This window comes from Candidatus Kuenenia sp. (genome assembly GCF_039794105.1).
GTDB lineage: Bacteria > Planctomycetota > Brocadiia > Brocadiales > Brocadiaceae > Kuenenia.
The window spans coordinates 57,672-115,342 of record NZ_JBDIWA010000006.1; the positions used below are offsets into that span (position 1 = coordinate 57,672).

Sequence of the window (57,671 nt, forward strand, 5' to 3'; positions counted from 1 at the left end):
ACAGATGGATCCTACCTGTGCCATATTGATGAAAACGAATATGAACACTTACAATTGATATTCGAGTGTTTTTCTATTCCTAATGCAGGAACCGTAGTGTGGGATAAAAGAAATCCAATGAATGCAGGCATGGGAATAGCAACACAACACGAATATGTTATCTGGAGATCAAGACAAGAAAAACCAATCTATCTTCGAAACAAGAATATACTTTCAATGCTTGAAGTAGCTGCCAAAATTGTTAAGAAATACAGCCGCGTTACCAAGGAGGCGCAAAAAGAATATACTGCTTGGCTTAATAGTAACCCAGAACTTAGTGGTGGAGAAAAAGCATATCATTATATTGATGAGGAGGGACGCATTTATCAAAGTGTCAGTTTAAGGGCACCAGAGCCTAGGACTGATCCAAAGTTCCACAAACCTCTTATTCATCCTGTGACAGGAAAGCCTTGTTCAATTCCACCAAACGGTTTCTCTCGTACCCCTGAAACGCTTCAGTCTATGGTTGAAAGAGGCGCGATTATCTTTGGTCCGGATGAAACCATCCAACCACGCCAAAAAGTATTCTTAACAGAAGAATCGCAGAGGCAGATATCTTCTGTCATTCAAGATGGCAGAAAAGGGAAGGCAGATGTATCGCCACTCGGAGTAGATTTTCCATACTGCCATCCAGTATCTCTTTACAAGGAAATAGTAGGTGCTGCAGCTTATTCATTGAGTGATATTATACTCGACTACTTTGCCGGTTCAGGCACCACCGCTCACGCCGTAATCAATCTCAACCGTGAAGATGGTGGAAAACGCAAATACATCCTCGTTGAAATGGGGCAATATTTCGACACCGTCCTAAAACCCCGCATTCAGAAAGTCATATATTCCAAAGACTGGAAAGACGGCAAGCCGGTATCGCGCGAAGGCATTAGCCACATGTTCAAATATATGAAACTGGAAAGCTACGAAGATGCCCTGGATAACCTTATTATAAAACGCGACAAGAAACAACAAAAGGCTCTTACATCCAGCAAAACAGCAAAAGAAGAGTATATGCTTGGTTACTGGCTTGATATTGAAACACGGGAAAGCGACAGCCTCCTTAACATAGATAAATTTGAAGACCCCTTCAACTATACATTATTAATCCGCCATGATAATGAACTGAAGACAACGAAGGTAGACCTTGTGGAAACCTTTAACTATTTGATTGGACTTTATGTCGAGCAGACAGAGGTTATCCGTGGATTTAAGGTAATTCGCGGCAGGTTACGCACTGGAGAAAAAACGTTGGTAATCTGGAGAAATACAAAGGAAAAGTCCAATAAGGAACTGGATACATTCTTCTTAAAACAAGATTATAACACACAGGATTTTGAATTTGATAAGATTTTTGTGAATGGTGACAATAACCTTGAAAATCTCAAGGTTGCAGAAGATAAATGGAAGGTGTCGCTTATTGAAGAAGAGCTTAAAAAGCGGATGTTTGATGCGAAGGACGTTTAACCACTTTAAGACATTTTATAAATGTTCCTCTTGTGTACAAGCTCCTGCTTGGAAGCAAGATGAATTTATATGGAAAGAAATAGATGTTCATATTCCTTGACGAATCAGGTGATCTTGGTTTTGATTTTAAAAAGAGAAAGACAACAAAAAAGTTTGTTATTACACTTTTAGTCTGTGATTCTGATGAAGCACGACGGGAATTTACTAAAGCTGTCAGACGTACTCTCAAAAACAAATTAAACCGCAAAATGAAAAACTCACGACAAGTAACAGAACTCAAAGGAACTGGCACTTCTATTGATATCAAGAAATACTTTTTCAGGAACATAGCAAGCAATAGATGGGCTATTTATTCATTAGCGCTCAATAAATCTCGTGTGGAATCGCATCTTCAGACTAAGACCGGCAAGAAGAAACTTTATAACTTTTTATCCAGATTTTTATTGGAAAAATTAAATCTTTCAAATGCAGGGACAAATGTAGAGTTGGTAGTAGATCGATGTAAAAATAAGGAAGAGATAAGGGATTTTAATCAGTACTTAATTAACCAGCTTGAGGCATTATTACCTTTGAATACAGATTTAAATATATTGCATCTTACATCGCAGGAAAGCGCAGGATTACAGGCAGTTGATTTGTTTAGCTGGGGAATTTTCAGAAAGTATGAATGCAATGACTATGGGTGGTACACTATTTATCAGCACAAGATTGGATTTGAAACCGAATATTTACCTTGATAAATAAAAAATGCGGCCCCTGCAATGCCTATTTCCTCTGGTTCATAGCCAACCGATGGAAGGAAGCGCCAGAGGCACATTGCAGGATTTACCCGCTGATTCTAAAAAATACCAAAGCCTGACTTCTTTGTCAAACTTATTTAAAATCTATTCTAACGTTTCGGAATCTCAATATTTTTAGTTAACCAATGAACAAACCCACCCCTTAATCCCCTCCCAAGAGAGGACTTATCAAATTCCCCTCTTGGGAGGGGCAGGGATGGGTAAAAATGAATGCGGGGTTTCTGTCTGTTACAAGCCCAAACCTTGTAATGATTAGATAAAGACCCTTGCAATATATTTTATGATACTATGGCTAAAAGACGACAAAACAGACAAAAACAGGCAACATTCAACTTCGGGAAATCACTTATCCTTTTCCAATACATCCTGAGCCTTTTTGAAGCAGGCGTTCTTGGTGACTTGTGTGAGGGCATGAAGTCCTCCCAGTTGGAAGGGTTTGACGAGGATAACGTATCTCGTTTCCACAACCATCTGGTGAATAAGCTTTTTGAACGGCAGGCCCTGCCGAATGATATGCTTCTGGAATACGATCAAAATATCGTAAGCCACACCCTGCGCATTTCCGGAAGGCGCGAAGGCTTTCGCTGGAAATATTTTCAGTATATGGCGCTCCTCTTTACAGAAATTTATCTGGATAAATATTTCCAAAATGCTGAGAATTTTTTGAAGAACCTGAACGGTTTTGTTACTCAATTTAACAGAGATAAAGAGACTGACGAACATGTAGCACCATATAAACCGGAAGACCTGAATAAAATCGCCTTCTGGCAGGCAACGGGTTCCGGCAAGACGTTGATTATGCACGTCAATATACTCCAGTATCACCATTATCTGAAGAAATACAACAGACAGGGCGAGGTTAACAGAACCATTCTTTTAACTCCAAATGAGGGACTTTCTGAACAACATAGGAAAGAGTTCTGGTTGTCGGGTCTGGACGCTGAGCTATTTAATAAAGACGCAGTGGGACTCTTTCGCAGCAATGCCATTGAAATTATTGATGTGCACAAACTCAGGGAAGAATCCGGTGAAAAGACGGTGGGTGTGGATTGTTTTGAAGGAAACAACCTGGTGCTTGTTGACGAGGGACATCGCGGCGCAGGCGGAGACGAGTGGATGGATAAGCGTAATCGCTTGTGTGAACAGGGGTTTTCCTTTGAGTATTCCGCTACCTTTGGACAGGCGATGAAGGCGTCCGGCAAGAAAGACATGCTCCAGCAGTATGCGAAATGTATTGTGTTTGATTATTCCTATAAATATTTTTATCGGGATGGTTATGGTAAGGAATATTCTATCTTAAACCTTGCGGAAGACCGCTACGAAGAACAAAGACAACTCTATCTCACTGCCTGCCTGTTAAGTTTTTATCAGCAACTGCTCATATACAATGAATACGAAAGAGAATTTGCGCCATTTTTATTGGAAGAGCCTTTGTGGGTGTTTGTCGGGAGCAAAGTAAATGCGGTTCGCACGGAACGGGGAGGCAAGGTTTCTGATGTTGTTGATATTTTGCTGTTTTTAGATCTTTTTCTGAAGAACACACGACAATCAATTGACTATATCCATCGCCTGTTGACAGGAACGTCTCAGCTTAATGATACGAAGGGAAATGATCTGTTTGCCGGACGGTTTACATATTTAATTGAAAAAAGCATGAGCGCTCAGGATATGTACGCAGACGTCAGAAGGCGGGTATTTAATTGCAATACTTTTGAAGCAAAAATGCACCTGGACAATTTAAAAGATATCCAGGGCGAAATTGGTTTAAGACTTGGGGATAACGAATATTTTGGCGTCATTAACGTTGGCGATGACCGCGACCTGATAAAACTCTGCGAGCAAAATGGTCTTACAACATCGGATAAAGATTTCTCCGATTCACTCTTTCATCAGCTTTCGGAAAGACATTCTCCGGTGAAAATACTCATCGGGTCAAAGAAATTTACGGAAGGGTGGAATAGCTGGCGGGTAAGCACTATGGGGCTTATGAATATGGGCAAGTCAGAAGGGTCGGAAATTATTCAATTGTTTGGGCGGGGAGTCCGGTTGAAGGGTTATAGTATGAGTTTAAAACGAAGCTCATATATAAAAACACTGAAAACGCCAAATCACATCGGAACCGTTGAAACGCTGAACGTATTTGGCGTGAAGGCTGATTATATGCGCCAGTTCAGGGAATATTTAGAAGAAGAAGGCGTGAAAGGAAAGGATGATTATGAAGAGATTGTGATACCTGCGATTTCCAACCTGGGCACAAGGAAGTTGAAATATCCCCAACTGAAAGAAGGGGTTGATTTTAAAAAACAAGGCCCAAGGCCGACACTGGGAGAGCCTGATGAATATTTGCTTGAACGACCGGTAATCGTTGACTGGTATCCTAAAATAGAAGCGATTCAGAACCGTTTGGCGCGATCTGCTGCAACCGCCACGCTTCACGAAGGAAAGCTGCGAGACGAGCATCTTGCCTTTATCGACTATGAGAAGGTCTGGTTTGAATTACAAAAATACAAGAACGAACGCGCCTATCATAACCTCAATATTAAAAAGGATATACTGCCCGTTTTACTGGAACGGACGGATTGGTATGTACTCTATATTCCGGAAGAAGAGCTTGTATTTCATTCATTTGATCAGGCGCAATTATGGCAAGACATAGCAATAACCATGCTGAAGAAATATTGTGATAATTTTTATCATGCGAAGAAGCTGGATTATGAAAAAGACAAGATGGAATATAAGTATCTGGATGAGGTTGAGGCGGCATTAGAGGCGCAAAGGAAAAAAGGCAATATCGTTGATGAGTATACATTCCTCGTTGAAAAATCCCGCGACGACATCATTGTAAAACTGAATGAATTAAAGCAGAAAATTAAGAGACATGACTTCAGCGATTTTAAATTCGGGTCTATTCGTTCATTCACATTTGATCAGCATTTATACAAACCGCTGATTTACATAAAGGATAGTGAGATAAAAGTGGTGCCGGTTGCATTAAATGAAGGGGAGAATCACTTTGTTGTTGATTTAAAGAAATATTTTGAAGGCAATGCCGGTTATTTCCAGGATAAAGAATTGTATTTGTTAAGAAACCTGGGCAGGGGTAGGGGTGTAGGGTTTTTTCAGGCGCATAATTTTTATCCTGATTTTATTATGTGGCTGGTATTTAATGGTAAGCAGTACATAAGCTTTATCGACCCGCATGGCATCCGTAATGCAAAAGGCATTGATGACCCAAAGATACGTTTTCATAAAGAGATTAAAACATTAGAAAACCAAATTGGTGACAGAGATGTTATATTGAATTCATTCATAATTTCTGTTACCGAATTTCGTCAAATAAGTTGGTGGGAAAAACAATTGAAAAAGGAAGATTTAGAGGCAAATCATGTCATGTTTCAACGTGAAAATGACATAGGTTATATAAGAAGAATATTTGGGATCTTAGGCTTCGTTAAATGAGTTATTGGCGTAATTAATAAGGAACTGAAGGATGTCAGGATTTTTTAATTCACAAATACCACCGCCAGCTAACTGGCAAGATTTTCAAACCCTCTGCTGTGACTTATGGAGAGAAATTTGGAAAGACCCAAATACTCAGGAAAATGGAAGGCAAGGACAGCAGCAGCACGGTGTAGATGTTTATGGAAGGCCAGATCAAGGAGATGATTGGGCTGGTATACAATGCAAAGGAAAAGAGAATTACTCTAATAAATCACTTACACAATATGAAGTTGAAGACGAAGTTAAAAAAGCTTTAAATTTCAAACCTAAACTCTCCCAATTTATCATCGCAACTACAGGAGTTAGGGATGCAAAAATACAAGAGATTGCTAGAATAATAACAGACGATCATCATAAAAAAAGCTTATTTTCAGTCACTATTTGGTTCTGGGATGATATAAAAAAACGTTTTGAAGACTTTCCTGGTGTATTGGAAAAATATTACCCTGGATTTACTTCTAATACAATTGGAATAAAAAAGGATATTAATGAAATTAAGGAAGCAACACATCAAACATTAAAAAACTCCGCAGAAATACCAAAAATTAATTCATCAATTTCTTCATTATCAGAAAAAATAGAGAATATTATACACCCCAACATTCCTGACACATCTACAATTCTAACGAGTGAATATCAAGCAGAAATAGATCACTCACGAGATTTATTAAAAAACCATAAACCAAGAGAGGCATTAGAGTATTTAGAGAAATTAAAAAGTCGCATCTGGTCAAATACTCAACCAATTGTTAAATATCGTCTTCTCACAAATATTGGTTCTGCAAGATTAAGTTTAGGCCAAGAGCAAGATGCTGCAAGATTATTTATAGAATCTTTACAATATAATCCCGAAGACGAAAAAGCTCTCTGCAATAACGCCCTCGGCCATTTATTATTAGGGCAGTTAGAAGATGCAAAAAGTTTTGCTAATAAAGTACTAACAAAAAATTCAGCAAATGATCTTGCCTATTCAATAATCATTCAGACTTTTTCAGACAATAAAAGTTTAGAAGATGTTATTACAGTAGTTCCCGAAGCTTATAGAAACTCACCGGAAATTGCCTATGCTATCAGCCATTTTGCCCGGAAGAAGAAGGCATTGTTAGAAGCAAAAAAATGGTTAGAAGTTGCAATTGCTAACGATAAAGAGAACATACCTTATTTCAAAGGAGATTTAGGCACGGTAATTTTGGAAATATTAGCAGAAGACAAATCTATTTTTTATGTTAATCAGATTGATGAAATAAAAAATGATGCGTTAAAAAGAGCTATTCAATTATTAACAGAGGCGTGGGAATGTATTGCCAACACGGATATCAGGAATTTCAGACCTTCATGGATTGCAAACAGGGCAATCGCAAAAGAACTTTTAGGTGATTTAGAGGGAGCCATTAAGGACTTTGAAATAGCCTTGGACATAGAACCGTCCAATCCGGTATTTATAAAACACAGAGCTATTTTATCGTGTAAAAGTAATGATAACCCAAAAGCCAAAGAACTCTTAAAAAGAATCATATTTTCTAAAGAAACTCCCGAGGCTTTGCTATTACTTGCAGAAATATTGCGAGAAGAAAACAGCGAAAACAGTTTAAAAGAAGCAATAAGGCTTATTGAAGAATTTTTAAAGAATAACTCACAAACATCATTACAAGAAGATGCCAAAAGGTTGTTAATAGATTTGTATATTGCTTCTAAAGATTTTGAAAGAGCTGCAAACACTTCTGATTCTATGAGGGCTTTAGATCCTACCAGTATCCTTAATTTAGTTGATGCAGCTCGTTTATCAAAATTCCGTGGTAAAAATGAAGATGCTATATCTTTATTAAAAGAAGCAAAGGGATACATAAACAATTATTCATCCTTTAGGCAATTACTAGCCGTTGCAAACGAATTATATTCACTAGATGAATTTGAGAATGCAGCGGATATCTATGAAAAAATAGCCAATACGGGCTTAGATAATTTTTTGACTCGCCGCCTACTTATCAGTTATTATCGTTCCGGGAAAACTGGTCAAGCACTTCAAATATGTCAATCTCTTCGTATGAAATACGGTCCTTCAAAATATGTTTCTGAAATGGAAACAGCCATATACGAAGAAATAGGTGATTTAAATGAAGCAAAAAAAGTGTGTCAAGAATACTTAAACCGATTTCCCAATGATTTTGATATGAGATTGCGTCAGGCAGTAATTAATTTACAAACAAATAACCTCCACGAACTTGATAATTTCTTAAATTCTTCAATAGATGTAAATACCTTATCATTGGAAGCCAGCCTTCAAATAGCACATCTCTGCTCGGCAAGAGGATTAGATCAAAAATCCTTTAGAGTAATGTATGAAATTCGTAGGAAGTTTTTTAATAATGGCGATGTGCATTTAAAATATATTAATTTTTTCTTTCAAAGAGAAAAGGATGCTGATCAATTTCTAAATGTTAATAATATTTGCATAGATACAGCGGTTTGCGTTAAAGATAATTCAGGTAAATGTGAATGGTATATTATTGAAGATCGGAATGATGCAGATATTTCTCGTGGAGAAATTGACTTACAACACCCTCTTGCTCAAAGGATATTAGGCAAATCAGTTGGAGATGACTTTCTTTTAAAAGAAAATAAATTTTCAAAAGAAATCGCCAAAATATCGGAAATCAAAAGCAAATATGTATATGCACTGCATGAAAGTCTGAATAATTTTGAGAAGTTATTTCCAGATATTCCCGGTTTTTGGGAGGTAAAAGTTGGTAAACCCAAAAAAACAGGTGATCTTCCAGAGGGGTTTCAACCAATTTTAGATGAAATAAGCAGACAACACGAAGCATCTCTAAAAATTAAGCAATCATATAAAGAAGGACTGCTTACTGTTGGAGCCTTTGCAAAATTGATTGGAAGAAATACCGTAGGTGTATGGTATGGCATGGTAAGTGACCCTGATTTAGGACTGAAATGTTGCCACGGAAATATTGAAGAAAGAAATATTGCTATTTCGCTACTAAACAATAAATCAAAATTAATTGTTGATATAACATCATTAATGACATTACATAGCATAAATACAGCAGATATTGTTATCCACGCCTATGGTAAATTAGGTATTTCGCAATCAACAATTGATCTTATCAAAGATACTATAGATGAACGAAAAGGATTTGAGTCAAATGGATTTATGACAATAGGGAAAGAGGGTGATAAATTTGTAAAACGCCAAATTAGTGCTGAAGATATTAGGCGTAATATTCAACATCTAGAAGCTATTTTGTGCTGGATTGATAATAATTGTGAAATTATTCCTTGTAAGGCTGCGTTAAATATAAAGAAGAGCCGTATTCAGGAACTTAATGAAATGTTTGGTAAATCATTTATAGATACGATACTAATTTCAAGTGAGTCTGGAAATTTACTTTACTCTGATGATGAAAGGTTAAGATCCTTTGCAAAAAGTGAGTTTGAAGTTCACGGAATTTGGTCACAGATTTTATTTATGCACTGTCTAAATAACAACTTTCTTGAAAGAAGTAAATATAATGAAATAATTATTAAATTGGTCAATCTTAATTATTATCACACAAGCATTGATAAGGATATTCTAATTGAAGCCGCCAAACAATCAAACTGGTCACTTTCATACCCTTATACAACAGTTCTGAAAGTACTTAGTGGTAAATTTTCTGATGAAAACTCTGCATTAAACGTAGGAACTAATTTTATATATGAATTATGGAAACAGCCAATTTTATCTCACCAGCGTGATTATTTAATACTCAACGTATTAGATACTATTGTAGTAGAACGGAATCGACATTCAATTTTAGATAAGTTAATCTATAATATAAAAAAACGATTCCGTATATTGCCACTGGCTGAAAAACAAGTTATATCATTGATTGAGATATGGAAACAAATGTATGTGTTATAAAATTAATGATATTTAAATTATGAGTAGGGTGGATTAAGGTGGTAATTTTTACACTGCATCCATCAATAATATTTCCAGGGAAAGGTGGATTCGCTATCGCTTAATCCACCCTACTGTCTAACTTCGACTATACTCAAGAGACTCATGATTTGTGATTTACCCTGAGAGAAAGAAAGCCCAGTCCGTGAGGGCAAGGACTCTTCTAGATTCTCTAACGGAGTTTATAGACAATGCCGTACAAGCTAAACACGGACAAACAGAGTTTGTCCGTGCCACCCTACTAACTATCTAACGGATTTTACCTCCACATTCTTTTGACAAAGACAGGTTTTAAACTGAAAAAAACCGGGTTTTGAGCATTTGAAAATTGAAAATAGGAATTTACTTCGGATTTCGTATTTAGCATTTCGGATTTCAGCATTATGCAGTCGGCGGTCGTCAAATTCCGGGGACACCATACTTAATTTTTGAGATTCTTATTTTTCTTTTGACAACTCTTTTGGTCAGATTTCTGTCTATGGAGTATTCGTCCAATGATATTTTCAAACCATTGCAAAGGAAGCTCGTGCTTCCTCTTATCAGAAGCAAACCTGCCTGTCGGCAAAAGCAATTATCTGCCTGACCGCATACAGACGTTCCAAAGCAAGATGCTTCACCTTGTTCAGCACAATGCTTTGGAACGAGTTAAAGCATAAGGTAAATCGCCTTAAAGTTATGCTTCAAGTAAATTTGTTGCCTGTTTTATAATACTTGGATGTATCCGGAATTCCCTTACCTTAAGTTTGTTTAACAACCCTATTGCTTCTTCTTTTGTGAGAAATTTTTTTGTCACACTACTGAGTATGACTCCTATTGTACCCACGGCGGTAAATCCCTCTAATTTCGCAGCAATACGTACCTTCTTCTCATTTGAAAGAAATACTTTTGCCTTCAACCTCTCCGCCACTTCTTTTACATGAGACTCTCCAATGTGGATACCGTATCTTTTCGCAATTTTTATCGCCTTTCTTTCATCTGCGTTATGTACTTTTAGAATTCCTTTATTGATTGCTTCTTTAATCGCGACAACTTCGTTATTCTGATCATGTACTACCTCGGACTCAACATATCGCGGTATGTTCACGTACCCGAACAATTCTTTGAGTAATTTTAGCTCATCTAGCTTTGCAAGATGAATGATGACGTCTGAATCACTCACCACCGGATGCATACGCAATGTCTTCTTTCAACTCTTCTATCCCATAATTTATATACGCGTTGTGCTTTTTGAGTATTTCCAATACGCCTTTTCTATCAACGCCTAATATATCAGCAACCTGTCGTAAAGTCACTCTTCCATCCCTGTAAAGTCCCACAGCTATCAACTCCAGCAGTGATTTTTCTACTGGTTTTTCCAAGACATCAACAAATTCGTCAGGAAATTTTAGTTTTGCTTCCATCTTTTACTCCTTTGTGAAATAATTTGAATATTCTTCGAATATATTCAGTTGTTTTTTCTGACGTAAACTTTTATGTTTGTCCGTTAAAAGCAGGCATGTTTGCTTTTTTGCGTTTCTTAATAATGTTCTATTGTTGTGTATAAGACAAGCAACTTTTTGAATTACCAGGTACAACTCAAGTAAATTTCCCTCCGGATGCAGAATAAAACAGCGGTCGTCCCACCTAAGCCATTCCCAGTTGCATACCAAATCCAGCCTTTTTTTAATAAATGTATTAAACACCGCCTGAAAGCAGGGATTAAAAGGGTCACACCTTGAGTAGTGATTTATTTTTCTAATCGTTTATTCATTTCATATTCTTTAGACATTTTTGATTTCCAATCAAAGTGTTACTCCATTTGTGGTGGGTGCATTCCCGATTTTTTGTAAAAAAGCTTATTATTTATGCACGATGGATCACTCGTCAGAAGACAGAAGACAGAAGACAGAAGACAGAAGACAGAAGACAGAAGTCAGAAATCCGCGAAAAACTCTGATCTCTGATCTCTGATCTCTGACTTCGATATTCTCTTTTCATCCTACTAAAATGACGGGTTACAAAAAAACGGGAATGCTCCCATTTGTGGTTGCATTTAAATTATGAGTAGGGTGGATTAAGGTGGTAATTTTTACACAGCATCCAGCAATAATATTTCCAGGGAAAGGTGGATTCGCTATCGCTTAATCCACCCTACTGTCTAACTTCGACTATACTCAAGAGACTCATGATTTGTGATTTACCCCGTGAGAAAGAAAGCCCAGTCCGTGAGGGCAAGGACTCTTCTAAATTCTCTAACGGGGTTTATAGACAATGCCGTACAAGCTAAACACGGACAAACAGAGTTTGTCCGTGCCACCCTACTAACTATCTAAAGGATTTTACCTCCACATTCTTTTGACAAAGACAGGTTTTAAACTGAAAAAAAACCGGGTTTTGAACATTTGAAATTTGGAATTTGCTTAGGATTTCGTATTTAGCATTTCAGATTTCACCATTATGCAGTCGGCAAATTGCAGATTGCAGATTGCAGATTGCCGATTGCCGACTGAGGGCTCAGGCTAAGGGCATTCCCCTTCGCTTGCATTGACTTCTAGGGATATTGTTTTTACAAGGGCATTAAGTTCCTGGGCTTGCGCCGTCAATTCTTCTCCTGCCGAAGCAGCTTCTTCTGCGGTTGCGGCATTTTTTTGCACTACCTGATCCATCTGCAGAATGGCCTTGCTTATTTGCTGAATGCCATTGCTTTGTTCTTCCGAAGCGGAAGCAATCTCATTTACCAGATCAGTTACCATTTTAACCTGCGTAACAGAATTTGAGAATACCTCTTTTACCTTTGACTCGGCGCTGGAAAAAACATCTTTCGTCTTGTTTACGAGTTCCATTCCCTTTTCGGCTTTCTTTACACTATCGGCGATTAACATGGTGATGTCCTTTGCTGCGACTGAACTTCTTTGGGCTAGATTCCTTACCTCTTCTGCAACAACGGCAAATCCGCGACCATGTTCCCCTGCGCGCGCTGCCTCAACTGCGGCATTCAAAGCCAGTAAATTTGTCTGGAAGGCGATTCCTTCTATAAGTTTAATGATGTCAGCAATCTTTCCGCTGCTTTCTGAGATATCATTCATTGCTTCTGCCATTTCCCTGACCGAGCGGTTTCCGTGTTCAACCGTTTCTGCGACAGATATATTGCCGTTTTCTACAGTAATATTGCATGCCAATGCGAGTTTTGATGCCTCCGCCGCATTATCCGCGTTTTGTTTTGTCATAGAGGATATCTCCTCCATGGTCGATGAGGTTTCTTCTATTGACGCCGCCTGTTCCGACGTCGATTCCGAAAGGCTTTGGCTTGATGCGGATATTTGTTCTGACGCTGACACAACATGAATGGCATTGCTTGAAAGGTTATTAATTATTTCTTTAAGTATTTTTATAAGGGGTCGCACTATGTTGCGCCAACTTAGAATGATAATCAGGCAGACAATGCCGGTTGCCACTCCCTGAATCCATAATAAGCGCATAGCCCGTTTATCTGAATTTGCCTGGTATAAGCCAACCGCATCATTCATGGTTTTTACAAGGACATTAACGGTATCAAAAACGTTTCTGTACGACGCTATATATTCAGCGGAATTTACTTCCGCTTCAAAAAGTTTTTTAGTGCTGTTTTTGGTAGTTTCCCATAATTGTTTAATTTCGTTTAATTTGTTCCGTATCGCATGGTCTGTAGTTGGTGAAACAGAGGTAAATTTTGTCATTTCCATGTCCAAAGGAGCCTTTCCTCCTTTGACAAGAGAATCCAGGGTTGCCTCAAATACTGCGCCTGTTTTAAGAAATGAATGCGTGCCTGATTTTGTATCATCTGATTGGTTTAAAAAAGCCTCTATTCCCTTGTTTGCCTGGCCAATGGGAATGTTCACGACAAGGATGCCCATAGTATCTTGCAGTTTAAAGTCGTTCTTTGGGCTTTCTGAATGATTATTGTGGCAGTTAACGCACACCTGTGCGGTTGCGACATCGGGGGTAGCATATCTCAGGACATAGTACCCTTTATGTTCTAAAAAACGATACAATACCTGCCCCTTGTTATTATAGAAATAGTCAAAAGCCTCCTTTTCAAAATCCGTCTTGAGCCCCTTTTCTTTGTTTATATTCCATTTGCTTAAAAGATCATAGCTGTATGTGCCTTTTTGATTAATGACGTCTGACACTTCTTTAACAAATGTTGCGGGAAGGGGAATACCGCCAATGATATTAGCATAATGTTGATTGGGGTGAACCTCCGGCGTCTCTTTAATAAGCTTGCCAACAACATTTTTTGTGTAATGGGTCCGGTCTGCCACAATCTGAAGTGTGGTAATTTCTGCCGCTTTTATTGTGCTGTAACGAAGTTGTAAAGGGATCAGTTCGGAATTAATTTCGCTGGAATATTTCTGAAGCAGCATACGCTGCCGTCCGGCAAGGTTTACAACATTTACACTATCGCGTTGGCTTTTTATCGTCCAGAATACAAAAAAAGTACCGGTCAATATGGTTACGAGAAGTGTTATAAAAATAAACGAAAACTTCTTTCCGATAGGCAATTTATCCATTTATTACGGTGCTCCTTTAAGTATAAAATGAAACATCCATGAGCCATTGCTCACAAAGGGAAATGAATTGTTAAATCGTTTCAACCAGACCCATCCAACTTCACAATATTTTCACAAATAGTCAAAGATAAAACAATACGTATATAGTTCGTATATAATACGTATCAAAAATAAGTAGTTATCGATTGATATTTTTCCTCTTTTACTCGAAAAAAGGAGGTAGGTGTAACACTTTAGTCTTTTGAAATTGGAAATTGTCATTTGTAGTGCGACGAGGTTCGTCGCACTACATGGTAGAGACAGGTTTCAAACCTGTCTCTACTTAGATATTTCAAGTGAGGAACGAGCAGCAACCGTTTATACCAAAGGAGTTTAGGAGTTGTAGGGTTAAGGAGTTAACAACTTCCCAACTCTCAAACTCCTAAACTCTTAAACTCTATGCTCCCCCCTACACTTTACGGCAAGCAGCACTATTATTGGAATTCTTCAAAAACTAAAGTGTTATAGATAGGTGGGTTTCTTTTTGTTCAAGCATCGAGGTAAACCTTATGGCCTTGTTTTGCCATGAAATGTTTTCCGGCATTTCCCTGATTTACTGATATTTCTAAAAACCCCGCACTTCCTATAAGCATAAGCGGCATGCCGGTTTTTACATCGGCATAGGTATTACTTAAGCCCTTTATTTTCTCCTTGCCTACCGTTAAAGTTAAATTATTTGCGGTTGTTTCTGAATTAGCTATGTGTTTTTCAGTGATGTTGGTAATGAGGTTGCCAAAATGGTCAATAGAGAGAATGGTTCCGTTAATCCTTCTGTTTTCTTTTGCAAATGCGGGATTTGGCATGTCGATCTGGCGGAACTGATTGATTTTTCTGCCTAACTGATCGGGTAAGATGCCACGTGACAGATGTGCCGCTACCGGTGCGAAGATGTCTCGTCCATGAAAGGTATTGCTTTGCCCCGGCAGGAAAAATTTGGTATTTGTCACGCGGGTGATGGTTTTCGTTTTTTCTTTTTGAAGGATAAAACTCAATAAACCATTATCCGGGGCAAGGAACAGGTGTCCTTTGCATTCTGCACAGAGTATGTTCCTTTCACTGCCAACGCCGGGGTCAATAACGGCAATGTGGATAGTTCCTTTTGGGAAATAATGGTAAGAGGTGTATAGGAGATATGCCCCTCGAAAAACGTCTTGTGGCGGAATCATATGGCACAGATCGATAATGTTGGCATGCGGATTAATCCCGGCAATCACTCCCTTCATAATGCCGGTATAAGCATCATGAATTCCGAAGTCCGTCAGAAGTGTTATTATCCGTGACCGTTGATTTGCCATGTGGCGTCTGCCGGGTAATTTTAAAAATGGTTTCTCCGCATACCAGGGGGAAAACGCCCTTCTCATTACATGCTTTTGTTAAAGCAGTGATTATCGTTTTCGTCCGTAAATTTTTCTGCGGTTTTTCCCGGGTAATCAGTTATTGTTTCTGTTTTTCAGCATTGACAGGGATTTCTTCTTTAAAAAAGAAGGGACAATACTTCCAGCAATTTATGTCAACAATGCGATATTGTCCACAACACTCCGGGCAAAGCCAGTCTCCCAGTCCAATACAGAGACGTTCGCCAATATGCTGGCTGCATTTATTACAAGGTATCATTGTTTAAACGCTTTAAAAATAGTGAAGGATAATACAAGGCTAATATCTAAAATGTTACAAAATATTACAAAAAACATGCTAAAATCAAACTATCTGAAATACAAGGACTTTTTTAATGAACACTTTCATTACTATCATATCATGTTGTAGGGAAATAGTACGTAATATTTTGTAACACTTTAGTTTTTTAAAAAATTCCAATAATCGCAGTGTAGGGGCGAAGCATTTGCTGTAAATTGTCATAAATGCGTTCAAACCCAAATGTAGCAAGTGCTTCGCCCCTACTTTTTCAAAAAACTAAAGTGTTAAAATGTTTTTGTAGAGTAACAGAATATGACCATAGAATCTGTCATTCAGGGGCAATTAGAAAGAATTACCTATCGCAACGAAGATACGGGATACACTATCGCTAAAATCAAGGTGAATAATTATAAGGATGTTATTACCTTTACCGGCAACCTGGCGTCGGTTACTGAAGGCGAAACAGTAAATCTTCGGGGGCATTGGTATTGTCATCCGAAATATGGAGAACAATTTCAAGTGAGTTCTTACGAACCGGTGACCCCCGCAACTGCAAAGGGTATTGAAAAATACCTTGGTTCAGGGCTTATTAAGGGCATTGGGACGGTAATGGCAAAAAGAATCGTGTCCCGCTTTGGAGTGGCCTCACTTGATATTATTGAACATTCAATAGAACAGCTAAAACAGGTGGAAGGCATTGGTGAAAAGCGCATTGCGATGATCAAAACCGCATGGACGGAACAAAAAGAAGTAAAGGATGTAATGCTTTTTCTTCAAAGCAACGGAGTAAGTTCTGCATACGCGTCAAAGATATTTAAACAGTACGGCAGGGAGTCTGTCCGTATTGTAAAAGAGAACCCATACCGGCTGGCAATGGAAGTATTTGGTATCGGGTTTATTACCGCAGATAAAATTGCTGAAAATATGGGCATTGCGAAGGACTCAATATTGCGTGCTGAAGCGGGTATTTTGTATGTTCTGAAAAAATTATTAAACGAAGGCCATGTGTACTATCCCTATGAGTTATTAACGGAAGAATGCAGGAAGGTGCTTGAGGTAGAACGCGACCTCATCATTCGTGCATTTGGAACCATTGCATTTGAGAAGAGTATAGTAATTGAAGACTGTAATGAAAATGATGAGATAACGGCCAATAACAAGGCGGTATATCTTGCAAAATGTTATGTATCGGAAAAGGGAATAGCGGAAATGCTCAATGGCCTGATGCAAAAGGGAAAGCGGACGTATCTGATGGGTATGGATACCTCCGTTGATTGGGTTCAGAAAGAGTTTGGTATTCACCTTGCTGAAAAACAACTCCTGGCGGTAAGAGGTGCGATAGATAAAAAGGTATTTGTCATTACAGGAGGACCTGGCACGGGTAAGACCACAATTATAAAAACAATTATCAGAATGTATGAGAAATCAGGGTTTCGTGTAATATTAGCTGCGCCAACTGGCAGGGCGGCGAAGAGGATGTTTGAGATGACGGGACATGAGGCTAAAACGCTCCATAGACTATTGGAGATAAATCCTCAGGAAGGGGGGTTCAGGAAAAATGAGAGAAATCCACTGGACGCAAATGTAATTATCGTGGATGAAGTATCAATGGTGGATACGATACTTATGTACCATTTTCTGAAGGCTGTACGGAAGGATGCAACCCTGATCTTCGTCGGTGATGTAAATCAGCTTCCCTCGATAGGGGCGGGAAATGTGTTAAAGGATATCATAACGTCTGGTGTTGTACCTTCCGTTCATCTCAATGAGATCTTTCGTCAGGCGAAAGAAAGTGTTGTGGTGATGAATGCTCATCGGATAAACAGCGGTTATATGCCGGTGCTTACTTTTGAAAAAGACAGACTTCAGGATTTTTATTTTATTCAGCTTGAAGACCCTGAAAAAATAATAAACGAAATCGTTTCGTTATGTAAAGAACGGATTCCCGGCAGATTTCAGTTTGATGCTATTAAGGACATCCAGGTGTTAACGGCAATGAATAAGGGGGTTTTGGGGGTACATAATTTAAATAACACCCTTCAAAATGCCCTCAATAAATCTCCTGTTGAATTAATAAAAGGCACAAGACAATTTAAAAAACATGATAAGGTTATGCAAATAGTAAATAACTATGAAAAAGATGTATATAACGGTGATATAGGGTTCATTGATGATATAGATGATGAATATCAGGAAATTACCGTAAATTATGACGGAGGGGAGGTTGTATATGATTACAAAGAACTCGATGAAATAGTGCTGGCGTATGCGGTATCGATTCATAAATCCCAGGGGAGTGAGTACCCTGTTGTTATACTGCCTGTTCATATGCAGCATTATATGCTCTTGCAAAGAAATCTTTTGTATACAGGAATAACCAGGGGAAGGAAATTGGTGGTGTTAATAGGTACAAAAAAGGCATTGGCAATCGCAGTAAAAAATAACAAACCATGTAAAAGATATACGTATTTAAAAAGAAGGCTGGTAGAGGTATTTAATGCAGAACAGGGGACAGTATAAAATAATGCCGTTGTCCTTTTGGTAACTTCTCAATCTACAATCTACAGTCTACAGTCTACAGTCGGCAGTCTGCAATTTGCCGACTGTAGATTGCCGACTGCCGACTTCTGACTTCTGACTGCCTATAGCACAGTCTCAACTTATTGCGAAGTTTCGCTTAGTTTGCCTGTTCCAGTTGTTGTATAAGTTTGTTTATGCCGGTAGCCTGGTCTTGTTGCGGATCGAGTTTTATGCTTTCTTTGAGATGAAATAATGCCGCATGTTTGTCTTTTTTGTGTTTCAGCAGCAGAGCGCCCAGATTCATATGGGCGTTTGCGTAATCGGGTTTGATCTTTACGGCGGTTTGAAATGCATGAATGGCATTGTCAAATTGCTGTCTGTCGTTATAGAGGATGCCAAGTCCGTTATGTGCCTTTGCGTGATACGGTTCCATAGAAATTGCAGTCAGGAATTCACGTTCCGCCAGATCCATAGCGCCCTTTCTGTAATAGGCGATGCCAAGATTACTGTGTGCGTCAGGGTAATAATGATTTATTGAGATTGCTTTGATAAATTCACTGATTGCTTCGTCTAATATTCTTTCTTTGGTGTATATTACCCCTAAATTATTATGTGCCTGTGTGTGTTGTGGATATATTTCAATACTTTTTTTGTAACAGGCAATTGCATCTTCATAAAGACGCATTTTGTCATAATAAATGCCAAGGTTATTAAAAAGGTCGGCGTCGTTCGGGTCTATTTTTAATGCCTTTTTGTATTCTTCAAAAGCGGCGCTGTTAAAGTCCATTTTTTCATAGGCATTTCCCAGATTAATGTGACTTCTCGCACTGTTCGGTGAAACAGTAAGTGTTTTTGACCATAAGTGAAAACCATCCCTCCAATCCGTGTTTCTCCGAAGCGTTAAATATGCGCTTCCTGACAAAAGAAAAAAGAGCGCCGGAAGCAGCGTCAGCGAAATAGGGGAAGTTGTAGCGAATGTAAAAGGTTTTCTGACGGTGTTCCGTTCATGATAAGAAGATAAAAAGGTGGTGCTCTTAGTCAACAAAATCCCAAATGCCATGCAAATACCGGCACAAGGAACATACAAATACCTTTCTGCCATAATATTGCCCAATGGGATAATATTCATTACGGGGGACAAGGTAATGAAAAACCACACAATGCAAAAGAAAATATAGTTATTTCTTTTTTTAGTACGAAATGCAAGTATTCCCGTTGCCGTTAAAAGCAGGGCGGATATCCAGAAAGATATTTTTGCAATGGATGTTGAAACAGGAATCACATAATCCACATTTAAAGGGAAGGGAAGGAAGAGTAATTTTATATAATATGCCAATACGTGGGTCATGGTAAGAAAGCTGGTGAAAGGATTCTTTAATGGCGATTGTATTTCTGATTCCAAAGGATTGTGGAGAAAGTAAAAGCGGATTGAGAGATAGAAAAGAGAAATCAGCAGGTAGCCGCTATAATAGCGATAAAATCCTGATTTTAGATAAGAGAGGCGTAATGATATGGATGGGTTTATTGGTTGCATGCTCCCGTTGTTTTGACGTGCTGCCAACAGGGTATCTTTTCGTAAGAACGGTGGGAAAACAAGGTCGTGTAAAATAATTAATACCGGTAAAGTAATCGCCATTTCTTTGGAGAAAAGTCCAAAAAAGTAACAGAGTAAAGATAATGGGTAATGAATGAAATATTTGTCTTTGCGGGATTTTAAAAAAAAGAAAAAGCCTGATATCATAAATAGAAACGCAAACAGATCCTCCCGAAACCCGATTGCGTTTACGGATTCAGATAAGAGGGGATATGAAGAAAACAGTAATGCCGACACAAAGGCAGTTATCCGTTTTTTCAGCAATTGGAAACAAAAGAGAAAGAAGAATACACAGTTTGCCGAATGGATTAAAACATTGGTAAGGTGGTAGCCGGCTGGGTTGGATTTCCAGAAGGTAAAATCAATAAAATAAGAGAGGGTGACTACCGGACGATACGTTAATTCTGCGGAAAGAGAAAAATATTTGCCGGTAAAAATATCCGGAAAGTTATGCCAGTGCCGAATGAAATAATTATCGACTATCGTTGATTGATCATCATACACAAAGGAATTGTGCAGACAATTCAAATAAACGACAAATGAGTAAAACAAAAGCGCCAGTGAGCAATATATGCAAAAATATTTTTTCAAATGAGAGTGTGCCTGTTCCAATGGTTATTGAGAATAATTTTTTCCGCTTATCCTTGTATGGTAAAACGACGTGGGAGTGGGATGGTGTTCGCCCTTTTCTTTGTGGCGATATTAAAGCAAAAACAGTGAAAATGCAAAATGAAAAATACAAATTGCAGAGAGAAAAGGCAGATACATAACAGTGCGATTCTTCAGCGGCTTTCATCATATTAATTGTTAGGCGGTAAAATAATAACAAGTGTTGCGTCAAGATGATAAATGTGATAATTTTCGATTTATGAATACAATCGATTTGAGGAAAAAGAAACATTCAATTGATGAATTATTGACCATGGCAAGATCTGAACCATTAATTATTTGCGATAAAGATGGGAAAAATTATGTCCTGGAGGAAACTGATGAGTTTGAGAAAGAGGTAAAAGAACTCGGTAGTAGTGAGAAGTTCATGGCATTTCTCGATGAAAGATCGAAGGAAAAAGAAACTATACCTATCTCATCTATAATGAAAAAGCTAGGAATATAAACCGTCTAACAAGTTGCTCACCATCTCTAATTCTCCAGAAGCGATGAAAATGGTTTTATAGTCATATCATGTTGTAGTATCTGTACCTAAGCTATTTTTTGTAGTCTCATTTTCGAGTCTGAAACGTCTGGCATTTCTGTTTCTGTACCGGTTCAAATGTATAGGGCTATCCAAAAGGTATCAGCTTATAATTGCAAGGGTCTCAGCTTGTCATTGCGAGGGTCTTTTCCGAAGCAATCTTTTTTATAATGCCAGATTCAATCAAGGTAATTGTAATGGATAAATTATACTCCGTTTACATAATGACGAATAAAATGATACAGTACTCTACACAGGGGTTACGAATAATCTTAAAAGAAGAGTATATGAGCATAGAGAGAAGAGGGCCGAGGGATTTACAAAAAAGTATAATGTTACAAAATTAGTATACTACGAGATATTTCGTGATGTAAGAAACGCCATATCCCGGGAGAAGCAAATTAAGGGTGGCTCAAGGGCTAAAAAAATAGAATTAATTAATGGAATGAATGCAGGATGGAAGGATCTCTATGACGGTTTATGAGATTGCTTCGGAAAAGACCCTCGCAATGACAAGCTGGTACCCTCGCAATGACAAAATAAGTCATCAGTCATCATGTTGCGTTAGTAACACCTGTAAACGATGAAAATGGTTTTATATCCATATCATCTTGTAGTATCTGTACTTAAGCTATTTTTTGTAGTCTTATTTTTGTGCCGGAAACCGTACAGTTTTATTGATTAACAGCGTAAAGCGGCTGGAAATAAATTTACATGCCTGAATGTGCGTTATGAAATGAGATATGAGTAATTATGTTAATAATGGTATTAAATGGCTGGTGAACGGTGGATTAACCGATGCGTTAAGAGAAATATTTAATACGATTCATCGGGATGATCAATATGAAATGGTACGTAATGGACATTTCAGGAGGGTTTTGAAATATACGAATAGTCATGAATCGTATTATATAAAACACTATAAGGCAAAGGGCAGTATCGACAGGTTTAAATCGTTGTTTGCTCAGTCAAAGGCTAAAAGGGAGTGGAATCAGGGTTTTTTACTGCTGAAAAACGGTTTTCATACCGCAGAGCCAGTAGCTATGGGAGAAACACGTAGTTGCGGAATACTCCGGGATTGTTACATAATTTCAAAAACAATTCCAAACAGCATTTCAGTAAAAGCCCTTTCACTTGAGTTAATAAAGACTCCGGCGGGCGTCATACAAAAAAAAGAATTGTTGCTAAACCTTATGCTCTTTGTAAAAAAGATGCATGACGCCGGGATTTTACATGGAGAACTTCACGCTGAGAATATATTGGTTGACGTCAATGATTTTGCGCTGTTTTATTTAATAGATATTGGCCGTGCCAGGTTCGTAAAGAAAGCGACGTTGCCTGCCAGAAAGAAGGAATTGTCCCGATTATTGTATTCCATTGAAGATGTATGCACAAATGACGAGATTATTGAATTGGCGCGTTGTTCCGGAACGTTTGATCCTCAAGAAATATTAGGGAGCGTAGGTGCTACGAAATACCGTATATGGCGCAGCAGGGCGGGAAAATGTTTAAAGAAAAATAATGTATTTACCATCATAAAAAAGGGCGGTTACAGAATAAACATGAGAGCGGAATGGGACGCAGATACACTGCTTGCCCTCATTGAAAAGCATAATGATTCGTTGCGTGATAGGCGTGAGAATGTTATTAAAAATTCTCATAAAACAGGGATTACCCTTATTTTCTGTCCTGATGAAAAAATCAATGGTGTGTGCGTAAAAGAATTCCGCTATCCAGCTTTGCTAAAAAGAGGCATTTATTCCCTCATTCATTCCCCTGCGCGAAAGGCATGGCTTGCCGCTCATGGGCTTTTAGCGCTAAAACTTCTGACTCCTCAACCGATTGCGCTTTGCGAAATCCGGAAGTATGGCATTCTGGAGAAAAGCCTTCTTTTGACGGAAAATGCATCAGGGAATTTACCGTGTAATCAATATGTAACGGAAAAATTAAATAGGGCGCATGGCAAACCGGTTTTAAGAAAAAAAAGAAGGTTTGTTTCAAGTCTGGCGGAGTCTTTTAGGAAATTGCACGATTTGGGGGTATATCACGCCGATCTGAAGGCAAATAATATCCTGGTGAATGAATTGCCTGACGCCTGGAATTTTTATTACCTTGACCTCGACAGGGTTTACTTTAACAGAAGAATTACGCGTGATGAACGCATCAGAAATTTGTCTCAAATAAATGCATCGATGCCGGATTGTTTGACATACACGGACAGATTACGGTTTTACAGGGCGTATATGAAGAGAAAGAAGATTAACAATGTTGATAAGGAAATCATGCGGGGAATTATTAAGGCCAGCATAGCAAGAAAACACGTATGGCAGCCGCAGGCAAGGGTCTTAAAGTAGCTATCATAAGTTATGGAAACAAAAAGGGTCTATTTTTTAATACAGGAATGGGAACACCCTGCGAGCAGATACAGGGTGTTGCAATATCTTCCCTACTTAAATGAAGCACATATAGCATATACAGTATCACTTTTCCCCGGTTCGTTCTGGCAATGGATGAAATTGTTTTCTCAAATGAACGGTTATGATGTATTGTATGTCCAGAAAAAGAGGCTGTGGCATTGGCAACTTTGGTATCTGAAGAGAAAGCGCATCAAAATAATATATGATTTTGACGATGCGGTGATGTACAAAAGCCCGGTAGATGGACGCCGAAGATCGTTTAAAAGACAGCGGACATTTGCCAGAATGGTGCGGTTTGCCGATTCTGTAATTGCAGGCAATTCGTATCTGAAATCAAAGGCATTGCCTTACAATAATAACGTAACTATTATCCCTACTGCAATAGATACGAGCAAGTATTCGGTCAGGAATTATGATACCAGGAAGGAAAAGATCACAATCGGATGGATAGGGAGCAAGTCATCGCTTCCATTCATACAGGAATTGACGCCTGCTTTTGATCAGTTGGCAGAACAAAATAAATCGCTGGAACTGAAGATTATTTGCAACGAATTTATTGATTGCAAAACAATGCCTGTACACAAAAAGATATGGGCAATTGAAGACGAAAATGCTGATTTACAAGGCATTGATATAGGTTTGGCGCCTTTGCCGAATCATGAATGGACAAGGGGCAAGTGCGCTACAAAGCTGCTTCAATATTTCGCAGTAGGCGTTCCCGTAGTATGTTCACCGGTGGGAGTTCACAGTGAGATTGTTGAGGAAGGCGTGAACGGCATGTTTGCTTCAAGTGTTGATGAGTGGGCAGAGAAGATAAAATGCCTGGCCGATGATGCGGCGCTGAGAAAACGTATGGGGCTGGCAGGGAGAAAGACATTAGATACCGGATATTCATTACAGGCGAACGCACCGAAATTTATAAATGTTATCAGGGGTGTGTAAAGTAGATGGTAAGAAAAGTTTCACGGCGAAAATCTCTTCTAAAATGGCTATAACTAAGGACACCACTCATTATGAAAATTCTTTACGAATATTCTGATCACAAGTGGACGGGGCCTTCGCAGCCTATCGTTGAGTTGTGTAATTATATGAGCAAAAAGGCCGACGTTATGTTGTTGACGAGTGTGCCTAAAATTCCGGACACAGGCTTGATTTCTCATGTGGAATCCGGCAGGATAAAAACGGTACAAACCCTTGCTAAGCGCGGTGGGATTGGCGCAATGATGAGAAACAGGCGTGTGGCAAAGCAGGTTGTTCAACAATTTGATCCTGACATCATTCATTTCTTTCGTGATAGAGACCTTGCTGTGCACCTGGGGAATTCGCATAAGGCGGTAAAAATATTTACCGATTTCAAGGTTACTCCTCCCGGCTTTTTGAAAAAAACAATTTGCAAAAGGGCGGATGTTTTCACGGTATTTAGCCTTAAATTAAGAGAGATGCTGCAAAACGATTTCAGGAAGGTCGTTTGTTTAAACCCGTGGCTGGATATTCATCAAATACCGAAAGAACCAAAAAATATCAGGCCGGAATTTGGTTTAAAGGATGATGATTTTGTGGTTGGCCTTGTCATGAGAGTGCAGCATCACAGAAAATTTGAACTGGTTGTTGAAGTCGCTAAAATAATAAAGGAATCCGGTAAAAATATTAAGTTTTTACTGCTGGGAAGGGGCCCTAATCTGAATAAACTGGCGGTAACGCCGGTTAAGAAACATAAATTAGAGGATAGTGTGATTTTCGGCGGGTACAAGAGGTTGGATTATTGGGACGCAGTACATTGCTTTGACGTAATGTTTTATACGGTTGCCGGTTCTGATGGAACAGCGAGGGCTTTAAGGCAATGTCAGGCGTTGGGGAAGCCTATTATCTGTCTAAGGAGAGATTTTGTTGAGGAAATCGTCCATGACGGTATTGATGGGTTTGTGACGGGAGATGATCCAAAGGAAATTGCAGAAAGATTATTTGCCTTATATTCTCAAAAAGATATGCTTTTTGAATTTTCAAAACAATCGGTTGTGCAGGGGCGTAAATATGATCTTGAAAATGTTGGCGGCGAAATATACGCATTATATGAAGAATGTATAATGAGAGCCAGGCCATAAATAGTAAGAAGGATAGTTTTCTATGCGTTACAAAAAAGGTGTAATCTGTGCTTATGGCAAATAAAAAACCACTGGTTTCTATTGTTATGCCTACCTATAACTGTGCAGCTTATTTGCCGGAATCAATTGAATCCATTCTTGCACAAACATACGATACATATGAAGTTGTTGTGATTGATGATGGTTCTGCGGATAACACGAAGCTGGTATTGGAGCCTTATATGGAAAAGATAAGGTATATTGATTTAGGGCGCAATGAAGGGCTTCCAACGGCAAGAAATCTGGGTATTCAGTCGGCGAAGGGGGAGTATGTCGCATTCCTTGATGCCGATGATATCTGGATGCCGGAGAAACTGGAGATGTCAATTGACCAATTCATGAAAAATCCTGATGCTGGTATGGTATATTCAAAACATATAAATATAGACTCAAAAAGCCAGTTTATGGAAGGAAAGATCATGAGAAGATTACCATCTGGCAATATCTTCACTCAATTATTCTTTGAACAAAATTTTATAATATGTTCTTCCGTTGTGGTTCGTAAAGAGGTGTTTAATAAAACGGCTTTATTTGATTCTGAATTAGTAAACTGCCAGGATTGGGACATGTGGCTGAGAATTGCATTCTATTACAAAGCGATTGGCATAGACGTTCCGCTGGTGAAATACCGGCATAGTTCCAAATCTCTCAGTAAAAACCGCGATAATGTCCTGAAATACCAGAAAGTGATAATTGATAAGATATATACTATGTTTAAAGATAGTGAGAACGGCATTAGCGAAAAAATGTATAAAAAACGTTTAGCAGCACATTATGCTAAAATCGGCAGACATTATATGCGAATGGGCGATAAAATTGCGGCAAGGGAAAATTTTCGTCTTTCGTTGAAAATGGATCCGGTTAATATCAGAACTTTGAGATACTACTTGTTTCATTCATGAATGACCTGTGTATTATTATTGTCAACTGGAACACAAAAGACCTGTTGTTGAAATGCATTGCATCCGTTTATGAATCGGATACAGATTGTATTATCAAAATTTGTGTCGTGGATAACGGATCTAAAGATGACAGTGTTGTGGCGGTGCGTAGCAGGTATCCCGGAGTGCATATTATAGAGAACAGTGAAAACAAGGGGTTTGCCGCCGCGGTGAATCAGGCAATAACGGCTATTTCCTCCAAATATTACGTATTGCTTAATACAGATGCGATTTTAGAAAAAAATACGTTGCGGATATTGTATGCTTTTATGGAATCCCATAATGATGCGGGAATTGCCGGTGTTCAACTGTTAAAACCAAACGGTATGAAACAAAACAGTTTTGATAATTATCCCACCCTGGCATCTGAGTTATTGAATAAAAGTCTCTTGCGATGGTTGTTTCCTGATAAATACCTTAGTAAGAAACGTGTTATCACGCAGCCCATCGAAATAGAATCGGTTATAGGGGCATGTATTATGGTAAGGAATGAGGCGATAAAAAAAACCGGTAAATTGGATGAAGGGTTTTTTTTCTTTCTTGAAGAGACTGACTGGTGCTATCGCATGAAAAATGCTGGGTGGAGGGTGTGGCATATCCCCGACGCCAGGGTGATTCATCTGGGGGGAGAGAGCAAGAGAAAAGCGCCGTGGCAATCGCAAATTGAATATTGCCGGTCGTTGTATCTTTTTTTTAAAAAGAATTATTCCCGAGATGTTTACGTTACCTTCAGAATATTGTATGTGATGAAGATTTTATTCAATTTAATCATCAATAGCGCTGGGAACGGCATTGTTATGTTTCTTAGCAGGAAGTTGAGATACCGGTTGACAATATATTGCAGGCTTTTTCAATGGCATGTACTGTTATGTCCTGATTGGATGGGATTACGGTCGGCAAAACCAAGTAAATAAGAATTATTTAGGAACAGGCGGGCAAAACTACCATTGATGAATACGAAAAATAGTAAATACATAAGTCAGGTATCAGAGTACGCATTTATTGCGTATTTTTTTATTTTAACATTTTTTCCTTACGGCGCTGATGTCATTAAAGTGATGTGTTTGATGACAATGGTCGGATGCCTGGCGTATCAGATGGTTCTTGAGAAACGGATTATCTTTGAGAAAACAGCGCTTAACATACCCATTCTGGTATTTTTTATTTATCTAATAATAGCGTCAATTTTTTCAAAAAATACAAAATATTGTTTCGAAACACTATTGCATGACTATGTCCCATACTTCATCATCTTTTTTTGTATGGTCAATACAATACACAGTATTGAGCAAGTGAAACGCATAATAAAGGCAATGCTTATTACCTGTGGGTTGGTATGTGCATATGGTTTGTATGGGTATTATGCTGGAATTGCCGTAAGAGATGAGAGGTTAATTGCTACATTTAAGTATCACTCAAGGATTGCAAAATATATTTCATTGTTCCTGCCGATTGCTATTTGCCTGTTTTTTTATTACAGAAGCATATTTGTTAGGTTTTGGCTTGGATGTCTTGTCTTTGTAAGCGGATATGCAATAGTTCTGACAATGAGCAGGGCAAGCTGGTTCGCAAATATGGTTGCTGTGATTTATATAGCGTTCATGTTGAAAAAAAGGTATTTGCTCATTGCGATAATTGTGCTGAGTCCTTTATTATTGGTGCTTTTGCCATCAAAATATTCCATGCACGCCAAAACCATCACGCAATATGATAAATTCTTTTCGTCGAACAAGATTCTTGGAGAAAGGTTGATGTGCTGGAAGGCGTCGATTGCGATTATTCTTGATCATCCGTTGATGGGGATCGGGCCAGGAAAAAGAAACTTCAGGGATATATATGAAACATACAGAAAGGAGATTAGGGAAAAAGAAAAGAAATCTCTTGGGGATACTTCTGCGAAGACTGTTAAGAAGAAAAAGAGTGTGAAGCCGAAAAAAGTGCAAAAAGTTGAAGGTCTTTCGCATGCGCATAATATTATACTGCATATGTGGGTGGAAACGGGGATATTTGGGTTGGCGATCTTCCTATGGATGTTTACAATAATATTTTATAGAACAATAAAAGCGATAAAATCAATTGCAGAAAATAGATTCGAAAAAATGCTGCTTGTAGGTGTTTCGGCCGGTCTTGTTTCGCTAATTTCGCACGGATTAACTGATATTTTCTGGAAAACCCCTGAATCCTTATTTCTTTGGCAGGTTATCGGGGTGTTGTTTCTTATTATTCAATTAGAGGGAAACAGAAAAAGAAAGGATATTTTAAGCAGTCATTCAGGGAATAGCTAATGCTATGCTTGCCAATTAAGAACGCATTTTCCGAACCGAAAAATGAGGAAGACAATTTGACTTAAATCCTCATGATGGTTTATTTTCATTGACAGAAGAAATATTGTCTACATCAGCAAAATCCTTTTTTAATCAGGAGACAGCAAGTTCTCGAACATGGGTGATGTCCCTTTTACTAACTGCTCGTATTTGAGATGAAAGCAAAGTTGTAACAGCAACTGTTCCACCGTCAAGTGTCATAAATTCAACTTCAAATGCTTCACCCTGACGATGAATATGAACAACCGTACCGACGTCACCAGCCTGTAAACCATCCTCCGGTAAGTCTTTCAACAAAACAATTCGATCATGCTCTTTTATCATGATTTTCTCCTATTTTGGGTGTGCAGTAATCAATCTTGGTGTTGTAGACTGTTTTTCTATTATCCAAACAGTCCTTACATATGGATTGCGGCTATCTGGTGTTTCTAACCATCCATCTACACTATAACGTGTGCCATATTCAGATTCAACGACTTTTGTCACATTATAGGTTGCCCCGTGTTTGCGCAAAGATTCTGCTAATATTTTACAGTTTTCCAGCGTGAAACCAAATTGAGAGAAAAAGATTGCTTTATTGCTCCCATCCGGATGTGATGTACACAACAAGTATTCCGTAATTTTCTTACGATCCACTTGTGCCTGATTTGCATTAGGCAAATTCATTAGTTTTCTTACGTGAAAGTAATTTTACGTGGTATAGCTTTATGTCTCTTCAGTAAAATCTATGGGTAAAAAGAAAAAGAGTGTGCATCTGTTGTCCAACCTGATTAAATGAATGAAACACCAATCCCATTCATTACCAATGATGAGCAACAAATGTAAGTAAAAACTATATTGAATAAATGTAATAAATTCAAGTTCTTTGTGTATTCGAATATTCGATATAAGGATGAATACGAAGGGCAGGTTATTGAAATCGACATCTTTTTCAAAAAATACAAAATATTGTTTCGAAACACTATTGCATGACTATGTCCCATACTTCATCATCTTTTTTTGCATGGTCAATACAATATATATATTTTCTGGAAAACCCCTGAATCCTTATTTCTTTGGCAGGTTATCGGGGTGTTGTTTCTTATTATTCAATTAGAGGGAAACAGAAAAAGAAAGGATATTTTAAGCAGTCATTCAGGGAATAGCTAATGCTATGCTTGCCAATTAAGAACGCATTTCCCGAACCGAAAAATGAGGAAGACTATGTGACTTAAATCCTCATGATGGTTTATTTTCATTGACAGAAAAAATATTGTCTGTAATAATCTATCGAGAATAGTATTATTTAATACAAAGTTAATCTTGTTATATGCCGCTTCGTTATTCGTTGCGGCTTTTTTATTTTGAGTTCGTAGTGGAAACACAATAACGTCTCCATAGAAAAATCTGAGGAAAAGAATGGCAAAAACTGTAAGAGATAATGTTCGTAATGTAGCAATTATTGCCCATGTTGATCACGGCAAAACGACTCTGGTTGATCAATTGCTTAAGCAGAGCGGCACGTTTAGGGTGAACCAGCAGATTCAGCATAGTGAAAGAATCATGGATTCAAATGACCTTGAGCGTGAGCGTGGTATAACCATACTGGCAAAAAATACTGCTATTAATTATGAAGGAGTGAAAATAAATATAATAGATACGCCAGGACATGCCGATTTTGGCGGAGAAGTGGAGCGGGTGCTCAAAATGGCGGATGGTGTGTTGCTGCTGGTTGATGCGGCGGAGGGGGTCATGCCTCAGACGAGGTTTGTACTGCGAAAAGCCCTTGGTTATAATTTGAATCCTCTTGTTGTCATTAACAAGATTGACCGTCCTGACGCCCGTTGTCAGGATGTAATCAATGAAGTGTTTGATCTCTTTGTGGACCTTGACGCCAACGACGAACAATTGGATTTTAAAATTGTATATGCAAGCGGACGAAACGGCTATGCCAAATTATCGCTTGATGACGAAAGCAGCGATATCAGACCACTCCTTGATGCAATTATACAATTTGTTCCAAAACCGTGTTATGACACTGAATTCCCATTGCAAATGCAGATAGCATCGCTTGATTATAATGACTATGTCGGCAGGATTGGAATTGGCAGGATTTTTTCCGGCACAATTACCACCGGTCAGCAAGTTGTCAGAATTGATAAGACAGGAAAACAATCCTTGCATAAGATTACTGAGGTGTTTGCGTTTGTGGGATTATCAAGGGAAAAAACGCAGTCGGCAATGGCAGGGGACATTATAGCGTTAACGGGAATTGAGAATATTGACATTAGCGACACGATTACTTCTGTTGAAAATCCACAAGCAATGCCGTTGATACATATTGATGAACCAACCCTTTCCATGGTATTTTCCGTTAATAATTCTCCGTTTTGTGGTAAGGATGGAAAATTTGTTACCAGTAGAAATTTGAGGGAGAGATTGTTTCGGGAATTACGTTCAAACGTTGCCCTTAAGGTGGACGAAACAGCTTCGCCCGATGCTTTTTGCATTTCAGGAAGGGGATTATTACACCTCTCAATATTAATCGAAAACATGCGCAGGGAAGGATATGAATTACAGGTGTCAAAACCGAAAGTAATTTATAAGGAAATATACGGAAAGAGAATGGAACCTATGGAGTATGTAGTTATAGATGTGCCAAAAGAAATGGAGGGGCAGGCGATTTCTCTTCTGGGGGCAAGAAAAGGTGAAATTGTCAGCATGAAAACGGAAAAACAATATACACATTTTGAATTTAAGGCGCCCTCGCGTGGATTAATTGGTTTGAGAAACCGTTTATTGAGTTCTACGCGCGGAGAGGCGGTTATGCATCATAATTTTTATGATTACGAACCTTACAAAGGAGATATAGTGCACAGGACGCAGGGCGTATTGGTTTCTATGGCTGCTGGTGAGGCCACGGCATACGCTTTGGAAGGTTTACAGGACCGCGGAATAATGTTTGTTAAACCTGGTGAAGAAGTGTATGAAGGGATGATAGTTGGTGAGCATTGTGAACAGAATGATATTGTGGTTAACGTGATAAGGGAGAAGAAGGCTACGAATATCCGACAGGCTACCGGAGAGAAAGGCGTTAAGTTGTCTCCGCACAGAGAATTTTCACTAGAGATGGCACTTGAATATATTGAAGACGATGAGCTGGTTGAAATTACTCCTAAAACATTTCGGTTAAGAAAAAAAATTCTTACGGAGAATGAAAGGAGAACCACACGCAGGCAACAGAACCCTGAAAAGGTAGCAATTCCATAACGATACGAAGATTCGTTACGCAAATAATGTTTTGTTTAAAAAAAAAGCAGGCTGAAAAGCCTGCTTTTTTAACAACAATAGTTAATGTATATTTATTTATTATTTCTTTTTCATTTTTCCTGTTGAAGCGGAACCACATTTTGCTACAACCTTTTTAAAATCTTGTCCTACGCTGAATTTAACAGTTTTGCTTGCCTTAATAGTAATAACTGCTCCTGTTTGGGGATTCCTTCCTTTTCGTGCTTTTCTTTCTTTTACTGAAAAGGTTCCGAAACCAATAAGACGCACTTCGTTCGATTTCTTTACACCTTGCTTGATGCCGTTCAACACAGCGTTTACCGCCTTTTCTCCGCAAGCCTTAGAAACACTACATTCATTTGCAACATACTCAACTAACTCCTGTTTATTCATACAACTTTCTCCTTTCTAAAAATATGGCGTATATAAGATAACCATAAGGACAAGCTAAAGTAGGGGTTAGAATACAGTAAATAACATTCTGAATCAAGCAATTTTTTGGGCATTCTGAAAAAATGTAAGTAGGGTATATTTGTGCAAACAAGCATAAATAGGGAATCAGCAAGGGGAATATTTTTCAGCTTAACTCGTTTCCAACGTTTTAGCTGTTTGAAAATTGCATTTCAATAAATCAGGCCGCCTTTGTCAGCGACTTTATTCTGTTGTTGATCTTGATGTAGAGACACATTGCATGCGTCTGGAAACTGCTGCGCGTAATGAAAATGTTGACGCAACAGAGAGACGCATGCAATGCGTCTCTACAAAAAGTCGTCGGAGTTGAGAGTGGCGGTATGACTGGAAAAGGTACATAAATGAACTTGGGGAGGTCTCATTATTCAGGTTGATGACCGTAATGCTGCATACTGCAAGGGAAGCCGAAGGGTATGGCGGGATAATGAGAAGTCGGGTAACACTTTAGTTTTTTTAAAAACGTAAGAGCGAAAGACGAAAGACGAAAGACGAAAGATGTCCATTGTCCATCATCCGTTGTCCCTACACTATGCGCCAAGCAGCGCTATTATTGGAATTTTTCAAAAAACTAAAGTGTTACGAAGTCGGCGATGCCCATAGTAGTGATGATGGTGAAGACAACATAACTCCATTGAGACACATCCTGGTAAAAGCAGACGTTTCATTTCTCAATAAGTTTCAATAGTTCTCTCTCCCCTGATTTCCCTCCCAAGAGGGGGCTTTTTGTGTTCTCCTCTAGGGAAGGGCTGGATGTTCTTTTTCTTATTTGAGCTATACTCTAGATGCTCATAAAATATGAATTTTAAATTGTTAATTGGGTGGCACGGACAAACCTTGTTTGTCCGTGTTGAATTTGTATGACATATTCCGCTACATCGTTTATGCGCTAAGGATATGCACTTGACTACTATAGCTGCAATCTGTAATATAATTTTTTATGTAGGACATTATGTGCCACGTAATATTAGTACCTTGTCGGCATAGCCAGAACCAGGCAAACACAAAAACAGTCAACAACCATTGGTCATTGATCAACCGCCGACTGCCGGGTATAGTTTGCCGGCTGCAGAATGGACAATGAAATATTTTGCAAAAATGCAAAAAATGCAAAGAAATTACTGATACGGTACTAATGGGACTACATTGTTTTCTTACGTTCCACTGGATTTTTCAAAAAACTAAAGCGTAAAGATGTTTTTATTTATTATGGACAGAAGAATTTTCATTGGTGTTTTTAAAAATGGAGTGATGGCATGATACGTAGAATTCCTGCAATGCTGTTTCATTTTTGTTTATGGTGTATTATTCATTCGGCGGGAGGCATTGCTGCTGCCGAAGAAATAATCGAGGGTCGTGAAAAAGGTTCCTCCAAAGAAGTAGTTAAAAAACATAATAATCATGCGCACAGTGGGCTTAAGAGAAATCTTGGCTTTTCAAATTTTTTTGAGGGATGGGCCACCCCGTGGCAGCCTTATGAGCATACAGAAATAAGTGCGCCACGGGTGCCTTTGTTGCGTATTGCGCCGGGATTCTTTAGCAGGGAATTTAGGTTAAATTATATTTATATTCAAGATGAGCATCATGGCGAGGCAGATGTCAGTGAATTGAGTATCGCCCTTGAAATTCCTCTTACATTGCGGACAAAAATTGATATTGAGCCGAAATTATTATATGTCGACTATAGTGATCATGCTAGTACAGGAGGATTTGGCGATACCAGGCTGGCATTAAGGAGTATGCTCATCGAGAACGACTACCTTTCGTTTTCCACGGGTTCCACTATGAATATAACAACGGGTGATGAAGACAGGGGATTGGGAGAAGGGATAACTACTATGGGACAGGAACTAGCCCTGTGGACAGACCTGGGGCACCGCATTAGTCTTCAGGCATTATTGGGTGTTGAGGTTCCTACTGGCGGAGAACATAAAGAAGATTCCAACGTGGATATGCTTTTTGGTATGGCCATGTCTAAAACATTTGACACTGGAGAAATGTTATATTTAGAAGGTATTACCCCATTTATCGAGGTAAATGGCAGAAAGGGATATGGCAGCGAAAAAGGGAGTGAATACCGTGTCGATCTTTTACCGGGAATACGCTTGGAGTTTTGCCGTGAGTTTTTCGTGTTTCAGGGTTTTGAAATTCCGTTAAATAATACAGAAGAGTTTAACAAACGGTTTTGGTTTGGAATTATTAAAGATTTTTAGAAGAAATCCCGCTTCCTTTAATAAATGTACGAAGCGGGATGTATGGGATGGAAGAGGAATTATTTGTCAGAAATAAATAATAAAATGGATTGCAGAGAACAAACAAAAGATAAAGAGGTTGGTGCAGATTGTAAACCCTGGTACAAAAAGGGATTGAGGTTTGAATGCCAGCGGTGTGGCAAGTGTTGCCGCGGGGAGCCAGGGGTTGTTTGGGTGAATGGCAAAGAGATTAAAGACATTTCCAGGTTCCTGGGGATGACCGAAGAAATGTTTGCAAAAAAATATTTAAGGAATATTTATGGGCGAATTAGTTTGGTGGAATATGGCAATGGCGATTGCGTTATGTATAACAACGGTTGCGTTATATATGAAGTAAGGCCATGCCAATGCAGAACGTTTCCCTTTTGGTCTTCGAACATCAAAGAAAAGAATGAGTGGGAAAAGTTAAAGGGGCAGTGTCCAGGCATAGATAAAGGGCGGTTGCATAATTTGAAAACAATACGAAAGAATTTGATAGTGTATGAAAATCGATTTGCCGGATAATAGTATTATTGCAGAAAAAGAAACAGCTCATAATGAGCAACTGTTTTTGGAGTTAAAGGAACTTTATTGTCTCTTAGAGCATGAAGTGTCTTTGATTAATCCCCGATGCAATAAGTGTGGAATGTGCGGTAATTTCGGGGTATATGACCATGTGCTGTATGCGAGCAGTGTTGAAGTTGATTACGTAACTAAAAATGTGTCTGTTCCCGATTTTGATATTTCAAGAGATGTTTGTCCATTTCTCAAAAATGATTTATGCAGTATCAGGGACTTTCGGATGCTTTCCTGCAGGGCGTTTTATTGTGACGAAAGACATAAAAACGAAACCCAATCAATACATGAAAAATACCATCGGTTAATCAAGGCGCTCTATAATAAATACCACCTCGAATGGGAGTATAGTCCATTTCTCCCACAACTTAAGAGATTCAAATCAAACACGTTGAAAAACGGCAACATCATTCTCCCTCCGGATATTTAAGAAAGAGTTCATCAAATCCTCTATGCAGAAATTGCTTGACATAAACCAGAAAAGAATTAGACTGTTTTTGCTGAGACTCATTATCAATCAAGCCAGAACCAAACATGCACGAAATACGAAAGGCGGAACCATAGATTGCACAGATTAAAAAATTAAATATTCGGATTCCATCATTAAATATTTTGCCACAAAATACAAAGAAATTACTGATAAGGTACTAAACGTTAAATTAAATGAAAGAGCAGTTACGGGTAATACGTATATGAATATTAAGAGGGCAGATCCCTTCAAATTAGCGCTTGTTGGAAATCCGAATGTCGGGAAGAGTGTTATTTTTGGATTACTTACGGGTAAATATGTAACGGTATCAAACTATCCTGGCACGACGGTGGAAGTTTCGCGCGGGGTATATAAAGGGTATGAAGGGGGTATCGAAGTCATAGATACGCCCGGAGCGAATAGTCTTATACCGCTTTCTGAAGATGAGGCTGTTGCAAGGGATATTTTGCTGGAAGATTACGATAAGCGCATTGTTCAGGTTATCGATGCTAAAAACCTGCGGCGTGGTTTATTGATAACAACTCAGATCGCTGAAATGGGGTTGCCGGTCTTGCTGACATTGAATATGTGGGATGAACTCCTTGACAGAGGGATGAATGTTGATATTAATGCCTTGCAAGACTATTTGAAGATTCCTATAGTGAAAACGATTGCAACGCACAAGGTTGGTTTCAGAGAGTTGTTTCATTCGGTGCCTCTTGCCAGTGTGCCAGACATTCGGATTAATTATGGCAAATATATTGAAGAAGGGATTTTAAGGGTAGTCAAGATACTTAATAATGTAATGGTGGTGAACGACAGGGCTTTGGCGATTATGTTGTTATCGCATGACGAATCGCTGGAAAAAAAATTAAAGGAAAAATTACCGGAAGTTTCGTTGCAAGAAATTGCCGGAATACGTGAAGACGTGCAGAGACATTTTAGTAATCCGTTAGGGTACGTTATTAGCATTAAACGCTCACATTATGTTGATGGGCTGATTGAAAAGGTTACAACCGCAGCGGGAAATGAGGCGGAAACCCGGCCGTTTATGAGGGGAGCATTTTTCTTCTTTTTGGCACCTCTGACGACATTTTTAATCGGATATAAACTTATGTCGTTGCTCATGTACGCAATTACCATGAAGTTGCAGGTATCCGATGTCCTTGAGACCGTGCTGGAACTTTCTGCCGGCGGCATAATGTCCATTTATTTTACGTTGTATCTTTATAAAAAAGAATTTAAAACACGGAGTAAAATTACCGAAGTTTTGGGGCGGATTACTATGCATCCAATAGCGGCATTTCCCCTGTTGATAATGATTTTGTGGATAGTTTACAAATGGGTGGGGGAGTTTGGTTCAGGTGTGTGTGTGGACTTTTTAGAAAACAAGATCTTTGGCAGTGCGGAAACGCCCTCGGATGGTTTTGATTTATGTGTGTATATTCCTTTTCTGAAAAAAGTTTATACTTTTACCCACATCAATTTCGAGGGAATAAATTATTATATTGGTCTGTTGGCGCAAAAAATAATGAGTAAAGACAATTTAATTTACGAATTATTTTTAAATGAGCAATCGGGGCTGATTAGGGTAGGCCTTACTTATGCGATTGCAATCGTTTTTCCCATTGTAGGGTTTTTCTTTCTTGCATTTGGCATTATGGAAGACAGCGGGTATTTGCCCAGACTGGCGGTGATGGTGGACAAGATATTTAAGCGGATCGGATTAAACGGAAAGGCCGTGCTTCCAATGGTTTTGGGTTTGGGATGCGACACGATGGCAACGATGACCACCAGGATATTAAATACGAAAAAGGAAAGGATTATTGCCACCCTGTTGTTAGCATTGGCGGTACCATGTTCCGCGCAGTTGGGGGTGATTGCAAGTGTTCTTGGGAGTATTTCCGGGATATATTTTGCGGCATATTTCCTTATTATTTGTTCGCAGCTTTTTTTTGTCGGTTATTTATCATCAATAATCCTGCCAGGCGCCCCCTCTGATTTTTTAATGGAGATACCCCCGTTTCGCATGCCAAAATTATCCAATATATTCATAAAGACGTTTTATCGGGTTAACTGGTTTATGAAAGAGGCCGTGCCTTTGTTTGTACTGGGTACGCTTGTTTTATTTGTTGCCACAAAATTAGGGATATTGTCTTTTGTCGAGAAAATTGGGCAACCGGTAATCGGACATTTTTTAGGATTGCCGGTTGAAACAACACGCGGATTTATTTTAGGGTTTTTAAGAAGAGATTACGGAGCAGTCAGTATTTTTAAAGTGTTGGAAGAACAGGGGGTGGGGCATGTAATAGATCCAAAACAGTTACTGGTTTCCCTTGTGGTAATCACCTTGTTTATTCCCTGCATTGCAAATTTTTTTGTCATGATCAAAGAACGCGGTGCGAAAAGCGCATTTTTAATGTTTGCATTTATATTGCCCTACTCTATACTCATTGGGGGTTTGTTAAGAATTGTTTTGCGTTTATTTTGATGGGACAAATGATAGGCAGGATTGTTTCTGTTTCGGAAGAGTGTGCAGAGGTATGTATTGTTGATACACAAGGCGCGTGTAGTAACTGTTCGTCATGCCCCAAGAAAACAGGAACAAAAGATGTCATAATGGTAGCCGTACTAAATAACGTCAAGGTTGGACAGCTTGTTATCTTGCGTGATAACAGAAACTGGATAAATAAAAATAAAATAATATCATTAATTGGCGGCTTTATTTTTGGAGTAATTCTTTCAGAAGTATTTTCAAAAATTACAGCGTTTCGTACATATCGCTCGGAATATGATTTCATCGGCGGCGGGATTATTGTTGTCATTATGATAATTCTTATAAAAATAACAACACCAAATTATTGTTTGAGAATGGAACTGTATGGAGAAAAAAAACGTGAACATAATTGAGTCTTGCCATGAAGAATTGCTGGAGTTGATATGGACAATTGAAGAAGAACATGGTGAAACTGAGAAGGAATTGCTGATCAGGAAGGAAGGCAGTTCTTTTGCTGAAGCATATCTGAAAACACTTGTGAATAATGGATATATTTTGTTAAAAGATAATAAAGTTATTCTGACGGAAAAGGGCCAGGCGGAAGCAAAATTAATCATCAGAAGGCACAGACTTGCGGAAAGATTATTGCACGATGTTTTAGAGGTAAAAGAAGAAGCCATGGATTCCAGCGCGTGTGATTTTGAGCATTTTTTGAGCGAAGAGGTAACAACAAGCATATGCACGCTTTTGGGTCACCCATTAACATGCCCTCACGGAAAACATATTCCACCGGGTGATTGCTGCAGGAAAACTAATATGGAAATACGCCCTGTAGTATTTCCACTTACAGAATTACAGCCTGGGAAAAACGCTAAAATTTCTTACATTGTTACTAAATTTAACGGCAGACTTGACAGGCTTTCTTCAATGGGATTATTGCCGGGTATAAAAATCCACCTACACCAGAAACATCCTACCTATGTGATACAGATGGGCCAAACACAAATTGCAATCGATTCAACTGTTGCACGCGATATCTATGTGCGGCATGGTTGAGAAAGAGTTCATAGTTGCATTTGTTTTACTATACTGTAAGAGTTCACAAATAAGGATTTCTATGGTTAGATTTAACCTCTGTTATCATAAATAGTTATAGCATTTCAGAATTCACATTTTGTGAACTCGTTGAGTATATAATTGAGAAGTTACCCTAAGCTGGCATAGCCAGAACCAGACAAGCACGAAGCACGAAGCACGAAGCACGAAGATGCACTTGTTTAGCATTTCAAAGCATTTTGTCATTAGAATTTGTTTCGTATTTTGTGCTTTGCATTTCACCATTCAGGCCATACTGCTGCGAATAAGAAAACCGGTACATTATCCACGGTAAATATCTGCAATTTAAATCCAAATATATACATAAAAAGAACTTGCGTAAGTTTTGAATAGAAGGTAATATTTTGGGGAAAAATTTTATAAACACGAAATTTGTTTTAAAACGCTATCATTTTTTGCATGGAGAAAATAAATTATGGATCCTGGTGCACTAATAGGGATAATAATTGGTGCTGCGTTGATATTGGTATCTATTGTGATGGATGGAGGTGGAGCGGCAGTTATTGCTTACATCAACATACCTTCCATGATGATTGTAGTTGGGGGGACGTTGGCTGCGACCATTGTACGATTTCCGATACCGACAGTAATTGGAGCGATTGCCGTAGCAAAAAAAACGGTATTTGTTAAATTTGGGCCAATTGAGGAAGAGATCAAGCGGTTGGTTGAATTTTGTAAAGTCAGTCGTCGCGAAGGTCTTTTGGGACTCGAGAAAGAGGTTGAAAAAATAAATGATCCATTTTTGGTTAAGTCGGTAAGATTACTGGTGGACGGTTCGGATTCGGATGCCTTAAGGGACATTCTCGGAACGGAAATTGATAAAATAAGACAAAGGCATACATCGGGCAAGGGTATTCTTGATTTTGCAGGAATGGTGTGTCCTGCTTTCGGTATGATTGGAACGTTGTTGGGTCTTGTTAATATGTTGAAAAACCTCGATGACCCTTCAAAAATTGGCGGAGGTATGGCGGTTGCGCTTATTACTACATTGTATGGGGTTATTTTGTCAAACCTTATTTTTATACCGCTTGGCGGCAGATTAGAAACGTTAAGCAGCAAAGAACTATTGTCGAAAGAAATCATACTGGAAGGTGTTGTTTCAATACAAAAAGGTGATGCACCCATGATTACCGAAGACAAATTGAAGGCATTTTTGCAGCCGAAGGATGCTATGAAAATGTCTGAAGAAAATAAAAAGGAAGAGAAATAATGTCGGAAGAAGCGCCGAAAGGCCCGGAAACCCCCGGATGGTTGCTAACATACGGCGATATGGTGACATTGTTAGTAACATTTTTTGTTATGTTAATAAGCCTTTCTACTATCAATGTTGATAAATATAAAGAAGTCATGAAACAGGTTCAGGCAAGTATTGGGGGTACTCATGTATTGGAAGGCAGCAAACAACCTCTTGACAAAGATGCAAAGTCCGACATTGTTGATATTAAAGAAGTTGATTTTATGCCCACGCGAATGCAGGAATTGACGGAAACGGAAAAATTTGTTGAAGATAAAGAATGGTACCAATATTTAAGCGATTTTGTTACGAAATCTGAATTAAGTAATTATATTGGCATTGAAGAGATAAAGGCAGGATATGTTGTAAAAATTCCAGTAGATGTTTGTTTTGAAAAAGGTGAATCAATTTTAACATGGGAAGCAAATAATATCTTAAAAAAACTGAGCTATGTTCTGGGAATGACGCGTGGAAAGATTATTGTGGATACGAGTGTTGAGGGTGTCGAATGGCAGAAAATTTCAGCACAAAAAAAATTGATAATTGATAGGGCAGGGCGTATTGCTGATTATTTATTATCATTTGAAACGATTGCTCCGGCAAGGGTTGCAATCTCCGGCAGACGGATTGATGAAATAAGAGATACAGACAAAATTGCTATTGTTGTATTAAAAAAAGCGAGCTAATATTTTTGTGAATTTTATGGGAAAATACATTTAGATGTCTTCTCGCAAAAAGAAAAAGAAGAGTTTCTTCCCGGCAAAGCCGCCGGACATGTTTTTGTTATCGTATGCAGCATTGGCAACGTTGCTTCTGGCTTTTTTTATCATTATTAATACTTTTACTGAAGAGAAAAACAAGAAAATGGTTGAAGCATTTCAAAAATCGTTTCAAAGAAATGTTATAACATTAGGTATGGGGGGATTGTTGCCGGGGAGCAGTAGTATTGAAGAGAGTAAAAATATCCATGATATGAAATATACCTTTTACGATGATGATATGGATGATATTCCGGCGCAAACAGGCGATAAGGAAGTAGATAAAATGGAGAATGAAGCAGATCATATACCTGCCGCTGCGGTAATTTATTTTAAAGAGCATGGAGCAACATTGTCGCTGGAAGGCATGCATTCTTTAAATAACCTGGTTCATTTGACTGCTGACAGACCCGTTTTGTTAATGGTAGAGGGGCATACGAGAGTTGCCTTTAAACCGTCTAAGGATTATGAAACAAGCTGGAAACTATCGGTTGATAGAGCGAGAGCTGTTGCTGATTATTTGCACGAGAAAGGGAACATTTCTCACAAAAGGCTAATAACTGTCGGACATGGCAACAATAATTCTTTTGTTAAAAGCCCTGGCGGCGACAGATTTAATGACAGAGTATCTATTATCATCAAAAAGTTGAGATAACGGCTTGCTATGTATCGAAAGAGTTTCAATTACTTGGGTGCTATTTATACGGGGGGGGGATTGTTAATAGTATGAAAAATATTACAATAAACAAAATATTGATATTTATGTCTATTTTCGCTCCTGTAAACAGCGGCCTATTTTTATTTAGTAACAATACCAGCATCTTTGCCGCAAATGATCACGGAACATCCATTTTACTGGTAGGAAAAGAAGATATCATATTGTATAAAAAAGATATTATTATAAGCACTGATGATCTAAAAAATATTAAAAAGAATAAGACGCCACTCAGTGAAAAGAAGAGTGTGTTTAACATAGGTATGATTGATGAATATTTAAAAGAGGGGAAAAATTATGAGGCGAGAAATCATCTTTCGGAAATTTTTTTAAATAAAAAAATCCCTGAAAAACAGCATGAAATTAAAGAATTATTAGATAAATTGAACAGTGAATTGATATTTTCAACCAAACCTTCCGAAGATGCGGTATTGTATACCGTGCAGGCTGGGGAAACGCTTTCGAAGATTGCAAAGCAATTTAATACCAATTATGAACTTATTATGAGAATAAATAAAAAACCGGATTCACGACTGAATATTGGAGAGAAACTCAAGATTCTAAAAGGTAAAACAAAGATATTGATTAGTAAGAGTGAATTTACCCTGACGGTGCTGCTGAACGACCGTTATGTGAAACAATACCGTATCGGTACCGGTAAGAATGATAAAACGCCGGAAGGAACGTTTGAGGTCAAGAACAAAATGAAGAACCCAACATGGTATTCGCCTTATGGCGGTGTTTATTCTTACGGAGATGAGAAAAACATATTAGGGACACGGTGGATAGGTTTTAAAGAAAAAGAAAATCTCGCAGGATTCGGGATTCATGGTACAACGATGCCTGAAACAATTGGTACCGCATCTTCAGACGGGTGTATTCGAATGAAAAATAGTGATGTTGAAGAAGTGTTTGATTTTGTTACAACGGATACCGGGATTATCATACAAAGATAACAGGCCATGATGTATTTAAATGAGTCCATTGAAAAGTATTTGAATGATTCGGCTGCCTGTATTCCGGCGCCTGGCGGTGGTAGTGTGTCGGCATTAATTGGGGCGTTGGCGTCAGCAATGGCTTCAATGTCGATTCATTTTACTGTTGGAAAACAAGGATTTGAACAAAATACCGGACGGTTAAAGGAATTACTGAAAGAATGTGAAAAGAGCAGAGAAGTGTTAACGGCATTAATACAGGAAGATGTTGATGTTTATAATGAAGTAGACAAGACATTACGGATGTCAAAGATTACAAGTGATGAAAAAAAATTTAGACTTGAATCCATGAGAAGGGCAACGATATTTGCGATGATGGTACCCTTAAAAACCGCAATGACGTGTCTTTATGTATTAAAATTGACCGGAGAATTGGCGGAAATTACCAATCCAAATCTCATATCAGAAGTAGGTGTAGCTGCAATACTTGCTGATGCAGGATTTCAATGTGGTAAGATAAATGTTGATATTAATCTTTCGCATTTGAACAACCGGGTAATTATTCAAAAGGTACGAAATGAGATGCATCAGGCAGAGAAAACTGCCAAAGTTTATTTTAATGAAATTTATAAAATCGTACAAAAAAAATTGTGGGGAGAAAAACAAGCTCTTTAAATTGCGCTATGGAATGGAGAATAAATAAAGGAAATACCAAATGCAGTGTTTGTGAGAAAAAATTCGAAGAAGAAGAGGACTATTATTCAGCCCTTTTTGATGAAAATGAAAATTTTACACGAAAAGATTTTTGCGCTACCTGTTGGAAAAGAGATGCGCTTGAAAATCTTTTTTCTTTCTGGAAAACGAGGATAACGAGGCAGGGCAAACCAATACAAAAGTTTGTCAATATTGGCCTGATTCTGGATATATTTTGCAGATTAGAAGATAGTGAAAATGTACACAAAAAAAATTTACGATATGTTTTAGCGCTATATTTAATCCGAAAGAAGGTATTTAAATTCAAAAACCTGCAAAAGCAAGAAGACAAGGAATGTATTGTTGTTCAATATCCCAGAGAAGATAAAGAATATTATGTTTTTAATCCAAATATGAGTGAGGAAGAAATTGAATCACTCACGAGAGAAATGTCAGATCTTCTCGAATACCCTTATACAGAACAAGGTATTTTAAATAATGTGTAATATTCGCATTTCTAATGAAACATCCATGACCTAAAGGTCACAAAGGGGGATGAAAATAAATAATCCACAGATTACACAGATCAGGAGAAGATTAAAATAGTTTTTTTTCAGTGCTAATCTGCGGAATCTGCGGATAAAAAATATTTTCCAATAAATTATTGCTTATTATATATGCAGGTACCGCATTCGACTGCAATGCCCAGGCTCTTTCTTTTTCTTAAAGCATTTCTAAGGCTTTCAATTTGCGATGAATCGGGATTCTTTTGCCTTTGCGCAATCATTAACTGTGTGTGCATTTGTCTGGTCTTCTTAATACTTGGACATACTGCTTTTTTTATACCTACCGGACAGATACCGACTATTTTCTTTTTATTCAGTTGCCTTACCATAAATTACCTCCGTTAATTGTTTAAAACAAAGAGAATTATTTAGTTACACGCAGAAGGTTTAATTTGAATCGGGTGTTAATATTTTCAAGGCTTCTTTCGCGGCAGATTGTTCTGCTTCTTTTTTGCTTTTTCCCCATCCCCGGCCATATTCACTCCCCTTAATTGATACCACTATTTCGAAGGATTTGCCATGGTCTGGCCCTATTTGTTGCAATAACCGGTAAGTTGGGGTAATACCGTATTCTTTTTGACTGTATTGTTGCAATATCGATTTGTAATTTTTTTTGTGCTGGTTTTTACAAACGAGATCTATTTCTTTTTTTAAATATCTTAATGTAAACTCACTGGCGGCTTCTATGCCTCCATCAAGATAAATTGCTGCAATTAAAGCTTCAAAAACATTTGCGAGCAAAGATTTCGGAAAGAGGTCCCTGTCGTTTAATCCTCTTCCTACTAAAAGAAATTCTTTTAAGCCGGCCTCCATGCCAACTTTTGCTAGTGTTGATTGGCTTACAACAACAGATTTTACATTTGTCAACTCCCCTTCGCTATAATGCGGCATCGTTTTGTAAAGATAGTCGGAGATAATCATTCCTAATACTGCATCGCCAAGGAATTCTAACCGCTCGTTTGAAAAATTATTTTCAACCCGGCATGATGTATGCGTCAATGCCTTTTCAAGTAACAACATTTTTTTAAAAGAGTAGCCAATAATGTTCTGGCATGCAATAAATTTTTCCAGGTTTGTTTGAGAGTTAGTTTGTAGTATCATTTTTCTGAAACTTTTTTTCTTTAAATAACATAGATTCTTCTATAGCGGTATATTTTGTAGAAACATTGATGAGTTCTATGGCGGTGCTACGTCGAAAAGAAACAGTTTCAACCCTACAACCATGATATTTCAATAGCTCTACCAGGGGAACAAAATCTCCATCTCCAGTAACCAATACAACTGTGTCTAATTTGGATGCAATTGAAATTGTATCAATTGCAATACCCATGTCCCAATCACCTTTTGCGGTGCCGTCAGGCCTTAGTCGCAGATCCTTCGTTTTGATTTCATACCCTAATCGGCACAAAGCGTCTGTAAAACTGGATTGGTCCACATCTGGTTTTTGTACGATATAAGCTATTGCCCTTACTAAATTTCTACCACCTACTATCTCTAATAAAAGTTTACTATAATCAATCTTAGACTGATGTAACGCCTTTGCGGAATAAAACATATTTTGAACATCAACGAAGACCCCAATCCTTTGCGGAGAGTTGCCTATTTTTCCTACTGCCATAAGTATACAATCCTTTCTGAACAGGTTAATATAAATTCATATAATACAAATACTTAAAAACGTAAGATAATGATATTGACGCTCAGGTAGGAAAATAATAAATCAATCATAAAAATAGTATTTCAAAGAACGATGGCATCGTTATCGTTTTACATCATAACATGCCTAAATGCAAAATATTAGAGCAAAAATAAATTATATTTCAATGATTTTAACAATGTTTCGTCTACAGTCAATTAAAAAAACTTTAAATGACTTAATTTTATTGACTCTCTTGAGGAATTGTGATAAATTTAGTTGAAATTTTACCTATAAATGCTTTGTTATCAACGACTAACCTTAAATAATTACTATTTGCTGACTGGTTAAAATAGACATGAGTATCGATGATTTAAGGAACGAAATTGACATAATTGATGATAAGATTGTAGATTTAATCAACGAAAGAGCAAAATTCGTTTTAAAGATTGGAGAAATTAAACAACAAAATCGTTCACAGGTTTACGTTCCTAATAGAGAGCAGGAAGTTTACCTACGAATTACATCAAAAAATAAGGGGCCTTTATCTAATGAATGCTTAAAAGCTATATACCGTGAATTAATGGCAGGTTCTTTGGTGTTAGAGAAGGCTATTAAGGTTTCTTATCTCGGTCCTGAAGGAACGTTTAGTTATTTTGCCGCAAAACAGAAATTTGGTTCGTCTGTTGAGTACATACCAGCAAGAGGAATAGAATGTGTTTTCAGTGATGTGGCCGGCAATAGATGTGATTATGGTATTGTTCCCGTTGAGAATACCATTGAGGGTGGCATTCGTGAAACATTGAACATGTTTGTAAAATATGACGTAAAGGTGTGTTCTGAAATAATTTTGCCAATCCATCATTATTTGATGGCAAATTGCAAAAAAGAAGAAATTAAAAAGGTATTTTCGAAACCACAAATATTAACACAGTGTAAAAATTGGCTGGCGGTTAACCTTCCTTGCATTGAACTTATTGAGGTAAGTAGTAGCGCTGAGGCTGCAAGAATAGTAGAAGATGCTCAAAAGTCGGAGGAAGGCAGGTGTTTTGCCGTGATTGGCAATTCTGAGATTTCTCACAAATATGGATTAAAGATTCTTTTTGAAAATATTGAAGACGACCCGAGTAATACGACAAGGTTTTTTATCCTCGGCAAAGAGTATAGTGGCCCCAGCGGAAAGGACAAAACAGCGATAATGTGCTACGTTAAAAATCGTTCCGGGGCATTGGTAGAAATTTTAGGGCCATTTAAATCGTATAACATCAATCTCACGAATATAGAATCCCTGCCTACTCGGAAAAAGGCATGGGAATATTGCTTTTATTTGGATTTTGATGGACATGTATCAGACCAGAATGTTCAAAAAGCACTTGAAGAGATATCAAAAAAATGTTTTGATGTAAAGATTCTCGGCTCTTTTCCAAAGGGAGATTAAGGGGTATTGAATTCGGACAACCAAAAAAAAAGACCGATTATTCTGGGTAATTGGAAAATGAATAAATCCCTGAAAGAGGGGGTTCAATATGCCAGGTCTTTAAAAGCGGCTATAGCGGGGAAATCTGGGATTATATGCGGTATTTGTCCGCCTTATGTTTTCCTCAAAGATATTTGTGCCGTTTTGGAGGGTAGTACGATATGTGTTTCAGCGCAAAATATGCACAGTGAAGCCAGTGGGGCTTTTACAGGTGAAATTGCCGCTCCAATGTTAAAGGAAGTCGGGTGTTCTCATGTACTTGTTGGCCATTCAGAGAGAAGACATATTTTTGGAGAAGACGATTTTTTCATAAATGATAAAATCAAAAAAGCCATATCCTTTGAATTGGTTCCAATACTTTGCATTGGCGAGACGTTGGAAGAACGAGAGGCCGGGAATACAAAAGACGTCGTTCTTCGGCAGCTTAAAAATGGATTGCGTGGTGTTGGCATTGAAGTAATAAAATGCATTATCATTGCTTATGAGCCGGTTTGGGCTATTGGTACAGGCAGAACGGCTTCTCCTGAACAGGCAAACGAAGTTCATTCCTTTATCAGGACTATTTTATCTGAAGACTATGGTAAAGATATTGCAAAGAAGTTGAGTATTATCTATGGAGGGAGTGTAAAAGCAGATAATACGGGAGCATTGATACATCAGCCGGAAATTGATGGTCTTTTGGTTGGTGGCGCCAGCCTTGAATTAGAATCTTTTTTAACAATTATTGAAGTTTTACAGGGTGTTGATTTTTAGTTTGATAGTGTTATTTTTATATGAATAGGTAGGAGAGTTAGATGGTTAAGGCGGAAAAGGCGTTTAAATGGGGGCTTGCTATTGTTGTTATCTTTGGCATTCTGAATGCATTCTTTTTTTTAAATTGGATTGTTGCGTTGAAAATAACATTGCCAATTTTATGCGTATTTTTAATAGGTGCAATCTTGTTACAGTCCGGAAAAGGAGGAGGGTTGGCTGCTATTGGAGGTTTGGGCGATCAGTCAGCTTTTGGCACAAGAACAAGCTCGTTTCTTACGCAAGTTACCTATCTGATTGGCGCCGCCTTTATTGTTGCAACAATTTTCTTGTTTAAACTTTCTTCGCCTACCGGAGATTTAGGAACAATGATGACACACGAACATCAGGAACATCAGGAACCGCAGGAACATGAACACGGTGAAGATTGTGATCATGATTAATGCACGTATGAAGGCAAGAACAATGTTGAAAATGCCGGGCTAAGGGTGTGCAGAAGAGTCTCTTTGACAATGTAATGGATGGATTACCGTAAAGCAAGGCAATGTTAAATAAACAATTATTTAAGATAGTGATGAAACGAAAATGCAAAGAAATGATAGTCTGAGAGTCCGTTGATATAGATATGGAGCCTTATTATGCTTAAGAGTATGACCGGATTTGGAATTGCTGAATACAATGATGATAGGGGTACGATGCGTGTGGAAATCCGCTCTGAGAACAATAAATTCTTAAAAATAAATACACGTTTGCCGGAACAATTTCAGTCTTTTGAAAGTGAGTTTGATCGGGCTATAAGGAAAAAAATTGTTCGGGGTTCTGTTGTTTTATCGATGAACTATAAATCGTTTCGGCAAGAAAATGATTTTACATTAAATACGGAGAAGATAGAGGAGTATTATCGTTTGATAAGCGAGCTTAAAGGAAAAATCAAATGTGCTGATGAAATTTCAATCAATTCTTTAGTACAATTGCCTGGAGTTTTAAAAAAAAACAAGGATGATGCGACTGACGATGAATCGTTATTGAGTATTTGTCATACTCTTATTGACGACGCTCTGGAAAAATTATCAGAAATGCGCATAACCGAAGGGAGTCATATAAAAAAAGATATATTACAGAGAAAAGATTTTATCGTGTCAATGATGGATAAATTTGAGGAACGATTACCATTAATAATTCAGGAATATGCAAAACGGCTGCACAGCAGGGTAGCATTCCTGCTTTCTGAAACCAACGTTGAACTTACAGATAGTAATTTATGTCGTGAAGTCGCCATATTTGCAGAGAGAAGCGATATTGCGGAAGAAATAAACAGACTTAAAAGTCATATACATCAGTTGCAGGAGACATTAGATTCTAATGAATCTATTGGCAGGAAACTTGATTTTATTATTCAGGAAATGTTTCGTGAGACAAATACGATGTGTTCTAAGGCTAACGATACCGTATTGTTGAAAGATCTTATTGATATTAAAATGGAAATTGAGAAAATCCGTGAGCAGGCTTTTAATATTGAATAAGGGAATTGTTATAATGAGCAACAATAAATATTTTAACCTGTTTGCCGGCATAAGCATATTTTAATGGGGAAAATTGTAATTATTTCAGGGCCCTCAGGGTCTGGTAAAACAACGGTTTGCAAAATATTGAAGCAACAGGCTCATGTCGAAGAATCAATTTCGGTAACAACACGCTCACCCAGAAACAACGAAAAAGACGGCGAATCGTATCATTTTGTTTCTAAAGAGAAGTTTATGGAAATGATCAAAAATGGTGAATTTGCCGAATATGCAGAATATTGCGGCTACCATTACGGCACACCTCTAAAACCACTGCAAGATGCAACCAAAAAGGACATTTTTTATCTTCTGGAAATCGATGTGCAGGGGGCTTTGCAAATAAAAGAAAAATTTCCTGAAGCCATTTTAATTTTCTTATTGCCGCCGAATAATGTAACCTTGAGCCAACGCTTGATTAACAGAAATACTGATAAGGCACAAGACCTGGTGAATCGCCTTAAAATGGCGGAAAAAGAACTGGAATACAAAGATAAATATGACTATTGCGTTGTAAATGATGATTTGGACGCAACCGTAAATGCAATTCGTAACATTCTGAATATAACGTAATTATGCACAATTGTATAGTTGTTGGGGTGACAGGAAGCATTGCTGCTTATAAGGCGGTTGAAATTGTATCGGGTTTGGTCAAAAGAGGCAGCACCGTGTTTGTGGTAATGACGTCTAACGCGCAGCGTTTTGTACATCCGGTAACGTTTCGTTCAATTTCCCAAAAAAATGTCATTACAGATTTATTTGTCGAAAATGAAAATTATAATCCTAGTCATGTATCTCTGGCGGAGAGAGCAGATTTAATTGTAGTAGCTCCTGCTACGGCAAATTTTATTGGAAAAGTGGCTGCCGGAATTGCTGATGATGCATTAACCTGTACGGTTATGGCCGCAAAAACCCCTGTAATTATCGCTCCGGCAATGAATGATAGCATGTATTTAAACCCAATAGTGCAGCAAAATATTAAAAAGTTAAAAGAGCATGGTTATATAATTATTGAACCGGAAGAAGGTCGTTTGTGTACAGGGAAGATGGGAAAGGGAAGGCTCGCTTCAAACGAAATGATAGTTTCTGTAATATTAGAAACACTTAAAAACAAATAAATGCTGTGAAAACGGTCAGGGTAAAATTAAAGAGAAAACAGGGAACGGATGACTTGCCATTGCCGCAATACATGAGTGATGCGGCAAGTGGTATGGATCTTTATGCTGCCGTTGAAAGCGATTTAACGTTGAAACACAGCGAAATTAAACTCGTACCTACGGGTCTATATATTGAATTGCCCTTTGGATATGAAGCACAGTTAAGACCAAGAAGCGGTTTGGCATTGAAGCATGGTCTAACACTTTTAAACACTCCAGGCACAATAGATAGTGATTACCGCGGTGAAATCGGAATCATATTATGTAATTTCGGAAAAGAACCGTTTGTTGTGAAACGTGGTTTAAGGATTGCGCAAATGGTAATTCAACCAGTAGTGAGGGCAGAATTGATAGAAGTAGACCAGTTGGAAGAATCAAACCGTGGAGAAGGGGGTTTTGGTCACACGGGACATTAATTATTTTCAATAATTGTCATATTAACTGAAGGGAAATACAATGAGGAATCAGAGTACGCTCTCCCCGTCAGGAATAACAAACGATTTATTACGTTTTTAGAAGTAAAAGAATTTCCGAAATTATCAGGTACTAAAAAAACAATAATCATGGTAATAAAATGCTTTCTATTTGCTTACGTCGCGTCATTGCGATTTCCTTTTTAGCCTCGAAGTTATTCATCTTATTAAGTTTTATTAGTTATTCTCATAATGACCCGCCATTCGCAGACTACCCACCGAACAACCCAATAGCTAATATTTGTGGTATAGCCGGCGCACAAATTTCCGGATATGCCATGGAAACCTTAGGCAAGTCTTCATATGTAATAGTCATTATTCTTGGATGGTTTAGTTTGCAGTTTTTTTTTGGTGGGGCGACAAAATACTTCTGTGTAAAGTTGTTGGGAGCCTTTCTTTTAATTTTTACCTTGTCACCACTCTTAACACTTGCAGTATGCACATTTAAACAATCTCTTTTATCCATGAATTTGGGAGGCATATTTGGTCTGGTAATTACCTCAAGGCTATGCACATACTTTAATATTACCGGCACTACCATCATTTTAGTATCCGGTATGGTGATTTCAATAATGCTTTTGGCAAATAGAACGCCATTTTCTTTATTTATACGTTCCCCGAAAACAAAACCGGAAGAGGGAAGGAAAACCCCTTTGAAAAAAGAGAAAAATAATACTTCTGCAATGATATTGCCACCAAAAAAAATGGAGAATAAGCTTCTGAATGTTGGGGAAATATCGAAACGAAAAGAAAGTGAAATAGGGTATGAACCGCAGATAAAGAAAGATATAAATGAATCCCTTGGTGAGAGAAAATACAAAGAAAGCGGCGAGACTGATATTTCCCCTTCGTTAACTAAGTCCAATGGAGAGAATAGTTATAAATTGCCGTCAGTCGAGTTATTGGAAAAACCTTCGGCAAGACATCACAAGGATGATTTAGAGCATATTACACATGGGGCGCATGTATTAAGAGACACACTTGCACAATTCAATGTAAACTCTGAAATCGTTGATTTGCAAACAGGTCCTGTCGTTACAATGTACGAAATAGAATTAGCCCCGGGTACGAAAGTTGGAAAGGTGATAGCGCTTTCTGACGACCTTGCAATTGCATTGAAAGCGCTAAGTGTAAGGATTGTGGCGCCATTGGAAGGAAGGTCTTCTATCGGTATTGAAGTCCCGAATGCACATAGAAGGAAGGTGACTTTTAGGGAATTGCTGGAAGTCGCTGATGAAGCGAAGAAAAAGATGGCCATTCCGCTTTTAATAGGGAAAGATGTGGCCGGAAGACCTCTTATCTCCGATTTGGCATCCATGCCGCATCTGTTAATTGCCGGTACGACCGGGTCAGGTAAGTCCATATGCTTGAATTCCATTATATTAAGTATTTTATATACCCGATTCCCAAGTGAAGTTCAGCTACTGTTGGTAGATCCCAAAATGGTTGAATTTTCATTGTTCGCTGAAATACCTCACCTGATAAGCCCTGTTGTGACAGATATGAAAAAGGCGGCTGCGGTACTTGAGTGGGCGGTGAATAAGATGGAAGAGCGATACGCGTTACTTGCCAGCGTAGGTGTTAAAAACATCAGTGGGTATAACAAATTATCCGTATCTGAGATAAAAAAACGACTAAATGCTGAAGAGGACGTTAAATTAGATGATATCCCTTTACACCTTCCACACATTGTTATTGTTGTGGACGAACTGGCGGATTTAATGATGGTTGCATCAAAAGAGGTGGAATCTTCGGTGATCCGTCTTTCCCAAAAATCACGTGCTGTCGGGATACACCTCATACTTGCCACACAAAGACCGTCTGTTGATGTAATTACCGGATTAATAAAATCAAATATGCCCTCAAGGATATCATTCTATGTGTCTTCAAAGGTTGATTCCAGGACAATACTGGATCAAAATGGGGCTGAAAAGTTATTGGGAAGCGGAGATATGCTTTTTTCGCCGCCAGGAACTTCCAAATTAGTCCGCGTTCAGGGAGCTTATGTAAGCGAAGAGGAGGTTAAAGATGTTGTTGACTATCTTAGAAAGCATGCAGAACCGAAATATAACAAGGAATTGAAGAAATGGAAAGATATGTCTGATAATGATAACAACGAACCACTATTTGATGCGGCAGTGAGAATCATCTTGGAAACGCAAAGAGGTTCTGTATCTCTATTACAAAGGAGATTGGAAATCGGGTACTCCCGCGCCGCGAGGCTAATAGAGCTTATGGCGGAGGCAGGGATTGTTGGGGAATATAAAGGCAGTCAGGCTCGGGAAGTTTATTTAACTTTAGATGAATGGGATTTACAAACATCATCTGCGGATAGAGAAGAATATAAAGATGATTAGCAAATCAAAAACGGTAGCATTAATTAATTTGGGGTGCACTAAAAATTTAGTGGATGCAGAAGAAATGCTTGGGAGAATTGCAGCGAATGGCAGTACTATCTGTCAATATCCGGAAGACGCTGAAGTGCTTGTTGTAAATACCTGTGGTTTTATCGATGATTCAAAAAAAGAATCAATTGATATGATTTTTAAGATGGCAAAACTCAAAGAAAACGCGCAGTGCAAAAAACTGATTGTTACCGGTTGTCTGGCGCAGCGTTATTCTGCTGAATTGAAAAATGAAATTCCGGAGATAGATGAGGTTGTCGGGTTAAAAGATTTTGAAAAAATAACTCATTTAACAGGTATGCGTCAGGTGGATAACAGTACTATTTATCAAAGTGATGACTGGAGGAATCGAATCAGACTCACCCCGAAACATTATTCGTATTTGAGGATTTCTGATGGTTGTGACAATAGATGCACTTACTGCGCCATTCCTGGAATACGGGGAAATTTTATGAGCAGATCTATTGAAAATATCCTGGAAGAATCAAGGCAAATGGCTTCTGAAGGGGTGAAAGAAATTAATATTATCTCGCAGGATACTACTTCATATGGTTTAGATATATATGGAAAACAGATGTTGCATGTATTACTGGAAAAAATTGCAGCGATTAAAGGTATTCAGTGGATACGGTTGTTATATACACACCCTGGACATTTTTATCCTGAATTAATTAATACCATTAACGAACAGGATACCATTTGTAAATATATCGATTTGCCTATTCAGCATATTAATGATACTATACTGGGGAAAATGGGCAGAAACACTACCCGTAAAAGTATTGAGACCCTAATAAATAATTTAAGAAGATTAATACGTTCTATAGTTCTAAGGACTTCGGTAATTGTTGGATTTCCCGGAGAAACTGATGGACAATATCAGGAACTTTTAGAATTTGTTAAAAAAACCAAATTTGAAAGGCTTGGGGTTTTTGCATATTCTAAAGAAGAAAATACGCCTGCGGCAAAGTTTAAGAAACAAATAGGCAAAAAAGTGAAGCAACAACGGTTAGAGGAAATAATGCTGGCACAACGTGAGATTGTTTGGGAAAATAACAAAAATCTTATTGGAAAGAAGGCATCTGTAATTGTTGATGAAAAAGATGATGCCTCCGGAAAGTTAATAGGGCGAACGTCTGGGGATGCACCTGAAGTGGATGGAAAAGTATTTATAAATGACAAGCAAATAAAAGTGGGTGATATAAGAGAATTAGTTATCAGGAATGTAAACGGTTATGATTTGGTGGCCTGATTATTTTCTATCACCTGCGGTACAAGCGATTTTTATTACTATTTGATCTGGTTGCATGCGTCGTATGGACAAACTGTTTGTCTGTGCCTGCAGAAGATTTGTAGGGTATGTGGGCATTCCCACATACTTGTGTAATTTAGGTGCGAGTTGTTGATTATGGATTTCCAAAAATCTACCATATTTAACCTTCCGAATAGCCTGACATTATTCAGGCTCTTGTTGGCTATTATATTCTTTATTTTTTTGTCCTATCATTGTTATGCACTCTCCCTTCTCTCCTTTTTAGCAGCGTCATTAACAGATTGGCTGGATGGTTATGTGGCAAGGAAGAAAGGTCTTTTGACTGATTTTGGACGTATTGCCGATCCTTTTGTGGACAAAATTATTGTTTGTGGAGGTTTCATTTTACTGATAAAACATGGCTATGAAAATATCCCACCCTGGATGGTATTAGTGATTGTTGCCAGAGAATTTTTTGTTAGCAGTATAAGAAGTTATTCTGAAGCAAGAGGCATTGAATTCGGTGCTACATTATGGGGGAAAGCGAAAATGTTTGTTCAGGCGTTGACTATCAGTTTAATGTTGCTTTTTTCCGCTTATTTAAAACATGTGGGAAGTATAAAGAACATAATCATTGTTCTGTTATGGTTGACGGTGATTATTACGGTGGTCTCCGGTATAAAATATATGATAAAGGCCAGCCCGGCGTTGTTGGAAAGATAAACTATTGGCTTGAAACAACACTTATTTCATTGAAGCATTCAAATCCCTTAACAAATCCTCAAGATTCACCGGTACAATTTGGACGGCTTGTCCCAGGCTTATTGTTCTTGCCAGTGTATTCCTTAACACAGGATTCTTTAACTGTTTAAAACCATATCCTATTAAAATGTCTAATGTTTGCGGATATTGTTTGATTAATTGATAAACATTTGTAGCCGCAGTTGCCGAATTTATCTGTTCGGTAATTTCCTCTTGGTTAGATTTCAGCGTTTTCCATACATTAATACCAAAAAAGAATATAGCGGCATATTCTATAAAACCACTGAGTCCCAGCAAGAAGTAAAATTGAGGAATGAGGTGAAATGAAACAGGTTGGGCGACAACCCTGAATACGCAACCTAATATGATGAGGAAAAACGTTAAATTCAATAATTTTGGGCTACACAGTTTTACTCCTTTGCTTAGCGGAATCATTTTAGAGGCGCACCCGATAATCATCATACTGATAAATCCTACAAAAATTGCGTGCCGATATGCTCCAAATAAGGCATGAGAAACCTTTTCTCCTGTAAATGTCTCATATAGGGTAAAAGTTAAAAAGGCACTTTCGGAGACAAATAACCAGAATATGGCTGCCCAAATGTATTTTCTGAAACCGGTTGGGAGTTTAACCTTGTTTTGAACAAGCTTCTTTTTATCGAATAAGTTTAAATTATAAATAAATAGAAAAACGCCGAGGGCTTCCAAAAGTCCTGAAATGCAAGATATTGCGGTAAAAAATCCGTAAAGATTTGGTGTATAGCCTTTGTAAAATTCGGAGAAGACCCTTAACGCTATTGAGAGGTTTAGCAGATATAGCACATATGCGCTATTTTTTCTGTTGGGGATTTGTATGCCGAGAAATATTGGTAATGTTTTAGTAAAAATACCAATTATTACCAAACAAGAAAAACCGACAATTTGAATATGCCTGATAGGGTCTTTAAAATATGCTGGTATCTCTGTGTTACCTACTATGCAGTAATGGAAATGTAAGGCAGTAAAAACAAATGCTTGCAAAAGAAACCAAAGAAAACTCGATAGTATGAAACCTTCATAAACTTCATAGTCACGTTTTTCTGAAGAAAAATATGTTCTGCATAAAACATACATAAAAATAGCAATTGAAGCCGTTTGCAGTGACAATCCCGCAAATACCGGAATTTTTAAGAAAAGCCCCCCGGAATAATAAGAAATTGTTTTGAAAACAAAAGATAATAAAATCCCTATTGCCATGAAGAAAAAAGATTTATATGCCAGTTGCGTACTATACAAAATCGTATTCCAAAACTTTGGCAAAGCAAAAAATGAAATACCCATTATGAATAAGCCCACCCATCCATAAACCTGCGTATCTCCGTGTGTTTCCAGTAACACCCAGGGAACGGAGAGGAACGATCTCTTATATGCCATGTATGCTAACATTGCAGCTCCATACAGACAACCAGTGGAAAGCACGATGATAATTGATGTTTTTATAAAAAATTCATAGATATGCTCTGTTTGGGGTTTGATTAAAGACACGGCATCATTTTCTACTTCTTTGCCGTCAATAAGGTTTTGCAGGTCCTCCACTAGTGTTGATGG

The 57,671-nt window shown here is 38.1% G+C and carries 50 protein-coding genes and 1 pseudogene (2 of these 51 cut by a window edge); 38 read left to right on the forward strand and 13 right to left on the reverse strand.

Annotated features, from left to right (window positions below; translation table 11 throughout):
• The 4 genes from ABJL82_RS05210 to ABJL82_RS05225 all read left to right on the forward strand — a co-directional run.
• Nucleotides 1-1,497, forward strand: the final stretch of a protein-coding gene (locus tag ABJL82_RS05210) for a DNA methyltransferase (RefSeq protein WP_347273663.1). It extends 1,548 nt beyond the left edge of the window; only the last 1,497 of its 3,045 coding nucleotides appear in the window; its start codon lies off the left edge, out of view; it ends in the stop codon at nucleotides 1,495-1,497.
• A gap of 83 nt (nucleotides 1,498-1,580) precedes the next feature.
• The gene (locus tag ABJL82_RS05215; RefSeq protein ID WP_347273664.1) at nucleotides 1,581-2,234 is read left to right on the forward strand and encodes a DUF3800 domain-containing protein; all 654 of its coding nucleotides are present in this window, start codon (nucleotides 1,581-1,583) and stop codon (nucleotides 2,232-2,234) included.
• 351 nt (nucleotides 2,235-2,585) lie between these two features.
• Entirely contained in the window at nucleotides 2,586-5,756 is a 3,171-nt protein-coding gene (locus ABJL82_RS05220) for a DEAD/DEAH box helicase family protein (RefSeq protein WP_347273665.1), read from the forward strand.
• Nucleotides 5,757-5,787: 31 nt separating this feature from the next.
• A complete protein-coding gene (locus ABJL82_RS05225; RefSeq protein ID WP_347273666.1) occupies nucleotides 5,788-9,717 on the forward strand; it encodes a hypothetical protein in 3,930 nt (1,309 codons plus the stop codon).
• A gap of 712 nt (nucleotides 9,718-10,429) precedes the next feature.
• Here the strand turns inward: ABJL82_RS05225 and ABJL82_RS05230 are convergent.
• The 5 genes from ABJL82_RS05230 to ABJL82_RS05250 form a co-directional block, all read right to left on the reverse strand.
• Entirely contained in the window at nucleotides 10,430-10,927 is a 498-nt protein-coding gene (locus ABJL82_RS05230; RefSeq protein WP_347273667.1) for a hypothetical protein, read from the reverse strand.
• Complete coding sequence (locus ABJL82_RS05235) at nucleotides 10,908-11,156, reverse strand: UPF0175 family protein (protein ID WP_347273668.1); 249 nt, start codon at nucleotides 11,154-11,156, stop codon at nucleotides 10,908-10,910. The genes ABJL82_RS05230 and ABJL82_RS05235 overlap by 20 nt, the downstream gene beginning before the upstream one ends.
• A gap of 1,098 nt (nucleotides 11,157-12,254) precedes the next feature.
• On the reverse strand, nucleotides 12,255-14,285 hold the full coding sequence (locus ABJL82_RS05240) for a methyl-accepting chemotaxis protein (RefSeq protein ID WP_347273669.1): 2,031 nt from the start codon (nucleotides 14,283-14,285) through the stop codon (nucleotides 12,255-12,257).
• A gap of 527 nt (nucleotides 14,286-14,812) precedes the next feature.
• Complete coding sequence (locus tag ABJL82_RS05245; protein WP_347273670.1) at nucleotides 14,813-15,619, reverse strand: SAM-dependent chlorinase/fluorinase; 807 nt, start codon at nucleotides 15,617-15,619, stop codon at nucleotides 14,813-14,815.
• Between the two features lie 139 nt (nucleotides 15,620-15,758).
• Complete coding sequence (locus tag ABJL82_RS05250; RefSeq protein ID WP_347273671.1) at nucleotides 15,759-15,938, reverse strand: hypothetical protein; 180 nt, start codon at nucleotides 15,936-15,938, stop codon at nucleotides 15,759-15,761.
• Between the two features lie 333 nt (nucleotides 15,939-16,271).
• Between ABJL82_RS05250 and ABJL82_RS05255 the strand changes: the two genes are divergently transcribed.
• On the forward strand, nucleotides 16,272-18,479 hold the full coding sequence (locus ABJL82_RS05255; RefSeq protein ID WP_347273672.1) for an ATP-dependent RecD-like DNA helicase: 2,208 nt from the start codon (nucleotides 16,272-16,274) through the stop codon (nucleotides 18,477-18,479).
• 157 nt (nucleotides 18,480-18,636) lie between these two features.
• On the opposite strand, the gene ABJL82_RS05260 is transcribed toward ABJL82_RS05255, so the two are convergent.
• Nucleotides 18,637-20,577, reverse strand: coding sequence for a tetratricopeptide repeat protein (locus ABJL82_RS05260; protein WP_347273673.1), 1,941 nt, complete (start codon nucleotides 20,575-20,577; stop codon nucleotides 18,637-18,639).
• 35 nt (nucleotides 20,578-20,612) lie between these two features.
• Between ABJL82_RS05260 and ABJL82_RS05265 the strand changes: the two genes are divergently transcribed.
• The 9 genes and pseudogenes from ABJL82_RS05265 (at nucleotide 20,613) to ABJL82_RS05305 (ending at nucleotide 29,049) form a co-directional block, all read left to right on the forward strand.
• The gene (locus ABJL82_RS05265; protein WP_347273674.1) at nucleotides 20,613-20,843 is read left to right on the forward strand and encodes a hypothetical protein; all 231 of its coding nucleotides are present in this window, start codon (nucleotides 20,613-20,615) and stop codon (nucleotides 20,841-20,843) included.
• Nucleotides 20,844-20,941: 98 nt separating this feature from the next.
• A complete protein-coding gene (locus ABJL82_RS05270; protein WP_347273675.1) occupies nucleotides 20,942-21,187 on the forward strand; it encodes a hypothetical protein in 246 nt (81 codons plus the stop codon).
• Nucleotides 21,188-21,563: 376 nt separating this feature from the next.
• A pseudogene (locus tag ABJL82_RS05275) lies at nucleotides 21,564-21,749 on the forward strand (GIY-YIG nuclease family protein); the annotation flags it as partial.
• Nucleotides 21,750-22,008: 259 nt separating this feature from the next.
• On the forward strand, nucleotides 22,009-23,619 hold the full coding sequence (locus ABJL82_RS05280) for a lipopolysaccharide kinase InaA family protein (RefSeq protein ID WP_347273676.1): 1,611 nt from the start codon (nucleotides 22,009-22,011) through the stop codon (nucleotides 23,617-23,619).
• A 12-nt stretch (nucleotides 23,620-23,631) separates the two neighbouring features.
• Nucleotides 23,632-24,624, forward strand: a complete 993-nt coding sequence (locus ABJL82_RS05285) for a glycosyltransferase family 4 protein (protein ID WP_347273677.1) — start codon at nucleotides 23,632-23,634, stop codon at nucleotides 24,622-24,624.
• 71 nt (nucleotides 24,625-24,695) lie between these two features.
• Entirely contained in the window at nucleotides 24,696-25,784 is a 1,089-nt protein-coding gene (locus ABJL82_RS05290) for a glycosyltransferase (RefSeq protein ID WP_347273678.1), read from the forward strand.
• A gap of 53 nt (nucleotides 25,785-25,837) precedes the next feature.
• On the forward strand, nucleotides 25,838-26,725 hold the full coding sequence (locus tag ABJL82_RS05295; RefSeq protein ID WP_347273679.1) for a glycosyltransferase: 888 nt from the start codon (nucleotides 25,838-25,840) through the stop codon (nucleotides 26,723-26,725).
• On the forward strand, nucleotides 26,722-27,678 hold the full coding sequence (locus tag ABJL82_RS05300; RefSeq protein ID WP_347273680.1) for a glycosyltransferase family 2 protein: 957 nt from the start codon (nucleotides 26,722-26,724) through the stop codon (nucleotides 27,676-27,678). Before ABJL82_RS05295 ends, ABJL82_RS05300 begins: the two co-directional genes overlap by 4 nt.
• A gap of 36 nt (nucleotides 27,679-27,714) precedes the next feature.
• Complete coding sequence (locus ABJL82_RS05305) at nucleotides 27,715-29,049, forward strand: O-antigen ligase family protein (protein ID WP_347273681.1); 1,335 nt, start codon at nucleotides 27,715-27,717, stop codon at nucleotides 29,047-29,049.
• 132 nt (nucleotides 29,050-29,181) lie between these two features.
• Here the strand turns inward: ABJL82_RS05305 and ABJL82_RS05310 are convergent, their stop codons facing one another.
• Together ABJL82_RS05310 and ABJL82_RS05315 are read right to left on the reverse strand one after the other, a co-directional pair.
• Nucleotides 29,182-29,412: a DUF4926 domain-containing protein gene (locus ABJL82_RS05310; RefSeq protein WP_347273682.1), complete on the reverse strand. Its 231-nt coding sequence runs from the start codon at nucleotides 29,410-29,412 to the stop codon at nucleotides 29,182-29,184.
• A 9-nt stretch (nucleotides 29,413-29,421) separates the two neighbouring features.
• A complete protein-coding gene (locus ABJL82_RS05315; RefSeq protein ID WP_347273683.1) occupies nucleotides 29,422-29,754 on the reverse strand; it encodes a DUF6883 domain-containing protein in 333 nt (110 codons plus the stop codon).
• Nucleotides 29,755-30,486: 732 nt separating this feature from the next.
• Here ABJL82_RS05315 and typA point away from each other — a divergent pair.
• The gene (gene typA / locus ABJL82_RS05320; RefSeq protein WP_347273684.1) at nucleotides 30,487-32,337 is read left to right on the forward strand and encodes a translational GTPase TypA; all 1,851 of its coding nucleotides are present in this window, start codon (nucleotides 30,487-30,489) and stop codon (nucleotides 32,335-32,337) included.
• A 99-nt stretch (nucleotides 32,338-32,436) separates the two neighbouring features.
• Here typA and ABJL82_RS05325 read toward each other — a convergent pair whose 3' ends face one another.
• Nucleotides 32,437-32,748: an HU family DNA-binding protein gene (locus tag ABJL82_RS05325; protein ID WP_347273685.1), complete on the reverse strand. Its 312-nt coding sequence runs from the start codon at nucleotides 32,746-32,748 to the stop codon at nucleotides 32,437-32,439.
• Nucleotides 32,749-33,376: 628 nt separating this feature from the next.
• Between ABJL82_RS05325 and ABJL82_RS05330 the strand changes: the two genes are divergently transcribed.
• The 13 genes from ABJL82_RS05330 (at nucleotide 33,377) to ABJL82_RS05390 (ending at nucleotide 44,553) form a co-directional block, all read left to right on the forward strand.
• Nucleotides 33,377-33,511, forward strand: coding sequence for a hypothetical protein (locus tag ABJL82_RS05330; protein WP_347273686.1), 135 nt, complete (start codon nucleotides 33,377-33,379; stop codon nucleotides 33,509-33,511).
• Nucleotides 33,512-34,079: 568 nt separating this feature from the next.
• Nucleotides 34,080-35,036, forward strand: a complete 957-nt coding sequence (locus tag ABJL82_RS05335; protein ID WP_347273687.1) for a hypothetical protein — start codon at nucleotides 34,080-34,082, stop codon at nucleotides 35,034-35,036.
• Nucleotides 35,037-35,078: 42 nt separating this feature from the next.
• The gene (locus ABJL82_RS05340) at nucleotides 35,079-35,579 is read left to right on the forward strand and encodes a YkgJ family cysteine cluster protein (RefSeq protein WP_347273688.1); all 501 of its coding nucleotides are present in this window, start codon (nucleotides 35,079-35,081) and stop codon (nucleotides 35,577-35,579) included.
• Nucleotides 35,557-36,060, forward strand: a complete 504-nt coding sequence (locus ABJL82_RS05345; protein WP_347273689.1) for a hypothetical protein — start codon at nucleotides 35,557-35,559, stop codon at nucleotides 36,058-36,060. Before ABJL82_RS05340 ends, ABJL82_RS05345 begins: the two co-directional genes overlap by 23 nt.
• Before the next feature lie 262 nt (nucleotides 36,061-36,322).
• Entirely contained in the window at nucleotides 36,323-38,590 is a 2,268-nt protein-coding gene (locus tag ABJL82_RS05350) for a ferrous iron transporter B (RefSeq protein ID WP_347273690.1), read from the forward strand.
• Nucleotides 38,590-39,009, forward strand: a complete 420-nt coding sequence (locus ABJL82_RS05355; protein WP_347273691.1) for a hypothetical protein — start codon at nucleotides 38,590-38,592, stop codon at nucleotides 39,007-39,009. The genes ABJL82_RS05350 and ABJL82_RS05355 overlap by 1 nt, the downstream gene beginning before the upstream one ends.
• Nucleotides 38,996-39,652, forward strand: a complete 657-nt coding sequence (locus ABJL82_RS05360) for a metal-dependent transcriptional regulator (RefSeq protein WP_347273692.1) — start codon at nucleotides 38,996-38,998, stop codon at nucleotides 39,650-39,652. Before ABJL82_RS05355 ends, ABJL82_RS05360 begins: the two co-directional genes overlap by 14 nt.
• 475 nt (nucleotides 39,653-40,127) lie before the next feature.
• Nucleotides 40,128-40,922 (forward strand): MotA/TolQ/ExbB proton channel family protein, encoded by a 795-nt coding sequence (locus ABJL82_RS05365; RefSeq protein ID WP_347273693.1) that lies wholly within the window; start codon nucleotides 40,128-40,130, stop codon nucleotides 40,920-40,922.
• Nucleotides 40,922-41,632, forward strand: a complete 711-nt coding sequence (locus tag ABJL82_RS05370; RefSeq protein ID WP_347273694.1) for a flagellar motor protein MotB — start codon at nucleotides 40,922-40,924, stop codon at nucleotides 41,630-41,632. Before ABJL82_RS05365 ends, ABJL82_RS05370 begins: the two co-directional genes overlap by 1 nt.
• 34 nt (nucleotides 41,633-41,666) lie before the next feature.
• Complete coding sequence (locus ABJL82_RS05375; RefSeq protein WP_347273695.1) at nucleotides 41,667-42,359, forward strand: OmpA family protein; 693 nt, start codon at nucleotides 41,667-41,669, stop codon at nucleotides 42,357-42,359.
• Between the two features lie 71 nt (nucleotides 42,360-42,430).
• A complete protein-coding gene (locus ABJL82_RS05380; RefSeq protein WP_347273696.1) occupies nucleotides 42,431-43,375 on the forward strand; it encodes a L,D-transpeptidase family protein in 945 nt (314 codons plus the stop codon).
• A gap of 6 nt (nucleotides 43,376-43,381) precedes the next feature.
• Complete coding sequence (locus ABJL82_RS05385) at nucleotides 43,382-44,029, forward strand: cyclodeaminase/cyclohydrolase family protein (protein ID WP_347273697.1); 648 nt, start codon at nucleotides 43,382-43,384, stop codon at nucleotides 44,027-44,029.
• Between the two features lie 8 nt (nucleotides 44,030-44,037).
• Nucleotides 44,038-44,553 (forward strand): hypothetical protein, encoded by a 516-nt coding sequence (locus ABJL82_RS05390; protein WP_347273698.1) that lies wholly within the window; start codon nucleotides 44,038-44,040, stop codon nucleotides 44,551-44,553.
• 155 nt (nucleotides 44,554-44,708) lie between these two features.
• On the opposite strand, the gene ABJL82_RS05395 is transcribed toward ABJL82_RS05390, so the two are convergent.
• From ABJL82_RS05395 to ABJL82_RS05405, 3 genes are read right to left on the reverse strand one after another with little or no spacing between them, the layout of a single operon-like run.
• Nucleotides 44,709-44,942 carry a hypothetical protein gene (locus ABJL82_RS05395; RefSeq protein WP_347273699.1) on the reverse strand — a complete coding sequence of 78 codons (234 nt, stop codon included), beginning with the start codon at nucleotides 44,940-44,942 and terminating at the stop codon, nucleotides 44,709-44,711.
• 58 nt (nucleotides 44,943-45,000) lie between these two features.
• Nucleotides 45,001-45,714 (reverse strand): ribonuclease III, encoded by a 714-nt coding sequence (gene rnc, locus ABJL82_RS05400; protein ID WP_347273700.1) that lies wholly within the window; start codon nucleotides 45,712-45,714, stop codon nucleotides 45,001-45,003.
• Nucleotides 45,698-46,231: an NYN domain-containing protein gene (locus ABJL82_RS05405; RefSeq protein WP_347273701.1), complete on the reverse strand. Its 534-nt coding sequence runs from the start codon at nucleotides 46,229-46,231 to the stop codon at nucleotides 45,698-45,700. Before ABJL82_RS05405 ends, rnc begins: the two co-directional genes overlap by 17 nt.
• A 376-nt stretch (nucleotides 46,232-46,607) precedes the next feature.
• On the opposite strand from ABJL82_RS05405, the gene pheA reads away from it, so the two are divergent.
• The 10 genes from pheA (at nucleotide 46,608) to pgsA (ending at nucleotide 56,045) form a co-directional block, all read left to right on the forward strand.
• Nucleotides 46,608-47,687, forward strand: a complete 1,080-nt coding sequence (pheA, locus tag ABJL82_RS05410) for a prephenate dehydratase (RefSeq protein WP_347273702.1) — start codon at nucleotides 46,608-46,610, stop codon at nucleotides 47,685-47,687.
• Nucleotides 47,688-47,693: 6 nt separating this feature from the next.
• A complete protein-coding gene (gene tpiA, locus ABJL82_RS05415; RefSeq protein ID WP_347273703.1) occupies nucleotides 47,694-48,479 on the forward strand; it encodes a triose-phosphate isomerase in 786 nt (261 codons plus the stop codon).
• A 41-nt stretch (nucleotides 48,480-48,520) separates the two neighbouring features.
• Nucleotides 48,521-48,919, forward strand: coding sequence for a preprotein translocase subunit SecG (gene secG, locus ABJL82_RS05420; protein ID WP_347273704.1), 399 nt, complete (start codon nucleotides 48,521-48,523; stop codon nucleotides 48,917-48,919).
• Nucleotides 48,920-49,114: 195 nt separating this feature from the next.
• On the forward strand, nucleotides 49,115-49,999 hold the full coding sequence (locus ABJL82_RS05425; protein ID WP_347273705.1) for a YicC/YloC family endoribonuclease: 885 nt from the start codon (nucleotides 49,115-49,117) through the stop codon (nucleotides 49,997-49,999).
• A gap of 63 nt (nucleotides 50,000-50,062) precedes the next feature.
• A complete protein-coding gene (gene gmk, locus ABJL82_RS05430; protein WP_347273706.1) occupies nucleotides 50,063-50,608 on the forward strand; it encodes a guanylate kinase in 546 nt (181 codons plus the stop codon).
• A 2-nt stretch (nucleotides 50,609-50,610) separates the two neighbouring features.
• On the forward strand, nucleotides 50,611-51,153 hold the full coding sequence (locus ABJL82_RS05435) for a flavoprotein (protein ID WP_347273707.1): 543 nt from the start codon (nucleotides 50,611-50,613) through the stop codon (nucleotides 51,151-51,153).
• 5 nt (nucleotides 51,154-51,158) lie between these two features.
• Nucleotides 51,159-51,608 carry a dUTP diphosphatase gene (gene dut / locus ABJL82_RS05440; protein ID WP_347273708.1) on the forward strand — a complete coding sequence of 150 codons (450 nt, stop codon included), beginning with the start codon at nucleotides 51,159-51,161 and terminating at the stop codon, nucleotides 51,606-51,608.
• 158 nt (nucleotides 51,609-51,766) lie between these two features.
• Nucleotides 51,767-54,022 carry a DNA translocase FtsK gene (locus ABJL82_RS05445; RefSeq protein ID WP_347273709.1) on the forward strand — a complete coding sequence of 752 codons (2,256 nt, stop codon included), beginning with the start codon at nucleotides 51,767-51,769 and terminating at the stop codon, nucleotides 54,020-54,022.
• On the forward strand, nucleotides 54,015-55,322 hold the full coding sequence (gene rimO / locus ABJL82_RS05450) for a 30S ribosomal protein S12 methylthiotransferase RimO (protein WP_347273710.1): 1,308 nt from the start codon (nucleotides 54,015-54,017) through the stop codon (nucleotides 55,320-55,322). The genes ABJL82_RS05445 and rimO overlap by 8 nt, the downstream gene beginning before the upstream one ends.
• A 156-nt stretch (nucleotides 55,323-55,478) precedes the next feature.
• A complete protein-coding gene (pgsA, locus tag ABJL82_RS05455) occupies nucleotides 55,479-56,045 on the forward strand; it encodes a CDP-diacylglycerol--glycerol-3-phosphate 3-phosphatidyltransferase (protein ID WP_347273711.1) in 567 nt (188 codons plus the stop codon).
• A 21-nt stretch (nucleotides 56,046-56,066) separates the two neighbouring features.
• On the opposite strand, the gene ABJL82_RS05460 is transcribed toward pgsA, so the two are convergent.
• On the reverse strand, nucleotides 56,067-57,671 hold the 3' portion of the coding sequence (locus ABJL82_RS05460; RefSeq protein ID WP_347273712.1) for a DUF1858 domain-containing protein. Its footprint extends 153 nt past the window's final position; the window shows 1,605 of its 1,758 coding nt (coding positions 154-1,758); its start codon lies beyond the right edge, outside the window — the gene reads right to left on this strand; the stop codon is at nucleotides 56,067-56,069.

What these genes read in the sequence shown, in the direction of transcription:
- rnc (WP_347273700.1), bottom strand. Translation starts at nt 45,714, where the DNA reads ATGATACTACAAACTAACTCTCAAACAAACCTGGAAAAATTTATTGCA.
- secG (WP_347273704.1), top strand. Translation starts at nt 48,521, where the DNA reads ATGGTTAAGGCGGAAAAGGCGTTTAAATGGGGGCTTGCTATTGTTGTT.
- ABJL82_RS05405 (WP_347273701.1), bottom strand. Translation starts at nt 46,231, where the DNA reads ATGGCAGTAGGAAAAATAGGCAACTCTCCGCAAAGGATTGGGGTCTTC.
- ABJL82_RS05240 (WP_347273669.1), bottom strand. Translation starts at nt 14,285, where the DNA reads ATGGATAAATTGCCTATCGGAAAGAAGTTTTCGTTTATTTTTATAACA.
- ABJL82_RS05425 (WP_347273705.1), top strand. Translation starts at nt 49,115, where the DNA reads ATGCTTAAGAGTATGACCGGATTTGGAATTGCTGAATACAATGATGAT.
- typA (WP_347273684.1), top strand. Translation starts at nt 30,487, where the DNA reads ATGGCAAAAACTGTAAGAGATAATGTTCGTAATGTAGCAATTATTGCC.
- ABJL82_RS05395 (WP_347273699.1), bottom strand. Translation starts at nt 44,942, where the DNA reads ATGGTAAGGCAACTGAATAAAAAGAAAATAGTCGGTATCTGTCCGGTA.
- ABJL82_RS05390 (WP_347273698.1), top strand. Translation starts at nt 44,038, where the DNA reads ATGGAATGGAGAATAAATAAAGGAAATACCAAATGCAGTGTTTGTGAG.
- ABJL82_RS05310 (WP_347273682.1), bottom strand. Translation starts at nt 29,412, where the DNA reads ATGATAAAAGAGCATGATCGAATTGTTTTGTTGAAAGACTTACCGGAG.
- ABJL82_RS05365 (WP_347273693.1), top strand. Translation starts at nt 40,128, where the DNA reads ATGGATCCTGGTGCACTAATAGGGATAATAATTGGTGCTGCGTTGATA.
- ABJL82_RS05230 (WP_347273667.1), bottom strand. Translation starts at nt 10,927, where the DNA reads ATGCATCCGGTGGTGAGTGATTCAGACGTCATCATTCATCTTGCAAAG.
- ABJL82_RS05220 (WP_347273665.1), top strand. Translation starts at nt 2,586, where the DNA reads ATGGCTAAAAGACGACAAAACAGACAAAAACAGGCAACATTCAACTTC.
- ABJL82_RS05295 (WP_347273679.1), top strand. Translation starts at nt 25,838, where the DNA reads ATGGCAAATAAAAAACCACTGGTTTCTATTGTTATGCCTACCTATAAC.
- ABJL82_RS05235 (WP_347273668.1), bottom strand. Translation starts at nt 11,156, where the DNA reads ATGGAAGCAAAACTAAAATTTCCTGACGAATTTGTTGATGTCTTGGAA.
- ABJL82_RS05280 (WP_347273676.1), top strand. Translation starts at nt 22,009, where the DNA reads ATGAGTAATTATGTTAATAATGGTATTAAATGGCTGGTGAACGGTGGA.
- ABJL82_RS05270 (WP_347273675.1), top strand. Translation starts at nt 20,942, where the DNA reads ATGAATACAATCGATTTGAGGAAAAAGAAACATTCAATTGATGAATTA.
- ABJL82_RS05215 (WP_347273664.1), top strand. Translation starts at nt 1,581, where the DNA reads ATGTTCATATTCCTTGACGAATCAGGTGATCTTGGTTTTGATTTTAAA.
- ABJL82_RS05335 (WP_347273687.1), top strand. Translation starts at nt 34,080, where the DNA reads ATGATACGTAGAATTCCTGCAATGCTGTTTCATTTTTGTTTATGGTGT.
- ABJL82_RS05340 (WP_347273688.1), top strand. Translation starts at nt 35,079, where the DNA reads ATGGGATGGAAGAGGAATTATTTGTCAGAAATAAATAATAAAATGGAT.
- gmk (WP_347273706.1), top strand. Translation starts at nt 50,063, where the DNA reads ATGGGGAAAATTGTAATTATTTCAGGGCCCTCAGGGTCTGGTAAAACA.
- ABJL82_RS05225 (WP_347273666.1), top strand. Translation starts at nt 5,788, where the DNA reads ATGTCAGGATTTTTTAATTCACAAATACCACCGCCAGCTAACTGGCAA.
- ABJL82_RS05300 (WP_347273680.1), top strand. Translation starts at nt 26,722, where the DNA reads ATGAATGACCTGTGTATTATTATTGTCAACTGGAACACAAAAGACCTG.
- ABJL82_RS05370 (WP_347273694.1), top strand. Translation starts at nt 40,922, where the DNA reads ATGTCGGAAGAAGCGCCGAAAGGCCCGGAAACCCCCGGATGGTTGCTA.
- rimO (WP_347273710.1), top strand. Translation starts at nt 54,015, where the DNA reads ATGATTAGCAAATCAAAAACGGTAGCATTAATTAATTTGGGGTGCACT.
- ABJL82_RS05355 (WP_347273691.1), top strand. Translation starts at nt 38,590, where the DNA reads ATGGGACAAATGATAGGCAGGATTGTTTCTGTTTCGGAAGAGTGTGCA.
- ABJL82_RS05445 (WP_347273709.1), top strand. Translation starts at nt 51,767, where the DNA reads ATGCTTTCTATTTGCTTACGTCGCGTCATTGCGATTTCCTTTTTAGCC.
- ABJL82_RS05315 (WP_347273683.1), bottom strand. Translation starts at nt 29,754, where the DNA reads ATGAATTTGCCTAATGCAAATCAGGCACAAGTGGATCGTAAGAAAATT.
- ABJL82_RS05285 (WP_347273677.1), top strand. Translation starts at nt 23,632, where the DNA reads ATGGAAACAAAAAGGGTCTATTTTTTAATACAGGAATGGGAACACCCT.
- ABJL82_RS05380 (WP_347273696.1), top strand. Translation starts at nt 42,431, where the DNA reads ATGAAAAATATTACAATAAACAAAATATTGATATTTATGTCTATTTTC.
- ABJL82_RS05250 (WP_347273671.1), bottom strand. Translation starts at nt 15,938, where the DNA reads ATGATACCTTGTAATAAATGCAGCCAGCATATTGGCGAACGTCTCTGT.
- pheA (WP_347273702.1), top strand. Translation starts at nt 46,608, where the DNA reads ATGAGTATCGATGATTTAAGGAACGAAATTGACATAATTGATGATAAG.
- ABJL82_RS05350 (WP_347273690.1), top strand. Translation starts at nt 36,323, where the DNA reads ATGAATATTAAGAGGGCAGATCCCTTCAAATTAGCGCTTGTTGGAAAT.
- ABJL82_RS05290 (WP_347273678.1), top strand. Translation starts at nt 24,696, where the DNA reads ATGAAAATTCTTTACGAATATTCTGATCACAAGTGGACGGGGCCTTCG.
- ABJL82_RS05375 (WP_347273695.1), top strand. Translation starts at nt 41,667, where the DNA reads ATGTCTTCTCGCAAAAAGAAAAAGAAGAGTTTCTTCCCGGCAAAGCCG.
- ABJL82_RS05345 (WP_347273689.1), top strand. Translation starts at nt 35,557, where the DNA reads ATGAAAATCGATTTGCCGGATAATAGTATTATTGCAGAAAAAGAAACA.
- ABJL82_RS05255 (WP_347273672.1), top strand. Translation starts at nt 16,272, where the DNA reads ATGACCATAGAATCTGTCATTCAGGGGCAATTAGAAAGAATTACCTAT.
- ABJL82_RS05435 (WP_347273707.1), top strand. Translation starts at nt 50,611, where the DNA reads ATGCACAATTGTATAGTTGTTGGGGTGACAGGAAGCATTGCTGCTTAT.
- ABJL82_RS05265 (WP_347273674.1), top strand. Translation starts at nt 20,613, where the DNA reads ATGAGTAAAACAAAAGCGCCAGTGAGCAATATATGCAAAAATATTTTT.
- ABJL82_RS05325 (WP_347273685.1), bottom strand. Translation starts at nt 32,748, where the DNA reads ATGAATAAACAGGAGTTAGTTGAGTATGTTGCAAATGAATGTAGTGTT.
- pgsA (WP_347273711.1), top strand. Translation starts at nt 55,479, where the DNA reads ATGGATTTCCAAAAATCTACCATATTTAACCTTCCGAATAGCCTGACA.
- ABJL82_RS05385 (WP_347273697.1), top strand. Translation starts at nt 43,382, where the DNA reads ATGATGTATTTAAATGAGTCCATTGAAAAGTATTTGAATGATTCGGCT.
- ABJL82_RS05305 (WP_347273681.1), top strand. Translation starts at nt 27,715, where the DNA reads ATGAATACGAAAAATAGTAAATACATAAGTCAGGTATCAGAGTACGCA.
- ABJL82_RS05245 (WP_347273670.1), bottom strand. Translation starts at nt 15,619, where the DNA reads ATGGCAAATCAACGGTCACGGATAATAACACTTCTGACGGACTTCGGA.